Here is a 41039-nt window from a genome sequence, read left to right as displayed (position 1 = left end):
TCCCATTATCTCATCTATGTATGGGAGCATACCAAATCTATCAGGCTTTATGCTCTTAGCTAGGGCTGTGAGCTGTTGTTGGCGTAAGGGGTTTTTACGTAATCCTGATTTAAAAGTCCTAAAACTCCCCACATAATCCTTTCCATATATTTCTATGATTTTTAATATGCCTCTATAATCTATTTTTGGATTAAGCTGTATATAGAGTATTGTAGATTGCACATATCGTGCGGTAAAACCTGTCAAATCTGAAGCAAAATATTCTGGATTCCCCAGTATCCCTGCAGCTATGCCCCATTCTGTAGCAAAGAATTCAGATTTTAATGTATCTTTATTCCTATCTACTTGATAAAAGATATCTTCATATTCTTTATTTATTACCCTACCCTTTTCATCTACTCCACCAATAGCATCAAAGGGTATATCTATGACTGCACTTCGTAATCCACTTCTTATTACTAAGTATTGGTATCTCTCTCTTTTAGTTTGTAAAGATTCATAATAGGCTTTTTCTTTTTTAGTCCAAGGAGCTATAGCTTTTTTTATAGGGTCTTTAAGATAGAGATTACGAAAGCTTTGAAATTCTTTAAAATGATTTGGATTTGTTTTAAGGCTTGGGTCTAGGTAGAGGGGTTTATATTGTTTCTTTGCTTCTTCCATTATCTGCCAAGCCTGCAACAAGGCTTTAGAATATTCCTCTGTGTATTTGCCTGTTTCTATGTTAGTATATGGCGTAAGATGAATCTTATTTGTGCCTTTATCGACCTGAAGTATTATTGAATTTGGTGCATAGATTTGATATGTCTCACTCATTATTTCTCCTTAATCTTATTTAAAAATCTATCCTAACCATAAGCCATCTTCTATAATGATAGTAGTGGCTAGACGACCTATGAATTTAGGACGTTTCTTATCTTCTTGTGATTGCTCTTTTTCTTCTTTTGAATCTGCGTCTGTAAGTAATGGTGGGGGCGTGTAATTATTATCATTATTTGGTTTCTCATCATTCACCCCCACATATAAAGCTTTAATATTATTCTGCCCTATGGTATTAAGGCATTCTAATAATCTCCTTGCTTTATTTTTATCATCTTTGTAGCTTAATATCTTACCTTGGTCATTTTTCTTTGGAGTGTTGGTAAAAAAGTAGTCTTTATAATCTGCTAAGATTTCTAGGGCTTCATTATAGGCATCAATGGCTGATGCCTCCCCTTTTCTTTCTCTTTTCTTAAATTCTTGATACAAACTACTCTCCTCTGGCACTTGGTATTTGCGTATATCATTGAGGGATATATGGCTTGTTGTGTTTGTGATGATGCCTTTGCTATCTACACTCTTATGATGAAAGAATGTATAATCTGGCACTTGTTTATTATAGTGTGTCTCATAGTCTTGCTTATCTTTTGCCCTTCGCTTCTCATCGATGATAAGATAGGCTAGAAGCTTTGTAAGTAAGAATTCTTGTAAGACATTGCTTTTATTTTGTTGTAGCAAATAGGCTAGCCCAATATGATGTGTCAGCCCACCTGTGCAAAGCTCTGTGCCATATATCATCGATTGCAAATCAAAAGACATAAATTTGGAATGCACTAACATAGGATAGTAGGTGAGTTCTCTGTCTTTTTTGATGGCTTGATTTTGGGCATCAAGCTCTAGGAGACTCTCTACTCTTTTTAAGGCATAGGGCAAATCATAATAGAATGTATAGCGTTTGTGCATAATGCTATCATACTCCCTTGCATATGCCTCATAATTGGTGCTAAAATAATATTCTAGCACAATATCCAATGCTATCCCTGCTAAAGCTGCACTAGAATTAATTTTTAATGTATAGAAAACCTTATTGCGATAAAATTGCTTCACTTGGGAGAAAACCTCTCGTGCTTGAAGTTCGCCTATAAGGTGTGATTGTGCCTTACCACTGCCATAGGTAAAGCAAATTTTATCAATCAATGCTTTATCTTTGGGTGAGCTCATAGTTTGCTTTAGCTTTTCTTTGATAGCTGTTAATTTGAGTGTTTTCGTGTCTTTATCAATACTATCAAGAATAAAAGCAGTTTTTGCCTCAAAATGTGCTATTTGTGCTTTTGTGCGTCTTAGCTCCACTTGGGCAAAACCTTTGAGGAAATTTTGTATTTGCTCTTTGTTTTTTTGCTTTAATGACTCTGTGAGTTTTGCTTTTATCTTATTTGTAATATCTACTTTGTTGTTCAATTTTTTTGATGTGTCTTGAACGCCTCCATCAATCTCAATATGCACGCGTATAGTTGTAGGATATGATAAGAATAAAACTCCTCCTATTTCTGTAAGCAATGTCTCATGCAAAGCAAGTTTTAAGTTTTGAGTTTTGTTTAGATGTTCAATAGCGTTGATAAAAATCACAAGGCAATGCTTTGTCGCATCAATCATATTTTCATGGGCAAAATTCATAAAGGGACATATTATGCCTAATATCTTAAAAAATGAGTTATAACATACTTCTTGTGTGCGTTCTTGCTCTACAATCTTTGCATATTTTTCTCCATAATTTTTGATTTGTGCTAACTCTTGCTCTAGTTCTTTATCAATCCCTATTTCCTTTTTTATTTCATCATCAAATGCCTTTGCATCGCTACTAGCAATATCAGTATCCATAAACTCTTTAAGATAGGCTAAAAAATCTTTGCTAAGCTCTGTCTCTTGTGGGCTGCTATGTTGCAAGAGTTTTTCTTGTAAAACTTTGGCGATTTGGATATTTTGAGGTGGTTGGACTTTATAGTCTGGATATGCTTTGGTGAGATAAAACTCCCAAGTTTCATTTAAACAAGAGACTTTAAGATAATCGCGCTCGTTTGTGAAAAGATAGCCACTACTTGTTGTCTTTTTTGCAATGCTACTTTTCAACACAAAGCTTGGAAAATGTATCTTAAACACATAGAGTCCATAAAAAAGCGTAAAAATCGCTAATAAAGAATTATCCAAGTTTTCATTGTCATCATGAAAATATTGCAATTGGGTAAGAAAATCTTTAGCTGTTTGCTCTTCTTTTTTGATAATATCCTCGATTTCTTTAGGAGTTTTAAAAAAGGATTGTATATATTTTATGCCATAGGTTCGCACTAGAGCATCTATGTCCTCTTGTATTGTTTGTTTAAATGATGCAGCATCTTGAGAATATAGGCTATCAAATTGCCAACTATAAGCATCCATTATGTGTGCGTCGCTTAAAGAAGTATTGAGATCTTTGTATCTTGAATTATTCTCATAAGCTTGTTTGATTGTATCAAGCTCTGCTCTTACAAATGGCGAAAGCTGCACCATATAGGCTTCATCATCTTTTTTATTGATTTCTATCCTATATGTGCTGTAATCTCTTGTGGTGTTGTAGCTTTTGTTTTTGCCCCCTCTTGAGAGAGTAAGCTCTTGTTTGGTGCGATTGTTCATATCGTCTTTGATTGTATTGCCAATGATGTGTTGGGTAATCGTCTCTGTAAGCTTTGCATTATATTTGCTTGGGGCATTGGTGATTATAAGATAATTTTTTGCCATATTTGTAGTGTGGTTATTGGGGTATTGTGCGTTTTTGTCAGCACAAATTTCAGCTAATAGAGCAGAGTTAAAATGTGGAGATTCTATATAGGCAAGGTGGTTGAAGTATTGCACTGCTTGGAGCATATGTGTAAGAAGAGATACGTCTTTGATATTTTGTTGTTTTGTTTTATTTTGGTGTATGTAAAGCATTTGAGCTTTTATGCTATTGTGCTGTGTTTTGGGTAGAGTAATTGCTTTTTGAGCTAATAGGTTTGGAATATCTATCATAGGGCTATCAAGCATAAGCTCACCCTTGAGAGCGATAGATTGAGAACACGATAATAACGTATTTTCCAAATAAAGATTAAAGCCTGATAAGTCAAGAAATTCTATTTTTTTCTTGTCTGTCTCTTGTGTGCTTTCCACAATCAGCATACAAGAGAGTAGTTGTGTGTTTGCAAGCTGTATATACATTGCTAACTCGGTGGCAAGAAACTCTATGATTGGATTTTTGATATAGCTATATTTGTTATTTTGAGCATCTTGAGAGTCCATAAGTGATGAAAGCAATACTGCAGATATACCTAGCAATATGATTACTGCGCCTCCACCTGTAGCAATAGCAAGAATCACATTAAAGATTGTTTTTATGATATTTTTATAATAATCTTTATTCTTATCCTCTATAGCTTGTTTGATATACTGCTCTAGTTTGTTAAAAAGCTGCTCAATATTTACTTTAGCATCTGCCTTCATCATCTCTGCAAACAAGTTAGATTCTATGGGTAATTCCCCAATATGTTCTATTACTGCATCTTTAGCTTTTTTTAGAGAAATCTTATCTATATTTTCAGACTTGATGTCATTAAGCATAGCCTCTAAGTTTTCATATTGGTTAGCTGTATTAATCTTTGCAGATTCTTTAATAGAATCTAATAGGGTTTTGATGATAGTGTCATGATTGCAATATGTCTTTAGGGTAATATGTTTGGGTAGGCTGTAGGGTTGTTTTGTACCCAAGATTTGTTCTTGACTTAATGCCTCAAAGCTGTGAATTGTCGTATTATTTCGTGTTTGTTGTAGTTTTTTTAGAATTTCTTGCCCTAGATTTTGTGGTGATTGGTTATCATGCGTAATGAGACTTGCATTCATATTTGGACAAAGAAATATGATACGTTCTATTGTTTTATGTGCCTTTAAGCCTAACAGATTATCAATTTCTTGTAATAATTCTTCTTTGTTTGAAATTATCATTTGAGCCACCTCTTTTGCATCTAGGTTCGTATTCTATCATAAAGCTACTCATAAAGATATACCAAAGTCTTTATAGTATTTTAAAGGGTTTAGATATTTATTCACAATCCTTGCAGTATTTTTTGACAATGCGTTCAACTTCGGCTTGGTATTCTTTGGAATCGTAGAGTTCTAGGCAGGTATAGAATCTACTAAAATTTGAATTTTTATAGTGATTTAATATGGTTTCATTATTGATTGTAGCTTTATCATCTATGTATGATTTAAGCTCTAGCGGTGGCAAGATTGCACCATACCCTAGCCCAAGTCTATTAGTATAGCGACCCAAAACCCGAATATCAGTTCGTGTTTCATAAAAATCATTTCCTTTAATGCAATATTCTATGCCTATTCTTTTCATAATTCTTACCTTTTTTTCATAGGAATAAGCTGTCCTATCTACTTTTCCCGCCAACTCTTCGTCAAATTTTATATCGCCGCCATTAAGACATACAAATGATACAAAGTAAAGCCACATTATTTTTTTCATTTTCACTTTAACTCCCATAATTCAAGCTTGGCTGTTCCTATATTAGTCAAATAATAATTTCTAGCCATACCATTTTCCACATCTACAAATTTACTTCCATTCCAAAGGGTTGTGTGAGAATAATTTCCTTTCATTACGACAATTCCCTTTTTATCTTTAATCTGTTCTAGTGCTGCAGTTTTGCCACTATCTGTTGCTGTTATAGATATTTCCGCCTTACCCCATTTGTCATTTAAATACCTACCCATATAATCAGCTCCTAAGATATAAAGATATTTCTCACCTCTACCATACATAGAGTTATATTCTTTTACTTTAATTTCGGTATGAAGTGGCATTCCTCCATAATTTAAAGCATAACTTACTTGTAAGGCACAGGTGTTGCCGTAATCTTGATACACATAACCAAATCTAAAGAAATCTTTATAATTAATATATTCGCTTAAAGGTTTTCCTCCAACCAAAGCGTATCTCTGCCATACATTATCATCATATTGTTCGTTTTTGATAGATTGTATTATATTTTCTGCTGTATTTTTTGATACTTTCTCTGTTTTACCTCTCCATATACCATTATCTACTATGCCTTGTCTAAATGTTTCTTGCAAATTTTCATCATTTGGATTGGCGGTATTGATTTTATCATATTCTTTTCTAACTTCCTTAAAGCTCGGTCTTTGAATCTTAATTGTTGCCTCTTTGTCTCCACATTTTACCTTGCATATGTTTGACATCATTGCTCCTTTTATGATTCATTAAAGATATTTAGAATCGTAGCTTGATTATTTCTTATAGTTGCGGTGGTTTGGTAAGTTTTTCCTTGAAATTCTAATGTCAAATCCAATCTCTCCCCCTCACTATATCCTTGTGTTTTAATGTGTAAGTTTATATCTTGAGAATATCTTGAAATGTCATTGAGTCTTATTTTATCCTCTCCATAGGAAAAATAGATTTCTGTGATTTGTTTTTCTTCCTTAGTCTCTTCTAATGCTTCATACGCCTTATTATCATTACTTGTTAGAGTTGCTTTAGATTCTCCTCCATCATACACTCCTCCAATCACTATCTTTAACTCTGTGGTGTTGTCTTTGTCTAAGTAATCATCTAAGCCTAATGCAAATGTAAAATGAAGTTTGTTTGCTTTAAAAGGAGAAAGGAATACTCTTGTATGCGTAATGCTTATAGATTGTAAAGAAGTGTCTTGAGAATCAGTAGATTCTTTGGTTTCTTTAATGTCTTTAGAGTAATTTAAAAGTTGTATATATTTCCTTATACCATAGTCTTTATATTCATAGTTTTTATAGTGTTCTTTAAAGAGTTTAGGGAGGAAGTTAGGGATACTCATTTGCAATCCTTGCAGTATTTTTTGACAATGCGTTCCACTTCATCGTGGTATTCTTTTGAATCGTAGAGTTGCATACAATCTTGAACCAATACTCTGAATCCTTGCTTTGTAGTAGCTTTCCTTTGAGGACTTGACATAAATTGAGAAACATAAGATTGTATGATTTTAGCAACTTGTTCTTCATTTTTAAGTCCAGCCATTACAGAAAATTTCATACTTCCTTGTTGGAATACATGCAAATGATACGGTAATGTTGGCATTTGACCTGTTTCATCTACATAACCATAACTTTTTTGCAAACAAAAACCAAAGCCATAATGTTTAAGATTCTTTCTAACATCAAACCTATCATCAGCATTAGTGTTTATGCAAAATATACACAACAAAACCAATAAGACAAAACACTTCATACAATCTCCTTTATTCAAAGCTCAAAAAAGCATAATTCTCTAACAAACACATAGTTCCTCTCATCATTTAAATAATTGGTATCGTCTAAAAATTTGCTTCCATTCCATAAAGTAGTATGTCGCAACCCATTTGTGCCAATCATTGCGATAATGCTTTTTCTTTGAATGAGAGCAATCATTTATTTGCAATCCTTGCAGTATTTTTTGACAATGCGTTCAACTTCGGCTTGGTATTCTTTGGAATCGTAGAGTTCTAGGCAAATGGCTAATAAATTCCTTTCTTTTGTGTATCTGTCAATAAAATGTTTCAGCTCATTATCAGCTTCTTTGCTCACAAATTTGGACATATTTTGCTTTTCCCCTATCCATTGTTTCTTGTGGGATTCAAAGGGTATTTTTTCCGTATAACCAGAACAATACTCAAATCCCCATACCTTATGTAAATATATTGCATTTTGTTTATAATATTTTTCATAATTGATATGAACTTCAAGTCCTCCTGCAAGGATATTACAAAACATTATTTTTACAAATAAACATATTTTTAATGTATTCTTTATCATTTTAATCCTTTAATTCCCAAAAATAAAACTCTGAAACAAATGGATAATTGTTGTTTTGGTCATTGAGATAATCATAGCCAAAAAGGTATAAAGATATATCAACCTCCTTATTCATTTCCATATCTACAAAATTACCTCCATTCCAAAGGGTTGTATGTCTTACTCTATTACCTTGCAATCTCATTGCCACAATACTTTTTGCATAGAATCACTTGCAATCCTTGCAATATTTTTTGACAATGCGTTCTACTTCATCATCAAGCGAATGATGACTTTTTGGTTTGTAGTTTGGCTTTAGCAATAGCTCTAAACAATGATTTGCTTTGTCTTTTTCAAAATAACTATTGTTTTTATCTATATAGTCCTTTATTTCATTAAGAGGTTCTACTCCCAAAAGATATACAATCTTACTAATTTTTAAATCGTCTATGCTAAATCTAGCAGGCATTTCTTGGAATTCAAATTTTACATTTCTTTCCACTTCAAAATGCCCCATACAATATCCAATAGCCCATAATTTATAATATTCATTTATATTTTTTTTAAAAGTAGATTGTAAAGCAAATATTGTATCACTCGTAGCATAAGAATGTATAACAACAAACATCACCAACACTATCTTTTTCATCATTCCCCCTCAATCAAATCCCAAAAGTATAAATCTTTAACAATATAATTTGTTTCTTTCAAAAAATTATAATAACCAAAATCCACATCCACAAAGTCATTTCCATTCCATAAAGTAGTATGTCGTAGCCCACTTGTGCCAATCATTGCTACAATGCCTTTTCTTTGAATAGATTGTAATTCTTCAAAAAATTGTTGATTTTCATCTTTTGAAGTCATATTGTGATAAAAATCTTCAGAACAACCACATTTTATCTTTTCTTTCACTTGAGTATAAGTAGGTTGTTTCCAAGTCAATTCTTTCCAGTTCAACTTTAAAAGTTCAATAATATCAAAGACACCTAAGTAATAAGTTTGCTTATCGTCCCCTTGATAGCCTCTCCCCATAACTTGCCTATCCATAGTATTTATAGGGTGGGTGCTATAATTCAGCGCATAACTTACACGCAAAGCACAAGTATTATAATATTTATCCATATCATTTATAAACTGATTATAAGCTCCTCCACCAATTTTTACATATCTAGCAGCTACTTGTTTGTAATAATCTGCTATCTGTAAAGATTCTAATTGTGTATAATTTTGTGTAATTAATAAGCTATAAATCAAATCTTTTGCTTCATTTTCTTGTTCTTGTGGCAGAGCATTTATCTCCCTATACCCCTTTTCCACGCTCTTAAAACTTGGTCTTTGAATCTTAATTGATATTTCTTTATCTCCACATTTTACCTTGCATATATTTGACATTATTGCTCCTTTTATGATTCATTAAAGATATTTAGAATCGTAGCTTGATTATTTCTTATGGTTGCTGAAATTTGAAAAGTTTTTTCTTGAAATTCTAATGTCAAATCCACTTCCTCCCCCTCATTATATCCTTGTGTTCTTATATGTAAGTTTATATCTTGTGAATGTCTTGAAATGTCCTTAAGTTTTATCTTATCCTCTCCATAAGAAAAATATATTTCTGTGATTTGTTTTTCTTCCTCTTGTGTTTCTTTAGACTCTCTATTTTCTTTATCTATATCTGCTTGTAAGAGATTCTCTTGTATCTCCTCCCCAAATCCCCAATACTTCTGCCTATATCCTCCATTGATAACTTGAAGTGTGAGTAGAGAATCTATGATTTGTTGCTCTGTATTGTTTTGGGCATCTATAGCTTTAGATGTTGAATGTTGAGAATCTTTTTCTTGAGATTGTGTTGTAGACTTTCTATAAGAATCTCTAGTGTGTTGTATTTGCCCTCTATCTCTAGATTCTATCACAGAATCTAATCCATTGGCTAATTGTAACTCTAGTCTTTGTGTTTTATAAGGTGTGTGTAGTGTAAGGATAGTAGCATTGCTAGGATAAGAATCTAATCCTACCTGCATAGAGTCTTCTATCTTAAATGCTGTAAAAGTGCAGTAGTTATAGAGATAGTGATACTTTCCTATGCCATAGTCTTTATGTTTATAGTTTTTATAGGGTTCTTTAAAGAGTTTAGGGAGAGATTGGGGGATAAGGAGTATGAGAATAAGGGCATTAGAATCTAATTGTAAGGATAGGTATTGATAAAGATAGTCTTTGGCATAAGTTTGTTTTAAACTAGAGTAGAGTTTAGAGAGTATGTTTTGTAAGCTAGAATCAAGATTGCTTGTATCACTTAGCTCTTTGGTATCTTTAGCTATATTAATGTTTAGTGAATCTAGTGGAGTGTTATTGTGAGATTCTATGAGTGTATCATTACACTTTATTCTATATATAGGGAGATTGTCTTTTTGATAAGAGTGTATTTTATAGTGTAGTCTTAGTGTAGGTTTATGAAATTCTATTTGTGCCTTTAAAGCTTCTTTCTCTATATGCTTAGTATGAGTAGGATTAGGGGCATTGATTTTATAACTATTAGGTTTAGGAGTGCAAATAAGTGGAACTCCTTTATCAGAGAATACTCCTGAGCTTACTAAATCTTGCATTATAGGATAATCTCCATTATGCTTTTTTAATCCACGAGAACTAGGAAGTATGAGCGCTACTTGTGTGCAAGGTCCTCCACTTAGAGGAGGATTAGGACAACCTACAATAGAGCTATAGAGTAAATCAGTTTCTAATATAAAAGGAATATTCTTATCTGTAATACTTTTGCCTAGATTAGATTTTAATTGCACTACTCCTCCGTGAGGACATTTGATTTCATTATCTTCTAGTAGAGGGTGAAGCATTGCAATGCTTGCTAGAGAATCTATGGAGTTAGAATCTCTTTGTGTCTGCTCTCTTTGTATTTGTTCTCTCTCTAGTATTTCTTTAGATTCTTTAGAGTTACATTCTAATTTGATGTTAAGACTAGAATCTAGGAGGGAGTAGTTTAAGAGTGTTAGGGTATTGCCATTTAAAAATATTTGGAGGGTGCTTAAGGAATTGTTAGAATCTTTATTATTGCTTGTAGATTCCATAGAGTTAGAATCTATTTCACCGATTAAGTGATAGATGGGTTTAGATTCATCTAAGCCTAGATTACTATCTTTAGAATCTAATGTGCCAAAGTAGCATTCATAACCTAAACTCTTAGATTCATTACCACCTGTGAGGAGGGTAGATTCTAAAAAAATCGAGATATTGTAATTTTGTAAATCCTGTTTGTTCTGGTTGGTAAGATTATTTATATCTTGTAATAAATCCTTGCAATCAAACACATCCCCATTATAAGTAAAAATATAGATTACATCTTTTTCTTTATCAAAAAATATTTTGCATTCTAAAGAACTATAGAGACTTTTGGTGGTCTTGTAAGGATTCTTTGGTGTGATAACCAAAGGACTTGATGAAAAAAGTAGCTCTCTGCTCAATGCGATATAGGCTTTTTGATATTCATTCATTATTGTAGATTCCTTAGGCAGTTTTATAAGATTGCAAAATTTGCGAGACTAGATTATTAAAGGTTTTATAGTAAAAGATTTCTGCTCTATTGCTTTCATTAAGTATTTCTTTGTTGTTTTCATCAACTACCATAAAGGGCTGACATTTTAGCACACTTCGTAATTCTGCTACACTGCATTGCTTGTTTTCTAATTCATCAAAGAATTTTTTATCTAGAATTCTTATATAAATTTTTGCTTCTTGTAGTTGCGTGATTAAATCTATCATCTTATATATGTTAAATTCCTCTATATCCTTGCTATCTTTAAACCTTGCTATATAACTCACTTCATTTAAAAGATATACAAGAGGAAATATCTTTTCTGGCGGATTTGATGTATTTTTATCGTTCTTTTTTTGCTCTTTGTATTTGTTTTTAACTTCACTCAAGACTACTTCATTCACTTCCCTTAGGGAATTGTAATTCCATTGCATAAAGTCATTAAGTAAAGCAGTAATGAGTTGATATTTACCTTTGTTTTTAGCAGCCTTGTATCCTATGTAATTTAAGGTAGCAGGATCTTTGGGATTAGTTTCTAACTCCTTAATACGATTTGAGAGCTTTTCTCTATTTGCCTCCAAGTCTAAAAGATAATCATAAAAATACAATATAACCACAGAGTTTTTGATAGAATGACTATCCATATCATCTATATCTATGCCAATATTAAGATAATAGTGTTTGCCTTCTATATCCTCCCCTAGATTCTGAACAGGACTCTTTTCCTTGTTGTTTGGATTATTATCACTATCAGTTTCTATATGATGAGTTGGCAATCCTATATCTACACCTTGCCTTTTTTCTCTATGAAAGTGGTAATTATCTATAAGATTGTTATATGCATTGACATATAAAGAATCTATTTCTATAAAATATGGCTTATAAGTCTTTAGCAATGATCCATTTTCTTGTATAGTCCTAAGTTCTACTTTTAATCCTACCCTATATTCTTGGTTATATTTAAACCCAAGAAATCTTTTCAGCTGTTCTGTGATAACTAATAATCCATCTGAATAACTAGCTTTTATCCCAAAGCGTTGTAACTTTTTGATAAATCTCTGTGTTATAGTCTGCAAATCTAAACTATGAATATATTGTTCTATTTTCTTTTCTCTAATTTCTTTATTATCACTTGAAAGATTAGCTAAATCTATATCAATTACACCAAAAGCATCTATGCTCAAGTCTCTAGCACCAGGAGCATTATAGGTATAGATTTCTTGGATGATTCCATAATCTCTCTTAGCATAGTTTGCAAAAGAGAGTGCAAAGAGTTGTGTTAAGCAACCACCAAGAGAGTGTCCTGTGATAGTGAGTTTAGTATTAGAATCTATAGGAGGTATGAAGTTCTCTAAAGTAGCCTCTTTAGTAGTATCTTTGAAAAGAGATTTTGTTATATAGGCTTTATGTTTAGATGTTGTGCTTCTTTGATAGAGTTTTTTCCATAGTTTGTATTCTATAGAATTTTTATTGTTAGGCATAGAATCTCTTTCTACATAAAAAGGAATATTTCCTATACATTGATTATAAAACAAAAGCATATCAAGATGTTGTTTTTTAGGGATATTTCCTAATGCAAGTTTTGTATCAGCTCCTATATCACCCTTATTATTTGGCTCTGTGCCACGAATAGCTAAGATATAATTAGTATAGCCATATTCACTTGTATATTGTATTGCTTTAGATTCTGTATTCTTTTGTTTTCTTTTTTCTCCAAATAAAGTAGCAGAGAATCCACTTTCAGTATTTGGTTGATGAATGAGTAAATCATAGCGAGAAAAGAATCTTTTGGCTTGGGTGGGAGTGAAGTCGCCATCGAGTTTGCCAATTTTTATTTCATCATCTGGTTTATGTGGATTTGATTCTACTGCGATGTATTTATTGTAAGTTAAGTCTAGGATGTCGGTTTGGGTGATGATAGGGGTTGATTCTCTTTTAGTATTTCGAATCTTTTCTGATTCAAATCTCTTGCCTATCAAATGAAAATACCCATAGGCAGCTTGAGCTAACTCGGCATTGTCTCGCAATTTACTAATAAGTATTTTATTTTGCATTCTTTATTCCTTTGGATTATATCGTATTTTAAGATCACTACACCTTAACTCTTCCTCGCTCCAATAAAACCCACTCCCTTCATTACCATCTAAAAAATAGCGTCTTGTATGCCAAGTGCCAAGCACAATAGCTGATGTAATATTATTTTTAGAAAAATTATTTTGATAACTATATAAGTTTAAATCAACATTATATCTTGATTTTTTAATTTGCCCTATATATACGCTATATTCTCTATAATTATGTAAATAAAAGTATGCTTGCTCACCCAATTTATAAACTCTCCCATTCAACTCCTCCCAATCTAGCGTATCTAAACTCAAATCAAAATACCCTAGAATCTTATTGTACTTCTCTTCATTATTGGGTAATTCATTTAACTTACACATTTTTTTAAATTGATGATAACTTGGTTGCAAGTTATATGGCACAAGCCACCCCCAACCACTAATACAACCATTAAACAACAAAGCAACACTAGAGAATAAAAGAATGTGTAAAAACTTTTTCATTTATGCTACCTTTTCTAGATTCTATATATTCTTTAGAATCTCTTTCTACATAAAAAAGAATATTTCCTATACATTGATTATAAAACAAAAGCATATCAAGATGTTGTTTTTTAGGGATATTTCCTAATGCAAGTTTTGTATCAGCTCCTATATCACCCTTATTAAGTGGCTCTGTGCCACGAATAGCTAAGATATAATTAGTATAGCCATATTCACTTGTATATTGTATTGCTTTAGATTCTGTATTCTTTTGTTTTCTTTTTTCTCCAAATAAAGTAGCAGAGAATCCACTTTCAGTATTTGGTTGATGAATGAGTAAATCATAGCGAGAAAAGAATCTTTTGGCTTGGGTGGGAGTGAAGTCGCCATCGAGTTTGCCTACTTTTATTTCATCATCTGGTTTATGTGGATTTGATTCTACTGCGATGTATTTATTGTAAGTTAAGTCTAGGATGTCGGTGGGGGTTATGGCTTCCTTAACCATCTTGTTATCTTTTTTTATAGATTTGCCAACTAAATCAAAATAACCATAGGCGGCTTGAGCTAACTCAGCATTGTCTCGCAATTTACTAATAAGTATTTTATTTTGCATTCTTTATTCCTTTGTTATATCGTATTTTAAGATCATTGCACCATAACTCTTCCTCACTCCAATAAAACCCACTCCCTTCATTACCATCTAAAAAATAGCGTCTTGTGTTCCAATGACCAAATAACTCAGCTTTTATTATATTGCGATATGAAAAATTATGGGAATCTTTGGATGAAAAAATTGCTTTGATGTAATATCTATTTTTGCTCAATTCTGCAACCATTACTTCGTTTGGCTTGGTTAAAAAAACCTTGTCAATAGGGTGAATGGATACAGGATGCTTCATATTATAATCAAGTTTATCATAATCAAGCGTATCTAAACTCAAATCAAAATACCCTAGAATCTTATTGTACTTCTCTTCATTATTGGGTAATTCATTTAACTTACACATTTTTTTAAATTGATGATAACTTGGTTGCAAGTTATATGGCACAAGCCACCCCCAACCACTAATACAACCATTAAACAACAAAGCAACACTAGAGAATAAAAGAATGTGTAAAAACTTTTTCATTTATGCTACCTTTTCTAGATTCTATATATTCTTTAGAATCTCTTTCTACATAAAAAAGAATATTTCCTATACATTGATTATAAAACAAAAGCATATCAAGATGTTGTTTTTTAGGGATATTTCCTAATGCAAGTTTTGTATCAGCTCCTATATCACCCTTATTAAGTGGCTCTGTGCCACGAATGGCTAAGATATAATTGATATAGCCATATTCACTTGTATAGCTAATCTCTTTAGATTCTGTATTCCTTTGTTTTCTTTTTTCACCAAATAAAGTAGCAGAAAAGCCACTTTCAGTATTTGGTTGATGAATGAGTAAATCATAGCAAGAAAAGAATCTTTTGGCTTGGGTGGGAGTCATGTCGCCATCAAATAACCTATTATGATACCAAGAATCTTGAGGCTTACCATTTTCATCTTTGAAGTATTTGTATTCTATATTGAGAATGTCAGCGTGGGTGGGGAATAAAGATTGGGTTTTATCATCTTTTAATTCTCTAAAATACTCTAATCTTTCTGTATCTGTGTTATCTTTATTAAAATCATACTTAGAATCTGCTAAGTGGAAATACCCATAAGCTGCCATTGCTAACTCTGCATTGTCTTTTAGTCTATTAATGAGTATTTTATTTTGCATTGTTTAGTCCTTTTTTAAAATATATGCAACTTATTGGGACACTTCCTAAAAAAATCCCTGTTCCCTCATTACCTGCTGGGAGTGGTCTTACTTGATCCCAATTAGCATAAAACAGTATAGTTTCAATATTATCTTTTCTTGCTTGATTATCATTAAAAAATAAAGTAAAAGAGTGGTATATTCTACCATAATGCTTTTTAAATTTATACAAATAATCTCCCCAATCGTTGCGAGATAAATTCTCTTGCACATACTCCCAATCTATCGTATCCAAACTCGTATCAAAATACTTTAACACTTTATTATAATACTCCTCATCTATTTTACCACCATTAGCTTGATAAATCTCTGGGTCTAATTGGCATATTTCTTTAAACTTATAAAAGCTTGGCTCAAGGTAGTAAGAATAAGGTGTGTAATAAAAGATAATCAATCCAATACTTCCAAGAAAGACTAAAAACTTTGAAACTTTCTCTTTGGATTTAAAGAGGACTCTATATATAAACTTCAATATAAGATAAGAAAGAATAGTAGGGATAAAGATTAAAAGGAATATGTATGTTAGCATTAAGCTACCTTTCTATATTCTGTGCCACGAATAGAAAGAATGTAGTTTGTATAGCCATAATCTGAAGTATAGCTAGCTTCTTTAGATTCTGTATTAGTTTGTTTTCTTTTTTCGCCAAAGAGTGTAGCGGAGAATCCTGAATCTGTATTAGGTTGATGCTCTAGTAAATCATAGCGTTCAAAGAAACTTTTAGATTGGAGAGGGGAGAAATCGCCATCGAGCTCCTCTGGATTAATAAGTGTGGTATGGTCAGAAGTTACATAACCCTTGTAGGTGGAATCCAAGATGTCGTGGAGGGTTATGGGTTTGTCAGCTTTATCACCATATTTTTCTCTATCATTCTCAATTTTCTTGCCTATTAGATGAAAATATCCATAGGAAGCCATTGCAAGTTCTGCATTGTCTCTTAATTTTTGAATCTGTTGTTTATTCGTCATTTTTGAATCCTTTTGGCGTCATATTGTCTTGTATATTTATATCATTGCAACTTAGAGTTTCCTCACTCCAATAAAAACCACTTCCTTCATTGCCATCTGGATAGAAACGCTTCGTGTGCCAATAAACGCCTATCGACATTTGATTGACATTATAACGATTTATTTCCGCTTCATTACTTAAAAAACTTGCTACCATTCTTAAACGAGAATTTATTTCCTTTTTTTTTGTTAAAGTCGCATATTCATAGATTCCTTGTCTGTAATACCCGTGTTCTTTGGTAACTTTCCACTTCCTTTTATCGTTATTATGATTCAACTCCTCCCAATCTAGTATATCTAAATCTGTATCAAAGTAACTTAGAATCTTATTATACTTTTCCTCGTTATTTGGTAATTCATTTAATTTACACATATTCCTAAACTGCCAATAAGTAGGCTCTAAATAATAAGAATAAGGTGTATAGTAGAAAATAAAGAGAAAAAAGAGTATTACTATAATACTTCCTATATTGTATTTAAAATAAAAGAATAAAACGAGAGGAATAATAATAAAAAAAATTATAGCTAACATTAGGCAACACTCTTAGATTCTAAAGAGGTATTATAAGTATAAACTTCATTAATGATACTTGGATAGCTTAAAGCAAAGAGTTGAGCAAGATAGCCACCAAGTGAATGTCCTATAACATTAATCTTTGCAATGCCTTTTTCTTGTAGTAAAGGCTTGAGAGTTTCCTCATAAAAGAGAAGCATATCAAAATACTGCTCTATCACTCTATTCATATCACTATTATTTGTGCCTATGTAATAATCATTGAGTAAATCTTGGATTTGCTCTAGTTTAAATTCTGTTCCTCTTATGGCTAGGGTGTATTCTAAATCTTTAGAGTCTGCTTTTGTGTCCTCAAAGAGTGTAGCAGAGAAGCCACTTGAAGTATTTTCTTGATGAGCTAAGATTCTAAAGCGATTGGTAAAAGTTATGGTTCTTTTAGAGAGTTTAGAATCTAATGCAACTTGAGTGATGTCATTATTGCTTATTTTATCTTTTTCTGTAAGACATTTATTAGCAAAAGGGATACACCAATCGCCTGTTCTGCCTTCATTAAATCTTGCCTCTATGGCACACGCATAAGCTGTGTTTGTGCCTTTGGGTTTGATAATGGTTTCGCCCTTGTGATTGGTAACTTCAATATCTTGCTCCAATTTATCTCCGAAAGTTAAATTGTCGGCTTTATTTTCTTGAGTTTCATTTTCCGCATTTTCATTTACATAATGCAATAAAGCATAGGAAGCATCGGCACAATTTGCATAATCAAGAAATTTCCCAATTAGCCCTATTTTAGCATTGTAAGTTTGGATATTTTTACTCATCGTATTCCTTTGTTTTTATATTTATGGTTTGCAACCTACAGTGCTTTCAGTTTTCCAATGCCACCCTCTACCCTCATCACCTTTCAAAAAAATACCAAAATATTTATAAATATAAAATTTATACTCATAAAATATAATACCATTGTTTAATTGATTATAATAAGAATGTTCCTCAATTCTATTAGTAACTTTAATTGGTTTGTTGTAGATGGTATTCCAACCATATTCTTTTTTTAAGGATTCATATTTTGATGAGTAATTTATTATCTCACCCGCTCCCTTACACAATTCTTTAAACTTATAATATTGCGGGTCAATGGATTTAAAAGAGATTCTGCCCGTAATAAGTATAAAGTAAAAGATAAGAGAAAAACAAGGCAGAATCAAAGAAAAGGATTGAGAGTATTTTTTATGAAAGATTCTGTTAATAAGAAAGATTGCAAAAATACTAAAGACTAAAAACCCAATAAAAAGGATAAAAGGTATAGCAATAAAAAAGAATAAAAACCACATTAGAGAGATTCCAATTTAGCATAGCTTGCATCAGCCACATTCGCATAATCTAAAAACTTTTTAATTAAGTCTATTTTTGCATTATGGGTTTGAATATCTTTCATTTTTGTTCCTTAGTTTTTATAGGAAATTTTAGGCTTACAATCTAGCACTTCACTAAAATCTATATGCCATCCCCTACCTTCATCGCCTTTTAGAAATATGCCATAATTATCATAGAAGTATGTTTCATATTCATAAAACACCTTGTTACTTAGTTTATGTATATTTTTAAAATACATTTTTGTTATCCTGCTTTGAACTTTTTCATTTGGAGGATTAGTTGAATAAAATTCGTCTAATTTAGATTTTTCATATAATTCTTTATCAATAATACTTCTTTTAGCTTTTGTATTACACAATTCTTTAAACTCATAATACTGCCAATCCATATATTTAAAACTACACCCACCAGCAAGAAATAAAATGAAAAACACTGCCCCAAGAAGTATGACAATTTTTTTAAATGTGAAATATCGTTTTATGGCATTCATTTATATCCCTTAATCCAGCTTCACACAACTTGCATCTGCACAATCTGCCATATCTTTAAACTTATTAATCATTTCTTTATTTGTTACCATTTTTACTCCTCAAAGTAAAATATTTTACTATCATTTCTTAAGAATCCGCCATAAGACTCTGTAAAATTATATCCATACAAGCCTATACTTTTTTAAATATGCTGACTCCTCTTTATCTCCCTATTATTCCTGTTTTGTTTTATTTTGTCTATTTTATCCATTTTTACTTCATCTCTATTTCCTTGTATTCCATTCCTTAATCCCTTTGAATTTATCATTATATTATTTTCTCATTTATCCTTATTATACCAATTCTATCCCACCTCTAATCTTAATCTCTCCATTCCACTAGGGCAAAGAAGAATCTTTCCTTGAATATGAAGAGTAAGGGTATTGGAGTAATGTTGCTCTGTAGAGTTTTGTATGTTTCTTACATAATCTCTTTGTAGGTTTATAAATCTTCCATAACCTAAAGAGAGTTCTTCTTTATTTCTTTGTTCTTTCAAGAGTTTATGGATAAAGTGAGGGATACTCTTAGGAATAATAAGGATATATTCATACAGAGTATAAGCTATTCTTGGAGTGAAGATTCTGTAAGAAAAAGAGTTTAGATGATAATCCATTAAGAGTTCTCTCAAAAGAGATTCTAAGATAGGATTGTCTTTTAAGTCTTGGTAGTCTTCTTGTTTTTGAGTAAGAGGTTTTAGCTCTATATCTATGGGATTATTTGGCATATAGAAGTTTGCTTGAGAGGATATAAGAGAATCTTTGGATTCTCTTTCTTCATAAGTGGAGGGAGTAAGATAATATTCTTCTAAGTCTTTAAAAGGAGTGATAATATTTAGAGTAGGAGGAGTAGGATCTATTTGTGCCTTTAAAGCTTCTTTCTCTATATGCTTAGTATGAGTAGGATTAGGGGCATTGATTTTATAACTATTAGGTTTAGGAGTGCAAATAAGTGGAACTCCTTTATCAGAGAATACTCCTGAGCTTACTAAATCTTGCATTATAGGATAATCTCCATTATGCTTTTTTAATCCACGAGAACTAGGAAGTATGAGCGCTACTTGTGTGCAAGGTCCTCCACTTAGAGGAGGATTAGGACAACCTACAATAGAGCTATAGAGTAAATCAGTTTCTAATATAAAAGGAATATTCTTATCTGTAATACTTTTGCCTAGATTAGATTTTAATTGCACTACTCCTCCGTGAGGACATTTGATTTCATTATCTTCTAGTAGAGGGTGAAGCATTGCAATGCTTAAAGGTTTTAATTGTTCTTTGTGTTGTTTTTGTTCTCTTTGTATGATAGCTTTATCTTGTTTTTCTTGAGATTCTTTGTTTGTGAGTTCTAGTTTAATATTTAAACTAGAATCTAAGAGAGAATAATTTAAAAGAGTAAGAGTAGAAGCATTTAAAAAGATAAGAAGTGTGCCTAGATTATTTTCTTCATCTTTGGGGGAGAAGTGATAAGTTGGTGTATCTTGTTTAATGGTATTGTCTTTATCTAATTCACCAAAAAAGTATTGCGAGAGAGGATTAGAAGATTCTGTGCCTCCTGTGAGTTCTATGCCCATAAAATATAATTTAGAGTTTAGAGTGTCTATGTTTTTGGATTCTAACTCTTGTATATCAATGATTTGATTATCATAAGTAAAGATTGTTTGATTTGTTTTGGTTGTTTCTATTTCAATTTCATTAAGATATTTGTTGTTTGCTACCCGATTATTTTTATCAGAAAGCACACACTCTCTACCATTGTTAGCAAGAAACTCTTGGTAATTTTGTTGCATGAGGACAAGCTCTTTATTAAAGGACTTTTCTTGTCTTGAAGATAGGCAATCTCTTCTGTAATGGCTTTATCCATATTGTCTGTTTTTATAGCCTTCTTGTAATGTTTTTGGCATAATGTGTTGAATGAAAATAATTTTCGAGGCTTGTTCTTTTTCACTATCTCTGCCTGTTGCTGCCAACACAAATGCTAATGCAACAAACACACCAATCAAAACAAAAAAATATTCCCACAAACCAATTAATCTTTTTTCTTGCAGTTTTCTTATCACTGCTTAAAACATCTGCCAACCATAGGGTCTCTAACCAACTCATTTGTATGCTCCTTTTTTGAAAATATAAGCAATTATATCTATAAAACAAATATACATTTCAAATGAGGACAATGCATGCTAGAATCTGCCTTAGTTTTACTATGAGGAGTTTTTATGATTCTGAATGCTATTATCCAAAAAGATGAAGATGGTTACTTTGCCTCTGTGCCAGAGCTTAGTGGTTGTGTAACTCAAGCAGAAAGCTATGAAGAAGCCATTAGTAACATTAAAGAAGCAGCAGCATTGTATATGGAAAGTTTGCAACTAGATGAGATTAGGCATATACAAGCTAAAGATACAGCGATTGTCCCCATAGAACTAGCCAATACCTGAATTACCAAAACTTACAGCAAAAGAGGCTGAAAAACTTTTGCTTCAGGAAGGCTTTGTTGTTGCAAGACAAAAGGGTGGTCACAGAATCTATATGAAAAACTCTTACAGAATGGTTTTGCCACATCATACAGGCAAGACTTTACATCCCAAAATTATTAAAGAACTTTTTACTATTATAGAATCTGCTAGAGGATAGATGTTTTCTTAACTAAATTGCAAGTATTTTTCAAATGGATAAAGTTGTGCCAGAATACACGGCATATTTTTATGTAGGGAGTAGCACGATGACAATTACAATAAAAATGCAAACAAAGATGTTTTAAAAGCCATCAAAGAAATAGCAAAACTTGCCAATCTTAAAGTCCAAGCTACACAAACAGATGAGGATATAGCAAAGCAATGGCAACAAGAAAACGATGAAGCGGTGCAACTCTACAAAGAAGGTAAGCTTAAAGCCTACAATTCAGCTAGAGAAATGCACAAGGCGATTCTTAAGTGAAATACAAAATCTTATATACCAAAGCTTACAAAAAGGCAATTAAACATTTTGCTCCCACAGTTTTCCAGATTCTAGAATCTGTAAATGACACATTAGCCAAGGGCGAAAAACTAGCAGCAAAATATAAAGACCATTTATTGAAGAGGGCTTTTAAGGATTTCAGAGAATGCCATTTAAGCCTGACTTGCTTTTAATCTATCAAAAACAAGATGAGTTTCTTATTCTTACTTATATTAATGCGGGTAGCCATAGCACATTATTTAAAAAATAATTTTACTTTTGCGATAAAGAACACAAAGATAATTTTCTCCTTTGACAGCCACATACCACTAAAATGTATGTCAAATGAGAATATGAAGATTCGTGCAGTTCAAATAGGTATGCTATAATAAAACAAAAAGGAAAGGATATTGTGATGACACTTATCATTGAAAACGCTAGTAGCGAATTTGCAGAAGCTATAAAAAATTTAGCAAAAATCGCTAATGCTACGGTTTGTATCCAAACAGACAAAAGCAAAGAAAAAGAATCTTGTTTGATTGAGGAAACCGATATTTACAACGATTTTCAGGCAAGAAAAGCAACAAATCCCAAGCAATACGCTCAATTAACACAAGAAGTAAAAGATGAAATATTCGGTATCAATCATCAATAAGGCACTCAAAAGTTTAGAAAAAATCCAAAAATCATCCCCTCATGATGCCGATAGGATTCTAACTCTTATTGAAATTCTTAAAGAAAATGATGAACCACATTTGCTTCCAAATGCAAAGAAACTTAAAGGACACAAACACAAAAATTGCTATCGATGGAGAATTGGAGATTATCGAGTGATTGGATATATCAAGCATAACGAATTAATTATTGAAATCATCAAAATAGCTTCGCGACAAGAAGTATACAAGTAGCAGATGAGAATTGGGCAGTCTACTTAGAGATGCAGCGATGTGTTTATTGTGTTATAATTCTCTTAATCCAAAGACTTTACTATCGGCGATAGTTTGCTCATTGTGAGTGGGTACTTTGGATTCCAATGTGGGTTGTAAGATTCCTTTGACGGCTCTCAAACTAATCTTTATGGAACTTTTACTATATCTACACCCATTGCCTTAAAGTCATTATCGTCAGTAAGGATTCTTAAACCATTAGTTTTAACTATCTCTGCAATAACCACATCATTAAAATCCAAATTAGATTTTTTAGAAAAAGCGGAAAAATCTATCGATTCGAATCCATCGCTAATATGTTTTGCTGATGTAAGAGTATAGAATTTTTCTAATTGTCTCATTGCTATATCAAATGCTTTTTGTCCCTCAGCGTTATTTCGATAATCTTTTTTATAGTGCCTCATTTTTGATTGCTCTTTCTTTTTATTGAAATCTAATCGCAAATATCTATTTATAAATTCAGAAATCACAAGAGAACTTACAAAGACTTCATTTTCGTTATTACGCACATTATCCAAAATATCACTATACTTGCTAATCTTTTGTTTTTGTTTATCATTTGGCATTGACGATGGAGAAAATAGAAAAATTAAGATATTTGTGTCTATAAATATCTTATCACCTTTTTTAATCATTGCACATTCCTATTCTATTTCCTTCGCAATACCTTTCGTTGTATCTCTTCTGCTTTGTTTGGATTTTTAGATTGAAACTTAGCTGTTTCTATTACTTCTTTTTTTAATAAACTATCATCATCCTCACTTAAGCCACGATAAACAATGTCTTTATCAAGGCTATCCCAACTAGTTTCGGGAAACTCAAAATAAAGCTTTCCTATTGCGACATTCAAAAAATGTGAAATAACCATTACTTTATCAAAAGATACTTCAATCTTTTGTCCTTCTTTGTAAGTTTCCTTAATTTTGTTATGCAACTTTTCCCCATCTTCAGTTGTAACACCTATATTTTTGCCAATTATCTCTGCAACATTTAACATTCTTCGCTCCTTAGCTTATAAGAGGTATTATCTTTAACCCTTAATGTTACTGCAATTATTGTTCCACCAAATCCCTTCTCTAAAATAGAGTATTCTATTTTACCATTATCAATACAACACATACCATTGTCGGAGATAATTTCTAATCTTCCCCCACTTTTTTCGATAAATTCCCTGAGCAAACCTAAACCCAACCCACCAATTCCCGTAGTAGAATTTCCCTTATTAATAGCCCACTTAATAGCCTCATTTGCTGGAATGTTGTGTTTTATAGGGAAAAACAAAAAAAGCCTTGGTTTTACTTTATTAAAATATGTATCCACATTACTTTTTATTCCAACACCACCATCGGCTATAACAAAGGAAAACTTATTTCCTTTTGGAAAAAATTGTCCAGAACAAAATATGCCGCTTTCACTACGACTATGTCTAAAGGCATTTGAAAATATCTCTAGAACTTTCTGCATAAGCTTTACAAAAATCTCATTTGGGATATGCGTGAGATATGGTTTTAACTTTTTTGAAAAATAGTCATCAAACTGTGAATAAAACCCTTCTTCCTCATTTAATTTAATATTCCTATACACAATCATTCCCTGACTATGTTTACCTTCCTTTAAAAAACCTATACCTACAAGAACTTTTTTGACTCTTTGATTTCTTGGTTCGATTATTTGCACTTTTTTTCCGCGAGATTCTTGAGTTACTTTTGCAAGTCCTAAAATACAAACAAAGCTACTTCGAATAAAATCTGTATCAGATAAATCAATAATTACTTCATTGCTTGTTGCTGATATAATTTGATGATAGTATCTTAGAACATCGTTTATATTATCAATTTTATCTATCATTATAACGCTATCTTTCCCACCATTATCCATCAAGAATCCCTCTTTCTATTTTTGCGGAATTATATTAAAAAATGTAAACCACATATTAAAGAAGCATACATCGTTGTTGTAGGCAATGTAACCTTTGGTAAAAGTGAGAAATTCTTATGTGGAAAGAAACAAATTGATAGGGAAATGTATGAGAAGTGAAAGGGTATCTATTGCAAAGCAATAATTTCCCTTAAAAGAATATTGAAAGGAATTAAAAGGAAATTTAATAAAATTATTTATATAATTTTTGTATAAGGGTAATGTATATTTTTACAAGAAGGAGATGGAGATGATGGATACAAAAAGAGCTAAAAAATTGCTAGATGAAGTTTTAATGAAAAACAAACAAAAACAGCAAGTATGTCTCACGCAAACAAAAGAATCTACCTCTCATAATGGCATCAAAAGCAAAAATGCGGATTTCATAGATTCACTCAATGACTCCAAAATAATGGAGCAAGTGGTTAAGGAAATGGCAAAAGATGTAAATAATCTTGTAAGGAGTGCGTGATGAAAACAAAACAAAAGATACTCACAAGGGCTAGTTTTGGAAAGATAGGGTATATTAATATTTCCTCTTTAAACACAGGAAGCGTATCTAAAAGTGTTTATGGCAAAAATAATTCAAAATCCTTGCAAGATGCACTTAAAAAAGCAAATAAAGCATTGGATAATCTTTATGAAAAGTATCAATGAATACCTTACGCATTTTTAAATATTTATCTTTCATATCTTGAGGTTGAATTATATTCTTCTATGTTTGAAGATTCTGTTGTGGGTAGGAATATTGATGCGCTTGTTGTCTTTCAGGATACCTTTTGTCTTTTGCTAACTAAGAATCTAAAGGATAATGAGATACAAGAATTATTAGAAAACTCGCAAGATGTTGCTAATGCGTATATTAATGAAGCTTACGACAATCAAATAAAAACTCTAAAACCGCTTAATTCAAAAGACTTTAGCATACTTCTAGGTGATAAGGAATTTATAGACTTGATTAAAGAGTATCAAGTTGCTTATAAGGATTTTTTGCAATATCTCCCTCGTTTAGGATTATCAAATGAGGTCTTAAAGCAATTTCATATAAATAAAGAGGGCAATATTCTTGTTCAATCTATTTTAGAGTTTAATAACGCCTTAGCCCATATAAGCAATACATTTTATTCAAATGATGAAGTTAAGGATAAAAGTGGCAATATCAAAAAAGCCAAAAATCATATCTACCGCGCAATTTTGGATAACTACAAAATGTTACTACGCTTTATGATACCTGCAATAAGGGAAACAATGACAGAGAATTTATGGCAAAATTATCGCAAAATAAGGATTGATGAATTTTTGTTTTTAGGGCGCAATATTACAGATAAAACAAAAAACAATGAAACAATGACTAAGAGATACAAAGAGTTCTTTAATGTATGTTTGAGCATACAAAACCACTAGATTCTAGCTTTTTAAAATCCTCTCAAATATGCTTATTTTCCCCAAATCTAGTAGATTCTGTATTCTCTCTATAAAAAACTTCATAAAAGCCTTTTATAAAAAGAATTATTTTTTAAGAAAAAAGAACTCAATATTCCTTCAAAAAGGATTCCAAAGAAATATTGAGAACAAAAACTATTGATTGTATTCTTTAAGCCGTGATTCGTGTATTTTGCTATTGTCAATAAAGGTTTCAAAGGTAACTTTTCCTTCTTTCCTTAATTCAACTACCCAATCTTTTAATTGATATTGGTCCAAATACATAAACACATACTTAATGGGAAGTTCATCTTGTTCATATAAAAAGCCACCAAATGAAAATAAGGGGGCATTTGTTAAACCAAAATGATTGGGATATAACTTATCATTATCTCCACAATACTCCATACTTCCCGAACCACCTAAGACATCATCTCTAAAATCTCCAAATCTCATCTCAAAATCGATTTCATTTTCAATGAGTTGTTTTTTTGTGATGTCTGTTGGGTGTTCTTGTTGAAAAAACTCTTTAAGGCTTCCTCGATAATGGAGAGTCATACCCTTTTTATCAAAGGTTATGAAATCTTTTCCATAATATCGATTCAAATCCTCAATCACCGCTTTTGTTACTGAATCTTGCATAAGGTCTCCTTTATGCGATTTCTCTATTTTGGCTCAATTCTTTTTCAAGAAAATCGCACAAATCAGAATATCCACTTACAAAATGGCCATCGATAAAGTCTTTCATATCAGGTGAGCTGAATATTCGGATATTGTATTGCGCTCCATTGATATAGTCGTCAAATTCTTTCAATACGCCATCTAAAAGTTTCTCAGCTCTCTCAAGAGTCTTTTTACTTAGTCTTTTTACTTGAAAAATCTCACGCACTTGTCTCTTGTCAAGATACAGATACCCAAAGGGGTAACTGTCCCAAGAACAAACAGAACCTCGTGATAGACTAAGTCCGCCGTGGTCATAACAATATACCTTGATATAGATATAGTCATTTCTTGCAAGAAAATCCTCTATCTCATCGCAATCTGCAAAATCATCAGGCACCCAAAAAGTTTCACCCTCTTTGTTGTCAATGCTTTTGTAGGTGTCATCGGTAAAATGCCTTCGCGAAGTGCTTAAGAATCCTACACCAAGTCCCTCTAATGGGTCACTCCCACATACATCGTGTTCGACTAAAAACCATCTGCCGTCCTCAACTTGCGTCATAATTCCATCAACCTGTTGTAGTGCCTCTAAAGCTTTTTCGTTTGTTACATTTACTCTTTGTAGCATAATATGCTCCTTTTACCCATAATACTTAGCTCTTGGGATTTTAAAATTTAAGCTAAATATGAAGTTAAAAAACTCCATTGAAGGAACATTTATCCCTAGAGGGAATAAAAGAATGTTCCCTCTAGGAATTTTTGTAGATTCTGTTTAGTAGGCAAAATCAAACAATGTTGGCTGATTAGAATAATCCTCAGCTTGGGTAGCTTCAGGATAATATCCAATACTTCCGTCCTCTTTTAGCTCTATATTGCTGTTAATATCAACAATAAAGTGTCTAAAATAAACGAGTGCTTCATCGTAAGTTTCAAAAGATAGCGTATAGTCCTCTTGTCCTTCCTCGATTTCTGTCACAAGGTATAAACCTGAAACTTTGTCTTGGTGGATTTTAACGAGTGAGCCATACTCTGTTGCTCTTATCATTTCCTCTGCATAAGCTTCCTCAAAAAGTGATAACTGAATCATAATAAAACCTTTCTCCCTAATTTTTATGGGAACTCATAGCAAAAGCTATGGAACAACGCTGCTTGGATATTTGTCCCACAAGGAACAAAGATGATATTCCTCGCAGAACAAAAAACTGACACTGAAGTAAAAAGTATTTACTCCATCAAGCACTTTTTGTGAATTTGTCCTAGAGGACAAAAATAAAAAAGTCCTCTGTGGAACAAATAAAAACACTATCTAGGATAGTTATTTTTTGGGTGGTTTGCTAAAGCCACTTATGATTTCCTCAAGCCAAATTAATGGTTGATTTATCACAAAGCTTAAGAATCTAATAAAGCCTATCTTGCCTTTAAAATTGTGTAGGACATACTTTATGCTAAAAGCACTTAGTATGAGAGCCAAACACAGATAAATCAAAGCACAATAGCCAATAAAACAAATCATAGAATACCTCTTGAAACAAGCTCTTGGTATTCATCATCACTTATCAAATTTTCCTCTCCACTTCTATAAGCAGTAACAAGAGCCGCTCCACTCACACCGCGTTTTTCTAAAACTACTACAATGTTTGTAGCAGTATCAAAAAACTTTTGTGATTGTGTAATGTGCATACCTCCACGCTCAATTACTTGAGTGTTTCTAATAGCACGAGCGATTGCTCCTGAAAGCTCCTCACTTTGATTTGCTTCAAAGCGTTGTTGAACTCTTTGAATAAAGTGAGATGAAGTTGAGATTCCTCTTTGAACTTGCCCAAAGAATAGAGCAAAAAGTGATGTTTCTGATTTTTTTGTTTTCTTGGATTCTTTTTTTGCTAAGGTTCTAGCAATTTTGGTAGCTACACAAGAAATTAAATCTTGCGTATTGATGTGTGTGTAGGTCATTTGAAATCTCCTAATGTAAATAAATCACACAAGGAAAATTTCACTTCCACAAGGGAAAATAAAAAATTCCCTTATGGAAACAATGAGCTATTAAAAATTAATAGCAAGCCTTAAGACTATTACACATAGCGAACTTTGTGCTTTTGTTTTCTGCTATATTTTGTTTTATCACGGACAATTCTTGTTTGTAAAGAAATTTCCCTTCTAAAATTTGCTTGTATAGCAGTGTCTCGCTTGATGATTTTCATACAAAATCCTTTGAAAGTAATTTAAAGAGTAAAATACTCCAAAAGAGATTTATAGCAGTATCCCAAAAGGGATAAGCAAATAGAATCCCTGTTGGAATATTCAAAAAAGTTAAGGAATAAAAATATGGGAAAGAAGCAGAGGAAAAAGTCAAAAAGACTTAATCCTCAAGGAGTAGAAGCTATTTGAAAATATTTGTAATAAAGTCAAACACTTTTGGTTGCAACAAGAACATCAAAACGATGATACCTATTGCATAGTATCGAACCAAAAGATTGAGCTCGTTAAAAAATCCTGCAAAATTAGCAGTGTTCGAGAACAATTTTTTAATACACGCTTTCTCTCCGCTTCTAGTATCCAAATACCAAACGAAGGGCAATCAGCTCTCTTGCTTGGTGCGGGACTTTGTGAAAATGCTGTTAATGGATTTCTCATTAAAGGTAGTGTCACAAAAATAGAGACAGCGGGAGAAAATGCGACAACGATAGATAGTAAGGGAAAGGTAAAGACAAGAGTGCAAGAGAATTTTTGTTCTCAAGTCTATGCCTTTGATACGAATCGTGGCAAATATATGAAATTGGTGTAAGGAGTTATTATGAATGGAATAGAAATTTTCAAAATAATAAGCGGAGAATATGTAGATGAGCGCGGGGAAAAATTTGATGCCGAAACTAGAGTATTTGCTTGTGAAAAACTTGCAATGGATTACTTCCGTTCTCAAGTGGAAAACAACAATAACATTTCTTTAGCCTCTTTTACAGATGAGGAAGCGGTCGAATTTGCGAAGCACAACGAATCTCTACATAGGCGGTATTTTTTTGATACTGAGATTCTGCACCTTAAAACACCAAAATGCAGGCATTGTGGAAATCCTGTGGAAGCTTCCGCTGTGGATACCTACAAGTATTTTTGTCCCGAATGCGAAGAGGATTTTATGTCTTTTGAAGTTATCTAAACACAAGAGACTAAGAATCTCAAAAGACTACTAGGAGGTAGATATGAAAGATATGTTCAGGCGTGACTTAAAGGGTTTTTACAAAGCAACACACGAAAAATTGTATCATTGGGAACACCTCTTATCGCATTGCGAAAGAGAAATCACAAAGATAAAAGCCATTGGTGCTGTGGATAATCCATACATCGGCTATTATAGTGCATTATCGCGTATCTGCCTTTTCAAAATTGCTTCAAAAGAATACAGAAAATAATCTGTTTAGGAGCACTTATGAATAGCATAATGGTAATGAACTCAAAGGGTGTGCTTATGAATCCTTACTGCCTAAAAGATAGCGACTTTGACATTGATGTCATTGCACAAACATTAAGCAGGACTTGTAGATTTTGGGGACAAACAAAGAAATTTTACAGCGTAGCGCAGCATTGCCTCGTTATGAGTGAGATTCTTAGTGGAAACCAAGAGCTACAAAAATGGGCTTTGTTGCACGAAGCATTTGAGGGTTTAACGGGTATGGATGTTCCTGCTCCGATTAAAAACTCTCCTTATATGCAAGAATATAGGTTGGCAGAGCAAAGGGCGTTAAAACAAGCGGCTAGGCTGTTTGGACTTACTCCTACTATGCCCGATGAGGTGGTAATTGCAGACAGGCGATTACTCGTTAGTGAAGCACTTGTGCTTATGGATACACAAAATTACGATTGGGAGCAAATCGCAAAGCCTTATTCAAAAGATATACTTGAGGTTATTCATCAAGAATCTATCTTGGAAGTGAAGGATTTTCACGAAACAATCAAATGTCGTTTTCTTAAAAAATGGCACGAGTTGTTTTAGTGTTTATGGTTATACCCATAGTAGTTTAAAAAGGAGATTGAATGAATACTCAGCGCAAAGAAATAACAAGGATTTATGCTATTGTTGGCAATGATAATCGTGAGTTTTACGCTTATAGTAGTGAGGAGTTACGCGATGTTGATTTTATTAGAATTGCTCAAGATGAAAGCAAAAAATGCAGTAATTGGCAAGGTGTGATTAATACTGCTAGTAGTGCAGAGGCTTTCTTAAACGAGCATTGCGATGATGGCATTATTGTTTATAAAAGGGTGGAGAATATTTTGGTTACAACCATAACCGAACTTTGTCCTTTTTGCGAGAATGAGGTCAAACTGCAACCTTTTTTGAGGTTTCAGTCTTGTCCTGCTTGCTCTAAAATAATAATTCCTTGTAGCTTGTGTGTCACAAAAGATTGCTCTTATTGTCCGTTGGTCCAACAAAATAGTTTCTGCGCTGAATTATCAATTTTTGATGAAGATGACGAAAACCACATCAAAATTTACACTGAAAATTTTGAAAGTTCTCTATCGGCAGAAAACTATCTTTTGTCTCAAATGCAAAAAGTTTTAAACAAACATTTGGCATTAAATCTTAACGATGATGATTGGAGCGATGAAGCCTATAATGATAAAAAAACACAGATTGCTTATTGGCTTAATGACAATTTGCGAGCTGCACGCGTTATAGGTTCAAATGGGGCTCTAGTGAAAAGATTTGACTTTCACGAGGAAACATTGAGCTAATTTTTAAGTTGTGCTTGGCACTATTTTGTTACCGATAGGGTAGATATTTTTGCCCTATTGGCAAATAGTCTGTCCTTTGGTGCTTTTAATTGAAGGAGACACAATGAAAATTATTTTGGCTTTAAATTTTATATTGGTAGGATTTGGCGCAACAGCAAACTTTGTCCCTAAAGAAACTTGTAATTACTCTAGCAATAGTGTAAGTGCAAAACAACATTTTGTAGTAGGCTTTCAAAACTCTATCGGCAAATGTTCGATTCGTTAGGATTTGCTATGAGTGCTTTATCTGCTGTCAAAAATGAGATACCACTACAACCAAATCGGGTATTTGCAGCTATCTTACTAAGATATGGCTATAATCCCAAAATGATGTGGAAGCGTAATGGTGTCTATGGTTGTGGCAATAGTGGCTTTAGATTCTATCCAAAAGATTGGACTTTTAGTATATCTCGTTGGAAAACTGAATATGTAGGTGGGCAATATGAAAGAAATTTTGTAGATACATTTTACAAGGTTGTTTTCAATATTGCTACTAATTCAATTTCTTGGCACGAACTTCAAGATGTCTATGAAGTTTCTGCCTAAGATTTCTTTTTAAAACTTGATAGAATCTCTATTATCTATCAGGTTTCCCATTTGGGTTTTAAAAATAGATATACTTAGAAACACTTTCTTACTCCCATTCTATAAAAAACTGATATTACATTTATCCCTATCATTCTAAAGTGGTAACAAGAGTGGTAACACGAAAATAAATACTTATTTACAAAATGCTTGTGTATTTTATAAATCTAACTTTTTTCGACTCCCGCTACTCCGACCATTACGAGAATACTTCAAATCTATTGAGTATATTGATTATACAGCTCACACCCTTCTTGGAATCCTATATCACACGCTCGTCCATAAAAACTAAGTGCCTTCTTTTTATTTTTTATCATACCTATGCCTTTAGCATACATATCACCTAGATTCATACACCCTGCACTACTCCCACCTGCACACGCACGTTTATAAAGCATCATTGCATTAGCATAGTTTTTAACAACAAATTTTCCTTTTTGAGAAAGCATACCTAAATTATTACACCCATCAGGTTCAGCATAAGAACACGCATAGCTATACAGCCGAGCACTTGTAGCATAATCCTGCTTTACACCAAGTCCATTTTCATATAAGACTCCAAGATTGCTACATCCTTTAAGCACGCCTCCATTGCAAGCAAGTTGATAATAATAGGCAGCCTCTGCATACCATTGCAAATCATCTTCGCCCTTCATATATTCGTGTGCGACAAAATAGCAATCTCCTGCCGAGCCATTCTCACAATTTTGAAGATATTGAGCAATTCTCTTGTGCATATCTGAACTTTCGGGATGCTCCATATTTTCATCAGCAAGCCACGCACCAAAAGCAACACTTAAGCTTATGGTAAAGGCAAGCAAGATTCTCATTATTTTTCCTTTAGTTTCAGAGCTTTATATTCATCACAGCCCTCTTGGAAGCCAAAATCACACGATAAGCCATAGTATTCCATTGCTTTTTGCCTGTCTTTTTTAACACCTTTGCCTTCCATAAACATTTCTGCAAGATTAAAGCACGCTTTATCATCATTTGCCAAACAAGAATCTGCATAATACAATCCTGCTTGTTTAAAATCTCTCCTCACACCCAAGCCCTCCTCAAACATCACTCCCAAATTATTACAACCTCTCGCATAGCCTGATTCACAAGAGCGATGATAAAGATTAAGAGCAATATCATAATCTTGCCTCACTCCCAAACCATAATGATAAAGCACACCCAAAGAGCTACACGATTGTGCAAAGCCACCATTACACGCTTTAAAATAATAACTTGCACTTACAGAATAATTTTGACTCACTCCGCTTCCTTGAAAATACAAAGTTCCAAGTGCGTGGCAACCACCCATATCATCACTAGCACAAGCATTTTCATACAGACGCACTGCTCTTTTAAATTCTCCCTCAAGCCACGCCTGATACGCTTTTTGTAGAGGAGTATAGTTTTTTGATTCTCCAAAGCTTACATTTGCGCACAATAAGCTTAAAATTAAAGCTACTCTTGTTATTTGCACTCTCTTACCTCTCATTGCATTCGCCTTTAAACTTTAAATATTCTTTGAATCATTCTAAATAATCTCTATGCTAAAAGCGTTCCTTTTTTGGTAAGATTCTATACAAAAAAGCAAAAAATTAAACTTTAAAAAGAAAAAATGTGTAAAAATGGCACGATTTTTTCTTTAAAAATTTTAATTTTGAGATTTTTAGAGAATCGCTTACAAAGAGGTGTTATGAAACAAATTTACTTAGGAATGCTCTGTATTGCAATAAGCAGCTTTGCGCTAGAATTTGGTTCTATGGGGCAAGTCTCTGCTGGTATAGGTGGAGCAGGGGTTGCACTTAAAGATTCTGCGTGGGGATTATATTATAATCCTGCACTGCTAGGTGCAGATAGACGAGCAAAAGTAGGTTATAGCTTTGGAGCACAAATTAAAGAACAAAATCTTGCGCAGGTTGCAACTATTGATGTGGATAACCTTAATAATCTTCCTACTACACTTAATGAACAGATTATGAGTGGGGGAGGAGCAAGTGTAACTATTGGAGGCACAGCAGTTGATGGTGCACTCGGTGGAGCACTCAATGCGTTAATTCCTAATCCTCAAACTCCCGGGACAATTACAGCAACTGATTTATCAAATCTTCTTACAAGTCTTGATTCTACAACTACTGCTTGCACTACCTTTGCTAATTGTGCTACCACTATTAGTGGTAATATAAACTTAGCAAATAAACTCAAAGATAAACTCATTGAGGCAGCAAATAAAGGTGGTAGCCCATTGATAGGAAATATTATCTCTGGTATTGATGCTAGTAATCTAGGTGATGTGTTAAATGGACTTGACCAAGCAGGCAGCACAGCAGATATTGCTGATAAAATTTTAGAATCCGCAGGGAAACTTACCCTCACAAAAGGTGCAGATTCTGTTATTGATAAGCTTTTAAATGACTTTGGCATTATTAATAGGGCATTGAATAATAATGATGTCAATTTCTCCTCACAAAATGGCTTTGTCTTCCAAATCGCAGGAGATAAAAAGCAAAGGCGTATAGAGAGCGATAAGGTGGGAAATATTGATATACAAGAAGTGGATACAGGACGTGGTGCGGTAGGGCTTGGTGTGTTTGCTTCCGCATTTTCTAATGCCTCTTTGACACTTGATTCAGTTCGTAATCAGCTTATTTTTGACTTGGGAGGTAAATATTATCTCGCAAGTATCAGCGGAGATAGTATTTCTTTAGAATCTGGTAAAACCCAACAAGATTTTGATAATAATTCAATAATGAGTAGCCAAGCACAACATACCCTTAATGCAAATGCTTTAGCCCTTGTAGAAGTCCCACTGGGCTATGGACATACGCTTTTTACGCCTTTAGGAGATATAAATATAGGGATAGCGGGTAAATTTATGCACACAATGAGTTATGGAAAAAATATTAACTTTAGTGTAGGAAATGTGCCAGATGTAGATATTAATAAAAATGACATTACCACAGGTTATGTTTTTGGAGCTGATATAGGGCTACTCTACACACCACGATTTATGAAAAATTTTAATCTCGGACTTGTGGTAAAAAATATCAATAATCCTGTGATTAAGACTCATAATGGGCAAGATTTCACCATTCATCGGCAAGTGCGTGCGGGAGTGAGCTATGAAATGCTGAATTTTTTAACCTTTGCTTTTGATGCTGATATTTTGCCCAATGATACCCTCTCACTCTCAAGTCCGCAAAGTCAATTTCTTGGTGGCGGTGTTATGGCAAATTTTAAATTCATAGATTTAAGGCTAGGAGCTATGCAAGATATACGCTCTAATGCTGGAGAAGGACTTATCCTCACGGGGGGAATAAATCTCTTAGGATTCCTTGATGTGGCAGTGCAATATGGCTTAGGGCAAAATATCACCCTGTATGATACAAATCTCTCTAATTATATGAGTGTGAGAGTCGGAGGGCAATTTAGCTTCTAAGTGCCTGCGTTATTCAATGGCACTATTAAGCATATCTTGGGATTTTTTAAGTGCATTAAATTGTATATCTTTTAATCGATTGCTCTCAATGCTATTTTGTGATGGTGAAATTGACGTGTTGCTGCGTGTCTTAGAATCTCGCAATTCATTGGGCTGCATACCACGAGGCATTTTTACAAAAATATCCTCATAATTCTTTTTCCCTACGCTATGGCGCACATACACTTCACCCGTGTTGGTTGAATAAATATAAGTATCTTTCCCATCAGAAAACATTACCCACTCCCCAGCACACAAACTCATCCCAAATAAACACAAAACTATCGCTACTGCTTTCATATCTGCCCCTTGATTACTTAGAGTCTAAAGTAAATTTAAGTCGCTCATAGAGTGCTAAAATCAGCTCTTTTTTCTCATAAAAACTATTTTTATTTGCTATTAAATAAGCGCTTGATTCCATAATAACCTCATCAATTTTGAGATTATTTTGCTTCATTGTCGCTCCTGTTTCTACAATATCCACAATTGCATCGCTTAAGCCCACAAGTGGTGCAAGTTCTATTGAGCCATAAAGTTTTAAAGCTTCAATAGAAATTGCTTTGTTGGAGAAATATTTGCGTGTAATATGGGGCATTTTGGTGGCAATTTTAAGCTGTGGCTTTTGATAGTCAATGCTTTTGCCCAATTCAGAACCTACCACAACTTTACATTTGCCAATGCCAAGATTTAAAAGCTTGACTACATTTGCTTGTTGCTCCTCAATCACATCTAATCCTACAATTCCTATATCTGCAGCTTGATGAATGACATAAGTTGGCACATCTTGACTACGCACGAGCATAAAAATAAAACCTTGATGCTCCAAAATCAGCTTTCTGTCATCAAAAACAAACTTGCTTCCATATAATCGCTCAAACAATGCTAAACTCTCATTTGCTATACGTCCTTTGGGCAAAGCTACTTTTATCATTTCTCCTCCTTATAAAATCTTGGCTAACTTATTAAATTTGTTTTTCTAAAACTTTTTGCATACCTTTAAACACAAGAGTGTTATCATAAATGGCATTCTCAAAAAAACGCGCGAAAAACTTACCATCACCACCTGTAAAATAAAGTTTTTTGGTGCGCGAAGTATTTTTTATCATTAAAATTACACTTTTAAGCACACCAAAACTAATTGCATCTGCAGTATTTTGAGGCAAAATAGAAAGATTCACACCAGGTTCAATCTCTCTATTTAATACAGGCGAAATATCACTATACATTCTCCTATATGCTTCAAGTCCAGGCATAATATATCCGCCTATATGCACACCCTCTTGCATAACATCTGCAGTAATTGCACTTCCCGCATCAATAATCACTCCATTATCAATCGCCCTACACGCCGCCTTTCTATCCACACCTAAACCTACATATTGCGTTTGCAACTCTATATGTTCATTCACATTTACACAATGTGGGTGAGAAGCAAGCAAACAACGCTCAAAGCGCTCATTTACGCTTATATAATAAATAGGGAGATTCTCTTTTTTTTTCGTAAGTGCATAAGGCTTTTCTTTCCAAATCCTGCCCTTATGATAAAAATGTAAAAAGGTATTACCTATATCACAAAGAAGCATTACTCAAACCTTTTATATACTTTATCATAAAAAAAAGTATCTTGATTGTAAAAAAGGCTTTTCTTCTTGGCAAGATTATTTTTATATATCATAGGAGCAAAATCTTTAAGATTAAGTGCTATCAGATACCCTCCGGATTCAAGTGTATAAAGTGTATTGTTTTTTATTACAATCCCACTTAATACTGCAAAGGGCAAACGCACTTTACGCAATAATTTCAATGTATGGTCAAGCTCTAAAATCTCACCCTCAATGCTTAAAACATATACTTTATTATTAAAAAATAACACATCGCGCAAATCCACATCATATTTAAAGCTCTTATTATCAATAATGGCACTTACACGTTTAGCCGTAGCAGCAAGAATATATTTTTCTTGAGCATATAGATAAATAACATTATTAAAAAACTTATCGCTTATAATGAGAATATCTTTGACGATTTTATTTTGTGCAATGCTATAGATAAGAATCTTTCCTTCTAAATCCGGATAAATCACATATTCAGATGTTATTTTAGGCGAGGCAAGATAAGAGTTTATAGCCAAAACAGAGGGATATTTTTGAGAGAAAATCTCTTTTTGTTTGACAATATCATAATACACAAGAGTATTATCCAAAAGCACCATAGCAAGCTTATTATCCTTAAATGCTGCAGAAAGTATGCATTTATCAAAAGGAAGTACGTGGATAGTGGGCGCATTTTGCGTTGCATCTGACTCTATTACCATAATCTCTTGGCATTGTTTTTGCAATACAAATATATTGTTATGTTGTGTAAGGAATGTGTAACCTTTTTGCACTAAAAGAGGAGTGATACCTTGTGTAAAACTAAGCAAAGTATGGTCTTTAAGCACTGCGCCTTCTCTTGATGCATTTTGTATAGCTGCACTTAATTTACCATTAAAACGCACTTCACCACTGATAATTTGAGGCTCAAAATGCTTTTTAGAACTGCAGCCATTGATAAAAAATCCTATTATCAAGCATACAAAAGCTACAAATATGAATCTCCTTTTTATCACAACTTCCCCTTCTTGTTAAACTTTATTGCCTATGATGATGGCTTATCGCGTAATCCAAAATGTTTTAACATCATAGCTTCTCTATAAAGTGGTGAGCTTTCCGAGATAAGCATAAGCTTTTGATGTGCCTCTTGGGGTTTATGTGCTTGAAAAAGAAGATATGCTTCTTGCAAAATTGCTAAATCTTTAAGGCTTGAACTCGTAGTTTTCTCTAAAGATTCTAGGTTTTGTGCAAGAGCAGCTTGATAAGAATCTTGATTATTTGTTTTTTCTAATAGCGAACTTGCCTTATAAGAAGCAACTTCATATCGCGCAAGAGTGCGCACAAACTCATTTTTTGAATCTATTAAACTTTCATACACGGCTATATCGCCGTGTGCATTACTATAACGATATAAATCATACAAAGCTGGGCTTGATTTTTTTAATGATTGCAAAGCCTCTTTGTCTGTTGCATCTTCAGCAAGTTTAGCATACGCCAAACTTGCTTCTTCTGCACGTTTAGACACCATATAATCATTTATAATCCACCCTATACCAATCCCAAACATACACAATATAAGCAATATAATATATTTGCGATATCTGCGCCATAAAATCTCCAAGCGAAATGCGCTTTCTAAGATTTTCTCATCTTTATTGAATTCGTCTTTTATGTCTTTTAAATCTGTTTTTAAACTCATAGAATCTCCTTTAAGCCAATGGCTTTCCCTGATAGTGTCCTTTGCGTGCAACACCAGAAGAGCCAAATCCTCTCTCTCCACGCACACTCTGCCCTAATTCCTGCACCTCTGTAAATACCGCTTGAGTTACCTCACTCACAACTGCTTGAGCGATTCTATCACCTCTATGAATATGAAAATCTTCATTTGAATGATTGATTAAAACCACTTTAATTTCTCCACGATAATCACTATCAATCGTCCCAGGCGTATTAAGCACACTTACCCCATTATGAAGTGCCAATCCACTTCTTGGACGCACCTGCACTTCAAAGCCAGATTCTATCTCAAAAGCTAATCCTGTGCCTACAAGCCCTCTATCTCTAGCTTTTATTAAAGAATCTTCCACTGCGTGTAAATCAAATCCTGCCGCTTGTGGCGTCTGATAACTCGGTATCACAGCGTGAGAATGAAGTTTTTTAATCTTAATATGTATATGCTTCATCACTCTTTACCCCTCAAATACAATGTCCTTATAAAATACCTCAAGAATCTCAAATTCATTTTCTCCATTAGGCAATGTGATACTCACTTCATCGCCTTCTGATTTACCCATCAGTGCTTTAGCAATAGGCGAAGAAACTGAAATAAGCCCCTTAGAAGGATTACTTTCCATAGAGCCTACAAGCGTATAAACAAATTCTTTATCAGTATCAAGATTAAGAATCTTTACGCTTGAGCCAAAACTTACCTTATTATGTGGCAAACTTGCAGGGTCAATCACTTGCGCATTCGCAAGCATAAGTCCCAATTCATTGATACGTGCTTCAATAAAAGCTTGTTTTTCCCTCGCAGCGTGGTATTCTGCGTTTTCTTTTAAATCCCCGTGGCTACGTGCAATATCAATTTCAACCACAATGCGTGGACGCTCCACTTCTTTGAGATTTTTAAGCTCCGCACAAAGCTTTTCATAGCCATAATTTGTCATTGGTTCTGTTGCCATTTTTCTCCCCACATTTACAATATTTTATAAAACTTATAATTATAGTTAAACTAAAATAAACAAGGGCTAAATACCATACTTTTGTTATGAGATAATATACTGCCTCAAAAATATTAAAGATTCTTGAGCATAGTCTCATAAGCTGCTTTTGTCCCAGGACGCACTTTGCTCATTAAGCTCACTATAATAATAACTATACTTGCACAAACAAACCCCGGCACTATTTCATAAATGCCAAAATAACTTGAAAGAAAATTCTTATACACCACCACTACTACAGCCCCTGTAATCATTCCACAAATTGCTCCTAGTCTCGTCATTTTGCTCCAAAATAAAGAAAAAAGCATAACAGAACCAAAGCTTGCGCCAAAACCAGCCCAAGCATAGGCTACTATATTTAAAATACTTGAATTTTTATCAGTTGATATTAAAAAGGCAACAACTGCAACGAGCAAAACTCCTATTCTTCCAAGCCTCATCACGGTTATTGAACTTGCTTCTTTATTAAAAATTCGTCTGTAAAAATCTTCAGCTATGGTTGAGCTAGATACCAAAAGTTGTGAGCTAGCTGTGCTCATAATAGCCGCAAGTATGGCTGAAAGTAAAATACCAGCCACCCAGGGATTAAATAAAAGCTGACTCATCACAATAAAAATTTTTTCAGGGTCGTGGAGAGTGAGACTAAATTTATGCACATAAGCAATGCCCAAAACCCCTATTAAACAAGAACCGAGTAAGGAAATAATCATCCAAGAGATACCTACAAAGGTTGCTGTAGATATTTCTTTTGTTGAACGAATAGACATAAATCGCACAAGTATATGGGGCTGCCCAAAATATCCTAATCCCCAAGCTAGAGCTGATATAATAGCAAGTGCCGATACTCCTTTTCCCATAGAAAGAGCACTTGGCTTTACTTCGCTCACTATCTGTATAGCTTGCCCAAAGCCACCTAAATGACTTAACATCACTACGGGCACAACTATCAAAGCACACATCATTAAAAGCCCTTGTATCAAATCAGTCCAACAAACCGCTTTGTATCCACCTAAGAAAGTATAAGCCACTATGATAAGAGTGCCTGTGATAAGAGCATATTCATATTTAAGTCCAAAAGTGCTTTCAAAAAGTTTAGCTCCACTTACAAGCCCAGAACTTAC

Annotated in this window: 58 protein-coding genes and 2 pseudogenes (1 of these 60 only partly in view); 16 read left to right on the top strand and 44 right to left on the bottom strand. The window is 33.4% G+C overall.

Annotation, left to right across the window (positions count from 1 at the left end):
- From LS66_RS07735 to LS66_RS10165, 25 genes and pseudogenes are all read right to left on the bottom strand, one after another.
- Positions 1-813: pseudogene (locus tag LS66_RS07735) on the bottom strand (hypothetical protein); the annotation flags it as partial.
- Positions 814-840: 27 nt separating this feature from the next.
- Positions 841-4764, bottom strand: coding sequence for a hypothetical protein (locus LS66_RS07730; RefSeq protein ID WP_004085370.1), 3924 nt, complete (start codon positions 4762-4764; stop codon positions 841-843).
- A 97-nt stretch (positions 4765-4861) separates the two neighbouring features.
- Positions 4862-5299 (bottom strand): hypothetical protein, encoded by a 438-nt coding sequence (locus tag LS66_RS07725; protein ID WP_201273673.1) that lies wholly within the window; start codon positions 5297-5299, stop codon positions 4862-4864.
- On the bottom strand, positions 5296-6030 hold the full coding sequence (locus tag LS66_RS07720) for a type VI secretion system amidase effector protein Tae4 (RefSeq protein ID WP_236097002.1): 735 nt from the start codon (positions 6028-6030) through the stop codon (positions 5296-5298). The genes LS66_RS07725 and LS66_RS07720 overlap by 4 nt, the downstream gene beginning before the upstream one ends.
- Positions 6031-6038: 8 nt before the next feature.
- Positions 6039-6638: a hypothetical protein gene (locus LS66_RS07715; RefSeq protein WP_034368217.1), complete on the bottom strand. Its 600-nt coding sequence runs from the start codon at positions 6636-6638 to the stop codon at positions 6039-6041.
- Positions 6635-7048, bottom strand: a complete 414-nt coding sequence (locus tag LS66_RS07710; protein WP_034368215.1) for a hypothetical protein — start codon at positions 7046-7048, stop codon at positions 6635-6637. The genes LS66_RS07715 and LS66_RS07710 overlap by 4 nt, the downstream gene beginning before the upstream one ends.
- A gap of 14 nt (positions 7049-7062) precedes the next feature.
- Positions 7063-7227 carry a hypothetical protein gene (locus LS66_RS10180; RefSeq protein WP_162846486.1) on the bottom strand — a complete coding sequence of 55 codons (165 nt, stop codon included), beginning with the start codon at positions 7225-7227 and terminating at the stop codon, positions 7063-7065.
- Positions 7228-7611 carry a hypothetical protein gene (locus tag LS66_RS07705; RefSeq protein WP_138091998.1) on the bottom strand — a complete coding sequence of 128 codons (384 nt, stop codon included), beginning with the start codon at positions 7609-7611 and terminating at the stop codon, positions 7228-7230.
- Position 7612: 1 nt separating this feature from the next.
- On the bottom strand, positions 7613-7795 hold the full coding sequence (locus LS66_RS07700) for a hypothetical protein (RefSeq protein ID WP_004085254.1): 183 nt from the start codon (positions 7793-7795) through the stop codon (positions 7613-7615).
- Positions 7796-7819: 24 nt separating this feature from the next.
- On the bottom strand, positions 7820-8239 hold the full coding sequence (locus LS66_RS07695; protein WP_034368492.1) for a hypothetical protein: 420 nt from the start codon (positions 8237-8239) through the stop codon (positions 7820-7822).
- Positions 8239-8985, bottom strand: a complete 747-nt coding sequence (locus LS66_RS10310) for a T6SS effector amidase Tae4 family protein (RefSeq protein WP_004085249.1) — start codon at positions 8983-8985, stop codon at positions 8239-8241. The genes LS66_RS07695 and LS66_RS10310 overlap by 1 nt, the downstream gene beginning before the upstream one ends.
- An 11-nt stretch (positions 8986-8996) precedes the next feature.
- Entirely contained in the window at positions 8997-11093 is a 2097-nt protein-coding gene (locus LS66_RS07680; protein ID WP_236097001.1) for a hypothetical protein, read from the bottom strand.
- Positions 11094-11106: 13 nt separating this feature from the next.
- Complete coding sequence (locus LS66_RS07675) at positions 11107-13188, bottom strand: hypothetical protein (RefSeq protein ID WP_138091995.1); 2082 nt, start codon at positions 13186-13188, stop codon at positions 11107-11109.
- A 3-nt stretch (positions 13189-13191) separates the two neighbouring features.
- Positions 13192-13701 (bottom strand): hypothetical protein, encoded by a 510-nt coding sequence (locus LS66_RS07670; RefSeq protein ID WP_138091992.1) that lies wholly within the window; start codon positions 13699-13701, stop codon positions 13192-13194.
- Complete coding sequence (locus LS66_RS10305) at positions 13667-14293, bottom strand: hypothetical protein (protein WP_236097000.1); 627 nt, start codon at positions 14291-14293, stop codon at positions 13667-13669. The genes LS66_RS07670 and LS66_RS10305 overlap by 35 nt, the downstream gene beginning before the upstream one ends.
- A complete protein-coding gene (locus LS66_RS07655; protein ID WP_138091989.1) occupies positions 14283-14810 on the bottom strand; it encodes a hypothetical protein in 528 nt (175 codons plus the stop codon). The genes LS66_RS10305 and LS66_RS07655 overlap by 11 nt, the downstream gene beginning before the upstream one ends.
- Positions 14776-15447: a hypothetical protein gene (locus LS66_RS10300; protein ID WP_236096999.1), complete on the bottom strand. Its 672-nt coding sequence runs from the start codon at positions 15445-15447 to the stop codon at positions 14776-14778. Before LS66_RS10300 ends, LS66_RS07655 begins: the two co-directional genes overlap by 35 nt.
- Positions 15437-16015 (bottom strand): hypothetical protein, encoded by a 579-nt coding sequence (locus tag LS66_RS07640; RefSeq protein WP_034368451.1) that lies wholly within the window; start codon positions 16013-16015, stop codon positions 15437-15439. The genes LS66_RS10300 and LS66_RS07640 overlap by 11 nt, the downstream gene beginning before the upstream one ends.
- Positions 16015-16452 (bottom strand): hypothetical protein, encoded by a 438-nt coding sequence (locus LS66_RS07635; protein ID WP_034368454.1) that lies wholly within the window; start codon positions 16450-16452, stop codon positions 16015-16017. The genes LS66_RS07640 and LS66_RS07635 overlap by 1 nt, the downstream gene beginning before the upstream one ends.
- Positions 16442-17023, bottom strand: coding sequence for a hypothetical protein (locus LS66_RS07630; RefSeq protein WP_034368457.1), 582 nt, complete (start codon positions 17021-17023; stop codon positions 16442-16444). Before LS66_RS07630 ends, LS66_RS07635 begins: the two co-directional genes overlap by 11 nt.
- The gene (locus LS66_RS10295) at positions 17023-17823 is read right to left on the bottom strand and encodes an alpha/beta fold hydrolase (protein ID WP_236096998.1); all 801 of its coding nucleotides are present in this window, start codon (positions 17821-17823) and stop codon (positions 17023-17025) included. Before LS66_RS10295 ends, LS66_RS07630 begins: the two co-directional genes overlap by 1 nt.
- Positions 17824-17844: 21 nt before the next feature.
- Positions 17845-18336, bottom strand: coding sequence for a hypothetical protein (locus tag LS66_RS07620; RefSeq protein ID WP_034368592.1), 492 nt, complete (start codon positions 18334-18336; stop codon positions 17845-17847).
- A gap of 113 nt (positions 18337-18449) precedes the next feature.
- A complete protein-coding gene (locus tag LS66_RS07610; RefSeq protein WP_034368559.1) occupies positions 18450-18869 on the bottom strand; it encodes a hypothetical protein in 420 nt (139 codons plus the stop codon).
- Positions 18870-19213: 344 nt separating this feature from the next.
- On the bottom strand, positions 19214-20692 hold the full coding sequence (locus tag LS66_RS10290) for a hypothetical protein (protein WP_236096997.1): 1479 nt from the start codon (positions 20690-20692) through the stop codon (positions 19214-19216).
- A gap of 66 nt (positions 20693-20758) precedes the next feature.
- Complete coding sequence (locus LS66_RS10165; RefSeq protein ID WP_162500949.1) at positions 20759-20926, bottom strand: hypothetical protein; 168 nt, start codon at positions 20924-20926, stop codon at positions 20759-20761.
- A gap of 192 nt (positions 20927-21118) precedes the next feature.
- On the opposite strand from LS66_RS10165, the gene LS66_RS07600 reads away from it, so the two are divergent.
- From LS66_RS07600 to LS66_RS07580, 5 genes and pseudogenes are all read left to right on the top strand, one after another.
- Positions 21119-21337 (top strand): type II toxin-antitoxin system HicB family antitoxin, encoded by a 219-nt coding sequence (locus LS66_RS07600; RefSeq protein WP_034367506.1) that lies wholly within the window; start codon positions 21119-21121, stop codon positions 21335-21337.
- On the top strand, positions 21330-21533 hold the full coding sequence (locus LS66_RS07595) for a type II toxin-antitoxin system HicA family toxin (RefSeq protein WP_081947976.1): 204 nt from the start codon (positions 21330-21332) through the stop codon (positions 21531-21533). Before LS66_RS07600 ends, LS66_RS07595 begins: the two co-directional genes overlap by 8 nt.
- A 299-nt stretch (positions 21534-21832) precedes the next feature.
- Positions 21833-22107, top strand: a pseudogene (locus tag LS66_RS07590) (type II toxin-antitoxin system YafQ family toxin).
- 144 nt (positions 22108-22251) lie between these two features.
- Positions 22252-22491, top strand: coding sequence for a hypothetical protein (locus LS66_RS07585; RefSeq protein WP_034367503.1), 240 nt, complete (start codon positions 22252-22254; stop codon positions 22489-22491).
- Positions 22463-22744: a type II toxin-antitoxin system RelE/ParE family toxin gene (locus tag LS66_RS07580; RefSeq protein WP_052057470.1), complete on the top strand. Its 282-nt coding sequence runs from the start codon at positions 22463-22465 to the stop codon at positions 22742-22744. The genes LS66_RS07585 and LS66_RS07580 overlap by 29 nt, the downstream gene beginning before the upstream one ends.
- Before the next feature lie 167 nt (positions 22745-22911).
- Here the strand turns inward: LS66_RS07580 and LS66_RS07575 are convergent, their stop codons facing one another.
- The 3 genes from LS66_RS07575 to LS66_RS07565 are packed head-to-tail and all read right to left on the bottom strand — an operon-like array spanning position 22912 to position 24661.
- Positions 22912-23418, bottom strand: coding sequence for a type II toxin-antitoxin system VapC family toxin (locus tag LS66_RS07575; protein WP_034367500.1), 507 nt, complete (start codon positions 23416-23418; stop codon positions 22912-22914).
- Positions 23419-23432: 14 nt separating this feature from the next.
- Positions 23433-23780: an STAS-like domain-containing protein gene (locus LS66_RS07570; protein WP_011115117.1), complete on the bottom strand. Its 348-nt coding sequence runs from the start codon at positions 23778-23780 to the stop codon at positions 23433-23435.
- Positions 23774-24661, bottom strand: coding sequence for a hypothetical protein (locus LS66_RS07565; protein ID WP_034367498.1), 888 nt, complete (start codon positions 24659-24661; stop codon positions 23774-23776). Before LS66_RS07565 ends, LS66_RS07570 begins: the two co-directional genes overlap by 7 nt.
- A gap of 289 nt (positions 24662-24950) precedes the next feature.
- On the opposite strand from LS66_RS07565, the gene LS66_RS07560 reads away from it, so the two are divergent.
- The 3 genes from LS66_RS07560 to LS66_RS07550 are packed head-to-tail and all read left to right on the top strand — an operon-like array spanning position 24951 to position 26104.
- On the top strand, positions 24951-25172 hold the full coding sequence (locus LS66_RS07560; RefSeq protein WP_011115123.1) for a hypothetical protein: 222 nt from the start codon (positions 24951-24953) through the stop codon (positions 25170-25172).
- On the top strand, positions 25172-25357 hold the full coding sequence (locus LS66_RS07555) for a CJH_07325 family protein (RefSeq protein WP_034367495.1): 186 nt from the start codon (positions 25172-25174) through the stop codon (positions 25355-25357). Before LS66_RS07560 ends, LS66_RS07555 begins: the two co-directional genes overlap by 1 nt.
- 60 nt (positions 25358-25417) lie before the next feature.
- A complete protein-coding gene (locus tag LS66_RS07550) occupies positions 25418-26104 on the top strand; it encodes a hypothetical protein (RefSeq protein ID WP_034367492.1) in 687 nt (228 codons plus the stop codon).
- Positions 26105-26278: 174 nt separating this feature from the next.
- Here LS66_RS07550 and LS66_RS07545 read toward each other — a convergent pair whose 3' ends face one another.
- The 6 genes from LS66_RS07545 to LS66_RS10400 all read right to left on the bottom strand — a co-directional run bounded on the left by LS66_RS07545 (position 26279) and on the right by LS66_RS10400 (position 28980).
- Positions 26279-26764 carry a hypothetical protein gene (locus LS66_RS07545; protein WP_011115125.1) on the bottom strand — a complete coding sequence of 162 codons (486 nt, stop codon included), beginning with the start codon at positions 26762-26764 and terminating at the stop codon, positions 26279-26281.
- A 10-nt stretch (positions 26765-26774) separates the two neighbouring features.
- On the bottom strand, positions 26775-27410 hold the full coding sequence (locus LS66_RS07540) for a hypothetical protein (RefSeq protein ID WP_052057468.1): 636 nt from the start codon (positions 27408-27410) through the stop codon (positions 26775-26777).
- 144 nt (positions 27411-27554) lie between these two features.
- Complete coding sequence (locus tag LS66_RS07535; RefSeq protein ID WP_052057466.1) at positions 27555-27869, bottom strand: hypothetical protein; 315 nt, start codon at positions 27867-27869, stop codon at positions 27555-27557.
- A 228-nt stretch (positions 27870-28097) separates the two neighbouring features.
- Positions 28098-28295, bottom strand: a complete 198-nt coding sequence (locus tag LS66_RS07530) for a hypothetical protein (RefSeq protein WP_011115128.1) — start codon at positions 28293-28295, stop codon at positions 28098-28100.
- Positions 28292-28732, bottom strand: a complete 441-nt coding sequence (locus tag LS66_RS07525; protein WP_011115129.1) for a hypothetical protein — start codon at positions 28730-28732, stop codon at positions 28292-28294. The genes LS66_RS07530 and LS66_RS07525 overlap by 4 nt, the downstream gene beginning before the upstream one ends.
- Before the next feature lie 119 nt (positions 28733-28851).
- Positions 28852-28980, bottom strand: coding sequence for a hypothetical protein (locus tag LS66_RS10400; protein ID WP_011115130.1), 129 nt, complete (start codon positions 28978-28980; stop codon positions 28852-28854).
- Positions 28981-29198: 218 nt separating this feature from the next.
- On the opposite strand from LS66_RS10400, the gene LS66_RS07520 reads away from it, so the two are divergent.
- The 7 genes from LS66_RS07520 to LS66_RS07495 all read left to right on the top strand — a co-directional run bounded on the left by LS66_RS07520 (position 29199) and on the right by LS66_RS07495 (position 32095).
- The gene (locus LS66_RS07520; protein ID WP_034367490.1) at positions 29199-29564 is read left to right on the top strand and encodes a hypothetical protein; all 366 of its coding nucleotides are present in this window, start codon (positions 29199-29201) and stop codon (positions 29562-29564) included.
- A gap of 9 nt (positions 29565-29573) precedes the next feature.
- A complete protein-coding gene (locus LS66_RS07515) occupies positions 29574-29933 on the top strand; it encodes a hypothetical protein (RefSeq protein WP_034367488.1) in 360 nt (119 codons plus the stop codon).
- Positions 29934-29976: 43 nt separating this feature from the next.
- Complete coding sequence (locus LS66_RS07510) at positions 29977-30186, top strand: hypothetical protein (protein ID WP_034367486.1); 210 nt, start codon at positions 29977-29979, stop codon at positions 30184-30186.
- Positions 30187-30203: 17 nt separating this feature from the next.
- On the top strand, positions 30204-30767 hold the full coding sequence (locus LS66_RS07505) for a hypothetical protein (RefSeq protein WP_236096996.1): 564 nt from the start codon (positions 30204-30206) through the stop codon (positions 30765-30767).
- A 41-nt stretch (positions 30768-30808) separates the two neighbouring features.
- Positions 30809-31510 (top strand): hypothetical protein, encoded by a 702-nt coding sequence (locus tag LS66_RS07500; RefSeq protein ID WP_034367484.1) that lies wholly within the window; start codon positions 30809-30811, stop codon positions 31508-31510.
- A gap of 103 nt (positions 31511-31613) precedes the next feature.
- The gene (locus tag LS66_RS10095; protein ID WP_158295420.1) at positions 31614-31775 is read left to right on the top strand and encodes a hypothetical protein; all 162 of its coding nucleotides are present in this window, start codon (positions 31614-31616) and stop codon (positions 31773-31775) included.
- 8 nt (positions 31776-31783) lie between these two features.
- Positions 31784-32095 carry a hypothetical protein gene (locus LS66_RS07495; protein ID WP_011115112.1) on the top strand — a complete coding sequence of 104 codons (312 nt, stop codon included), beginning with the start codon at positions 31784-31786 and terminating at the stop codon, positions 32093-32095.
- A gap of 257 nt (positions 32096-32352) precedes the next feature.
- Here the strand turns inward: LS66_RS07495 and LS66_RS07490 are convergent, their stop codons facing one another.
- Both LS66_RS07490 and LS66_RS07485 read right to left on the bottom strand, forming a co-directional pair.
- Positions 32353-32964 (bottom strand): tetratricopeptide repeat protein, encoded by a 612-nt coding sequence (locus LS66_RS07490; protein WP_034367482.1) that lies wholly within the window; start codon positions 32962-32964, stop codon positions 32353-32355.
- A complete protein-coding gene (locus LS66_RS07485) occupies positions 32964-33623 on the bottom strand; it encodes a tetratricopeptide repeat protein (RefSeq protein ID WP_138091986.1) in 660 nt (219 codons plus the stop codon). Before LS66_RS07485 ends, LS66_RS07490 begins: the two co-directional genes overlap by 1 nt.
- Before the next feature lie 201 nt (positions 33624-33824).
- On the opposite strand from LS66_RS07485, the gene traF reads away from it, so the two are divergent.
- Positions 33825-35567 carry a conjugal transfer protein TraF gene (gene traF, locus LS66_RS07480; protein ID WP_138091983.1) on the top strand — a complete coding sequence of 581 codons (1743 nt, stop codon included), beginning with the start codon at positions 33825-33827 and terminating at the stop codon, positions 35565-35567.
- A 9-nt stretch (positions 35568-35576) separates the two neighbouring features.
- On the opposite strand, the gene LS66_RS07475 is transcribed toward traF, so the two are convergent.
- From LS66_RS07475 to putP, 8 genes are all read right to left on the bottom strand, one after another.
- Positions 35577-35906 carry a hypothetical protein gene (locus LS66_RS07475; protein ID WP_138091980.1) on the bottom strand — a complete coding sequence of 110 codons (330 nt, stop codon included), beginning with the start codon at positions 35904-35906 and terminating at the stop codon, positions 35577-35579.
- Positions 35907-35919: 13 nt separating this feature from the next.
- Positions 35920-36537 carry an ATP phosphoribosyltransferase gene (gene hisG / locus LS66_RS07470; RefSeq protein ID WP_034366517.1) on the bottom strand — a complete coding sequence of 206 codons (618 nt, stop codon included), beginning with the start codon at positions 36535-36537 and terminating at the stop codon, positions 35920-35922.
- 31 nt (positions 36538-36568) lie between these two features.
- Complete coding sequence (locus LS66_RS07465; RefSeq protein ID WP_011114993.1) at positions 36569-37189, bottom strand: type III pantothenate kinase; 621 nt, start codon at positions 37187-37189, stop codon at positions 36569-36571.
- Positions 37189-38214 (bottom strand): hypothetical protein, encoded by a 1026-nt coding sequence (locus tag LS66_RS07460; protein WP_034366514.1) that lies wholly within the window; start codon positions 38212-38214, stop codon positions 37189-37191. Before LS66_RS07460 ends, LS66_RS07465 begins: the two co-directional genes overlap by 1 nt.
- Before the next feature lie 29 nt (positions 38215-38243).
- On the bottom strand, positions 38244-38897 hold the full coding sequence (locus LS66_RS07455) for a hypothetical protein (protein ID WP_034366511.1): 654 nt from the start codon (positions 38895-38897) through the stop codon (positions 38244-38246).
- A gap of 10 nt (positions 38898-38907) precedes the next feature.
- Complete coding sequence (gene dut / locus LS66_RS07450) at positions 38908-39381, bottom strand: dUTP diphosphatase (RefSeq protein ID WP_034366509.1); 474 nt, start codon at positions 39379-39381, stop codon at positions 38908-38910.
- Between the two features lie 6 nt (positions 39382-39387).
- Positions 39388-39879 (bottom strand): transcription elongation factor GreA, encoded by a 492-nt coding sequence (greA, locus tag LS66_RS07445; RefSeq protein WP_011114997.1) that lies wholly within the window; start codon positions 39877-39879, stop codon positions 39388-39390.
- Between the two features lie 113 nt (positions 39880-39992).
- On the bottom strand, positions 39993-41039 hold the 3' portion of the coding sequence (putP, locus tag LS66_RS07440; protein WP_034366505.1) for a sodium/proline symporter PutP. It continues 429 nt past the right edge of the window; the window shows 1047 of its 1476 coding nt (coding positions 430-1476); the start codon falls outside the window, past its right edge; it ends in the stop codon at positions 39993-39995.

The sequence above is a fragment of the Helicobacter sp. MIT 03-1614 genome (assembly GCF_000762925.2).
GTDB classification, from domain to species: Bacteria; Campylobacterota; Campylobacteria; order Campylobacterales; family Helicobacteraceae; genus Helicobacter_C; species Helicobacter_C hepaticus.
This window is presented reverse-complemented; position numbering and strand designations above follow the sequence as displayed.

Excerpts from the sequence above, each read along its gene's own strand:
- LS66_RS07540 (WP_052057468.1), bottom strand. The coding sequence starts at position 27,410 with ATGCTACAAAGAGTAAATGTAACAAACGAAAAAGCTTTAGAGGCACTA.
- LS66_RS07515 (WP_034367488.1), top strand. The coding sequence starts at position 29,574 with ATGAATGGAATAGAAATTTTCAAAATAATAAGCGGAGAATATGTAGAT.
- LS66_RS07495 (WP_011115112.1), top strand. The coding sequence starts at position 31,784 with ATGAGTGCTTTATCTGCTGTCAAAAATGAGATACCACTACAACCAAAT.
- LS66_RS07505 (WP_236096996.1), top strand. The coding sequence starts at position 30,204 with ATGAATAGCATAATGGTAATGAACTCAAAGGGTGTGCTTATGAATCCT.
- LS66_RS10095 (WP_158295420.1), top strand. The coding sequence starts at position 31,614 with ATGAAAATTATTTTGGCTTTAAATTTTATATTGGTAGGATTTGGCGCA.
- LS66_RS07565 (WP_034367498.1), bottom strand. The coding sequence starts at position 24,661 with ATGGATAATGGTGGGAAAGATAGCGTTATAATGATAGATAAAATTGAT.
- LS66_RS07530 (WP_011115128.1), bottom strand. The coding sequence starts at position 28,295 with ATGATTTGTTTTATTGGCTATTGTGCTTTGATTTATCTGTGTTTGGCT.
- LS66_RS07670 (WP_138091992.1), bottom strand. The coding sequence starts at position 13,701 with ATGAAAAAGTTTTTACACATTCTTTTATTCTCTAGTGTTGCTTTGTTG.
- LS66_RS10290 (WP_236096997.1), bottom strand. The coding sequence starts at position 20,692 with ATGCAACAAAATTACCAAGAGTTTCTTGCTAACAATGGTAGAGAGTGT.
- LS66_RS07570 (WP_011115117.1), bottom strand. The coding sequence starts at position 23,780 with ATGTTAAATGTTGCAGAGATAATTGGCAAAAATATAGGTGTTACAACT.
- LS66_RS07535 (WP_052057466.1), bottom strand. The coding sequence starts at position 27,869 with ATGATTCAGTTATCACTTTTTGAGGAAGCTTATGCAGAGGAAATGATA.
- LS66_RS07720 (WP_236097002.1), bottom strand. The coding sequence starts at position 6,030 with ATGATGTCAAACATATGCAAGGTAAAATGTGGAGACAAAGAGGCAACA.
- LS66_RS07560 (WP_011115123.1), top strand. The coding sequence starts at position 24,951 with ATGATGGATACAAAAAGAGCTAAAAAATTGCTAGATGAAGTTTTAATG.
- LS66_RS07585 (WP_034367503.1), top strand. The coding sequence starts at position 22,252 with ATGACACTTATCATTGAAAACGCTAGTAGCGAATTTGCAGAAGCTATA.
- LS66_RS10180 (WP_162846486.1), bottom strand. The coding sequence starts at position 7,227 with ATGATTGCTCTCATTCAAAGAAAAAGCATTATCGCAATGATTGGCACA.
- LS66_RS07620 (WP_034368592.1), bottom strand. The coding sequence starts at position 18,336 with ATGTGGTTTTTATTCTTTTTTATTGCTATACCTTTTATCCTTTTTATT.
- LS66_RS10300 (WP_236096999.1), bottom strand. The coding sequence starts at position 15,447 with ATGCAAAATAAAATACTCATTAATAGACTAAAAGACAATGCAGAGTTA.
- LS66_RS07715 (WP_034368217.1), bottom strand. The coding sequence starts at position 6,638 with ATGAGTATCCCTAACTTCCTCCCTAAACTCTTTAAAGAACACTATAAA.
- LS66_RS07710 (WP_034368215.1), bottom strand. The coding sequence starts at position 7,048 with ATGAAGTGTTTTGTCTTATTGGTTTTGTTGTGTATATTTTGCATAAAC.
- LS66_RS10295 (WP_236096998.1), bottom strand. The coding sequence starts at position 17,823 with ATGAGTAAAAATATCCAAACTTACAATGCTAAAATAGGGCTAATTGGG.
- LS66_RS07695 (WP_034368492.1), bottom strand. The coding sequence starts at position 8,239 with ATGAAAAAGATAGTGTTGGTGATGTTTGTTGTTATACATTCTTATGCT.
- LS66_RS07475 (WP_138091980.1), bottom strand. The coding sequence starts at position 35,906 with ATGAAAGCAGTAGCGATAGTTTTGTGTTTATTTGGGATGAGTTTGTGT.
- LS66_RS07555 (WP_034367495.1), top strand. The coding sequence starts at position 25,172 with ATGAAAACAAAACAAAAGATACTCACAAGGGCTAGTTTTGGAAAGATA.
- LS66_RS07730 (WP_004085370.1), bottom strand. The coding sequence starts at position 4,764 with ATGATAATTTCAAACAAAGAAGAATTATTACAAGAAATTGATAATCTG.
- LS66_RS07490 (WP_034367482.1), bottom strand. The coding sequence starts at position 32,964 with ATGAGAATCTTGCTTGCCTTTACCATAAGCTTAAGTGTTGCTTTTGGT.
- LS66_RS07705 (WP_138091998.1), bottom strand. The coding sequence starts at position 7,611 with ATGATAAAGAATACATTAAAAATATGTTTATTTGTAAAAATAATGTTT.
- LS66_RS07465 (WP_011114993.1), bottom strand. The coding sequence starts at position 37,189 with ATGCTTCTTTGTGATATAGGTAATACCTTTTTACATTTTTATCATAAG.
- LS66_RS07640 (WP_034368451.1), bottom strand. The coding sequence starts at position 16,015 with ATGCTAACATACATATTCCTTTTAATCTTTATCCCTACTATTCTTTCT.
- LS66_RS07580 (WP_052057470.1), top strand. The coding sequence starts at position 22,463 with ATGAAATATTCGGTATCAATCATCAATAAGGCACTCAAAAGTTTAGAA.
- dut (WP_034366509.1), bottom strand. The coding sequence starts at position 39,381 with ATGAAGCATATACATATTAAGATTAAAAAACTTCATTCTCACGCTGTG.
- LS66_RS07485 (WP_138091986.1), bottom strand. The coding sequence starts at position 33,623 with ATGAGAGGTAAGAGAGTGCAAATAACAAGAGTAGCTTTAATTTTAAGC.
- hisG (WP_034366517.1), bottom strand. The coding sequence starts at position 36,537 with ATGATAAAAGTAGCTTTGCCCAAAGGACGTATAGCAAATGAGAGTTTA.
- greA (WP_011114997.1), bottom strand. The coding sequence starts at position 39,879 with ATGGCAACAGAACCAATGACAAATTATGGCTATGAAAAGCTTTGTGCG.
- LS66_RS07545 (WP_011115125.1), bottom strand. The coding sequence starts at position 26,764 with ATGCAAGATTCAGTAACAAAAGCGGTGATTGAGGATTTGAATCGATAT.
- LS66_RS07600 (WP_034367506.1), top strand. The coding sequence starts at position 21,119 with ATGATTCTGAATGCTATTATCCAAAAAGATGAAGATGGTTACTTTGCC.
- LS66_RS07500 (WP_034367484.1), top strand. The coding sequence starts at position 30,809 with ATGAATACTCAGCGCAAAGAAATAACAAGGATTTATGCTATTGTTGGC.
- LS66_RS10310 (WP_004085249.1), bottom strand. The coding sequence starts at position 8,985 with ATGTCAAATATATGCAAGGTAAAATGTGGAGATAAAGAAATATCAATT.
- LS66_RS07680 (WP_236097001.1), bottom strand. The coding sequence starts at position 11,093 with ATGAATGAATATCAAAAAGCCTATATCGCATTGAGCAGAGAGCTACTT.
- LS66_RS07635 (WP_034368454.1), bottom strand. The coding sequence starts at position 16,452 with ATGACGAATAAACAACAGATTCAAAAATTAAGAGACAATGCAGAACTT.
- LS66_RS07675 (WP_138091995.1), bottom strand. The coding sequence starts at position 13,188 with ATGCAAAATAAAATACTTATTAGTAAATTGCGAGACAATGCCGAGTTA.
- traF (WP_138091983.1), top strand. The coding sequence starts at position 33,825 with ATGAAACAAATTTACTTAGGAATGCTCTGTATTGCAATAAGCAGCTTT.
- LS66_RS07575 (WP_034367500.1), bottom strand. The coding sequence starts at position 23,418 with ATGATTAAAAAAGGTGATAAGATATTTATAGACACAAATATCTTAATT.
- LS66_RS07525 (WP_011115129.1), bottom strand. The coding sequence starts at position 28,732 with ATGACCTACACACACATCAATACGCAAGATTTAATTTCTTGTGTAGCT.
- LS66_RS07630 (WP_034368457.1), bottom strand. The coding sequence starts at position 17,023 with ATGTTAGCTATAATTTTTTTTATTATTATTCCTCTCGTTTTATTCTTT.
- LS66_RS07655 (WP_138091989.1), bottom strand. The coding sequence starts at position 14,810 with ATGAAAAAGTTTTTACACATTCTTTTATTCTCTAGTGTTGCTTTGTTG.
- LS66_RS10305 (WP_236097000.1), bottom strand. The coding sequence starts at position 14,293 with ATGCAAAATAAAATACTTATTAGTAAATTGCGAGACAATGCTGAGTTA.
- LS66_RS07700 (WP_004085254.1), bottom strand. The coding sequence starts at position 7,795 with ATGAGATTGCAAGGTAATAGAGTAAGACATACAACCCTTTGGAATGGA.
- LS66_RS07610 (WP_034368559.1), bottom strand. The coding sequence starts at position 18,869 with ATGAATGCCATAAAACGATATTTCACATTTAAAAAAATTGTCATACTT.
- LS66_RS07510 (WP_034367486.1), top strand. The coding sequence starts at position 29,977 with ATGAAAGATATGTTCAGGCGTGACTTAAAGGGTTTTTACAAAGCAACA.
- LS66_RS10400 (WP_011115130.1), bottom strand. The coding sequence starts at position 28,980 with ATGAAAATCATCAAGCGAGACACTGCTATACAAGCAAATTTTAGAAGG.
- LS66_RS07455 (WP_034366511.1), bottom strand. The coding sequence starts at position 38,897 with ATGAGTTTAAAAACAGATTTAAAAGACATAAAAGACGAATTCAATAAA.
- LS66_RS07550 (WP_034367492.1), top strand. The coding sequence starts at position 25,418 with ATGTTTGAAGATTCTGTTGTGGGTAGGAATATTGATGCGCTTGTTGTC.